The sequence below is a fragment of the Pseudoalteromonas sp. MM1 genome, from assembly GCF_030296835.1.
In the GTDB taxonomy this organism is placed as follows: domain Bacteria; phylum Pseudomonadota; class Gammaproteobacteria; order Enterobacterales; family Alteromonadaceae; genus Pseudoalteromonas.
The window spans coordinates 461,369-519,039 of sequence record NZ_AP027923.1; the positions used below are offsets into that span (position 1 = coordinate 461,369).

Genomic DNA, 57,671 nt, shown 5'->3' on the forward strand with positions numbered 1-57,671 from the left:
AATATCGCTTGTAAATACGCCTGCGGCTAATCCAAGGTGTGTACCATTTGCACGGGCGATAACATCGTCTTCGTCTTCAAAAACAAGCACGCTCATAACTGGGCCAAAAATTTCTTCTTTAACAATAGTCATGTTATCGTTGCAATCGGTAAATACCGTAGGTGCTACAAAGTAGCCATTAGGCGCTGATTCAGGAGAGAGTGTTGTACCGCCAGTAAGTAGCGTTGCACCTTCGGCCAATCCACTTTCTATGTAGCTCATTACCAATTCTTGATGCTTTTTAGAAATTAATGCCCCAAAGTTAGTATTTAAATCTTGAGGATCACCGGCAATAATATTTTGCTCTGTACGGGTTTTAAGCTCTTCAATAAATTGTTGATATACATTTTTATGAACATAAATACGGGTACAGTTAGTACAAATTTCGCCTTGCGTATAAAAGTTACCTAACATGGCAGCACTGACTGCTTGCTCAATATTGGCATCTTCAAACACTAATAAAGGTGATTTACCACCGAGTTCCATTGTGACGTCTTTTAATGTACCCGCAGCGCTTGCCACTACTTTTTTACCTGTGCCTACTTCACCAGTGAACGACACTTTGTCTATTTCACTGTGAGAGGTTAACCACTGACCTACATCACCGGCACCTTGCACAACGTTAAATACGCCGGCAGGTACGCCTGCTTCAACAAAAATTTCAGCGAGTTTAATAGCACCTAAAGGGGTTTCTTCAGAAGGTTTAAAAATAAATGCATTACCTGCAGCAAGGGCAGGGCCCGATTTCCAACATGCAATTTGCAGCGGGTAGTTCCATGCACCAATACCAGCACAAATGCCTAGTGGCTCTTTGCGGGTATAGTAAAAATCTTCGCCAACCATTTGCTGCTGGCCAACTTGCGCTGGTGCTAGGCCTGCAAAGTATTCAATTACATCTGCGCCTGTTTCTATATCAACGCAGTTAGCTTCTTGCATTGGTTTGCCTGTATCAAGTACTTCAACTAAGGCAAGCTCGTCATTTCGCTCACGCAATAAAGCAACCGCTTTTAATAAAATACGGCTTCGTTCTATTGGGCTCATTTTTGACCATTGAGCAAAGCCTTGTTTTGCGCTTTCGATAGCCGCGTTTTGAATAAATTCGTCGGCAATTTCTACCGAGTAAATAACTTCATCTGTAGCTGGATTTTTTACATCAAAAGTTTCACCACTTTGGTTTGCAAGGAAGTGGCCGTTGATAAAGTTTTGATAGACAGGTGTAGTCACGCTAGGCTCCATATTGCTTGATGAGTGAATGTACATAGCTTTTTGCTAATGTTTCACTGTGTTTAAATTGGTTTTCGTCAGATTGACTTAATACTGCTCTTAACCATAGGCCATCAATCATGGCGGCGCTAAGTTCTGCAGCTTGTTTTGCTTGCTTTACGGGCATTAGTTGCTTAAAAGAAAATGCTAAATTACTTTGCAAGCGGTTACTGTTTACATTTTGCAGCCTGTGCAGCTCTTGATCGTGCATTGACTGCGCCCAAAAACTTAACCACGTACGCGTGGTGTCATTGCGTTGTTGAACAAGTGCAAAGTTGGCCTCAACAATAAACATCAAACGATCAATTGCGCTGGTGGTTGGCTCAACTTTTTCAATTAATTCATTTTTTAAATTCGATAACAAATACCTAACGGTTGCCTCTATTAACCCCTGCTTGCCACCAAAGTAATGGCTAATAATGCCAGATGATAAACCTGCATTTTTACTGATGGTGTTAATGGTTGTTCCTTGCAAACCGCGCTCTGCTACTGACTCAATGGTCGCGTCAATTAGCTGCTGACGCCTGACAGGTTCCATTCCGACTTTAGGCATGATTTTTATTAATTGAACGTTCAATAAAGATAAGTTTAATGTAATAGCTCTAACAATTCAAGGTGTAAGTAAACAGCCAGATACCAAGATGTAGATGAATCATTAACAAATGCGGGGTAATTTTTAGTAGTGCCCCTCGCAGGTCTTTATAAATAAAATTGATTATATTCAATTGGTTACTATTTAATTGTTAAATGGTAAGAATAGTAAGGATTTGTTTACGGGGTATGAGTAATAAAAAAGATAAATATTCGTTAGAATGGTAATAGTTAGAGTACGAAGGGTATTTTAATTAAGCAAACCTCACCTTTTTACACGTTTAATTAGTGTACTAATTAAAAAGTAGCAGTGTGCACTGGCTATAATAGGGGACGCTGAAGTTATAAAAAGCGTGTATATTAGGCGCTATTAATAACGCCTTTAAATAAAAGCGGGTAGCGTCTAAGGCGATTACCTATGTAATCATCGGCTAAAATTTGTTGGCATATAAAGTTAACATCATTACTGGCCTCAAACACCCAGTCAAAGCGTTCAATAGCCAGCAAAAAACCGCGTTTAAGGTGGGTCTGTTCGCGGTATTCATTTAGGTTTCGACGGATTATCTGCAGTTTTTCTGGGTGCGCCTGCAGCTCAGTAATTACCTGGTTTATAAACGAGGTGGTTTGCTTGTTTGTGGTGCGTTTACGAATGCGTCTTGGCTGCATTATTCCTCATTAGCAATGTTGTATAGTTTTTTTAAAAAGTCGTCTTTATGTTTGTCATGCTCATAATCTAAGTGGTAGGCATTATGAAACCCAAAGCGCAATAATACGCCGCTACCTTCTAAATAAATAGTGTAGCCATCAATGTCAGAGTAAGCGGTAACACCTTGATAATGTTTACCAATATCGTTTTTTCTACCGCGCTGCTGAATACGTTCGTACACAGAGAGGATCTGCTTGTTATCGAGTTCGTTTTTCATCATTACCCCTTTATTATTTTATCTTGTTACGTTTTATATATGAGGGACGATCACCTTAAAAACAATGCTTAAAAAGTGATAAATATACTTGCTATTAACTGATTTTACCTTATGCTCAAGCCTCATTTTTTGTTGAGCTTACACCATGATAGACAAGGCTTTACTTCTTAAAACTCGCGAACTGTCGGAGCAATTAATTGCTTTACAAACGCCGATTAGAATACTCGATGCCATTAATTGGGATAAACAAATAAAAGAGGATTTTTTTAGGCAAAAGTGCCAAAAAAATCCGTTAGTCGATAGCGCTTATTATCAGCAGCGTGATTTAGGGTTTACCCCTAGCGAATTACGCCAAGCCTTTTCGACTTTGCATCGCAATATCATTAACCAGCTTGGGCAACTTAATCCTATTTCTCAATATATGGGTAAAATGTGTAGCGAGTATAAAACGGTGCTCAGTATGCTTGAGTATAGAGGTACGAGCGAGTTTCATGATTTGTCGGTAGAGCTTTTTGGGCACCCTAAAGATTTATTTCATGCGGGTGAGCCTTCACTCTTCGAACTTGCAAATATGCTAGAAAAACCGCTCCAAAATTTATTAGTAGCCGATATTTTACCTGATGACCCTATAAATATTGATGCAGGCGATGCGGTGCGAATACTATCAGAGCAAGTTAACAGTAGTATGTCAGGTATTAATGTAGAGGTTATGCTCAGCGACGGGATTGTTAGTGATGCGGCAGCAGGCGCAAATAATATTAAGCTAAACCAAGATGTTAAATTCTCACAACGTGAGCTTGATATTCTAGAAGTTCATGAAGGCTGGATACATGTAGGTACCACTCAAAATGGCTTAGCTCAACCTTACTTAACATGCTTGAGTAAAGGTACGCCAAGTTCAACGGTAACCCAAGAAGGGTTAGCTGTTTTAACAGAAATAATTACCCTCAAATCAACGCCTAGGCGTTTATCAAAGTTAGTAAATCGTATTCAAGCGGTTACCAAAGTGATTGATGGTGCAGAGTTTGTAGATATATTCCGTGATTACTTAGCGCAGGGGCTGTCTAAAGATGAAAGCTATACGTTAGCACAACGTGTATTTAGAGGTAGCACGGCAACAGGCTTACCTTTTACTAAGGATATTGCTTATATAAAAGGGTTTGTGCTGGTATATAACTTAATTCGTGTCGCTATTCAGCTTGGGCGCATTGATCAGCTGCCATTACTATTAGTAGGGAAAATATCTATTGATGACTTTAGACTTATATCGCAATTACATAGTTTAGGTGTTATTGAAAGCCCAAAATTTGTACCACCACATTTTAAAGATTTACGTGGTTTGGCGACGTGGTTGAGCTTTGGCAGATTTATAGGTGACTTATCGTTTGAGCAGTTAGAAAACGACTACAAGCCGTTATTTTTGTAAAAGGAGCGTTAGCTCCTTTTTATTGCTTCAAAGGTAGAGCTACATTTATATCGATTGCAGAAAATATAAAAAAAACGCAGTTGGAATGAGCAACTGCGTTGAAGTGTACAGGTACAAGCCAACGTACCTATAGCGAGGAACTTATTTTCTTAACCGGTTAAAACTTGGCTGTGTACTTGCTCGTTCAATACAACAACTTCAGCACGTTTAAAAAAGTTAAAGTCGGTTGCTGTAGCTAGCGTGTAAGCACCCATCATACGACTTATAATTAAATCGCCGTTGTTTAATTTTGGCAGCATAATTGAATCACTTATTACATCTATACTGTCGCAAGTTGGACCTGCAAGTACTGACTCAAAACGTTCGCCATCTTGTTTGGCACTACCGATAGGGTAGGCTGCCTCATCAAACATTAAGCCGCTAAAAGAGCCATAAATGCCATCATCTAAGTAGTACCATGTTTTACCTTCGCGCATTGCTTGTCCCATTACAGAGGCAACGCTCGTAACACTACTTGCTACAATAAAACGCCCAGGTTCAGCAAAAATTTGCATTGTTTCTGGTAGCTGTGCAAGTGCAGTATTAATAGGTGCACAAAACACATCAATTGGTAGCACATCCGCGCTGTACGGCACAGGAAAACCACCGCCAATATCTAGAGTACTTAGTGCTGGTAAACCTAACTCGCTCACTTGTTTAATCACTTTTGCACAGGCATTAATCGCCTCAACGTATTTAGTAGGATTAGGTGATTGCGAACCTACATGAAACGATAACCCTTTAATACGAATACCAAGCTGTTGTGCATAGCTAATAATGTCAATTGCTGCTTCTGGGCTGCAGCCAAACTTTTTAGATAAATCTGCAAATGCATCTTTATTACGAAAGCTAAGGCGCACTAAAATTTCAGCCTGATCTTTATAGGCAATAAACTTTTCAAGCTCGTTAATGTTATCCACCACAAACACTGTACAGCCGTAAGCAAGTGCGTCGCGAATGTCACTGTCGCGTTTTATTGGGTGTGTGTGAATAGTGCGCTCACTTGGCACGCCCTGGCTCGCGACTAAGTCCACTTCGCCACTGGTTGCTAAATCAAAGCTTGCGCCTTCTTCTAATAACGTGCGCACAACTGCAGCATGGGGTAAAGGCTTTAAAGCAAAATGTAATACAACGCCAGGCAGTGCGTGCTTAAGTGCACGGTATTGGTGGCGAATAGCTTCGCAATCAAGCACCATCAGTGGCGCGCCAAATTGTGCTGCAAGTTGTTCTATATGCATGTTGGTCGGTTGTACATAATCAATTGTTTGATTTGCAGCAACCGCTACTGCAGGTACTTTAGTTACGGTGTCTTGTAGTTGAGTTGATAAAGCCATTATAGTTTTCCGAGTCAGTTAAGCAACCGCTCGGGTTATGGTGTATCCACGAGTCGGTTGAGTGAGATCAATAGTGCATATGCACAGTCAAATTCACTCTTGGATAGTTGCTCTATCGCCTTGCTACAAACGGGGTTTGTAATGTACTCGGATTGGCTATCATCAAGAAGCGGCGAGATAATAATGTAGGTTTTTAATCAGTGCAATAAAAATATGAAATAATTTTAAAATAATTTATTTTATATAAGTATCATGAGGTTGCGTTAATTAGATGGGTTTATCTTGACGATTAACTTTACTCATCAGAGGTCAAATATACGTGTTCTTTAGCGTAAGCCAGTAACATTTCGCTAGATGTATCTGCACTATAGGCTTGCTGTAAGCTTTTTTGTAGGCGATCGTAAATTTCGGGGGTTTCCATTAAAATATTAATGGTTTTTATTACTTTTTCACCGAGTGTTGACTTACTACATGCAAAGTAGCCGTTAACAAACTCAGGGAACTCAGCTATTTCACGGCTGTCTATTTGTTTTAATTGCTCACTGGTGAGTGCACCGAGTACGTTAACCTCATAATCGACAATCATGTCTATTCTATTATGAATAAGAAGTTGAGGTAGTTGAGAGCTGGTGTCTTCAGAACTGATCGCGGCAATTTGATCTCTATACTTTGTTAAAACAGGCTCAAGTTTTTGATAACTTGTTCCTGAATCTACGGCAAGGGTAAAATCTTTTTCAAGTAATTGGGCAACAGAGACTCGTTCAGGAAAGTTTTGCAAGATGCGTTTAAAAGAATAAATTTTTCGTTGCTCGTAAATAGTGGTTGGTATATTTGAGAACAAAATATGCTTTTCACGCGCTGGCGTTTTTATTATATCGTAGCTGCATACTGCTTCATTACCCATAAGCCGCTTTATTAACCGTGCTTGATTGGTCCACTGCAATTTAGTGTCAATAGTATGATTGAGCAGGCTTTCGAATGTTTTATCTGAATTTAAAAAGCTATCAGTAGACGCATTCGCTCTGGAGAGTAATGTAAGTGGTTCATTTGCATGGATCAAAGGTGATATAAGCAGCACATGCAAGATAATTAAAAGTTTAGTAAATACAGACATGCAACTTAGTGTAAATGTTCTAAATATTATTGTCATAAAAAAAAGCCCAAACGGGCTTTTTTTAGGTTGAAATAATAGCGCCTGCTTTATTTTTAACGAGCGTTAGTGCTTTCAAATATTTTATCAGCAGAGGCAGCAACAAATCCCGTGTAAAGCTCGCCATCGGCTTTAGGGTATCTAATCGCAAACTCATAAAAACAGCTAGGGATGCGTAGTTCACCGTCGCTAAAGGTAACGGCGTAATCATCTGCAAGGGTAGATGATTGCTCTAATAACACCTCTGGTGAGCCTTTTACTTCGCCGCCAGATGTATTAAGAGCAAAACCTGCGTCTTTAAGCGCTTGGTTAACATCCTGAATATTGTCAAACTTAGCAAGCATGTTAATATTTACAGTAAAGTGATTGGCACGGTAGCCCCATGCCGACATCCATGCTGCGTACTCACTTTCAGCGAGTAATTGCTTGTAAGTGTCGCTACTTACCTGCCAATGGGTGCCTGAGTATAAAAAGTTATCGGCAGTTACTGCGTTTTCATCTATTTGATTTACCATATCGGTAACAATAGCTTGCAGCTCTGGTGAGCACTTTTCTACTAATAACTCTGAAATAAATACTTTAGGTTGCTTAGGGTCGCTGTGCTCGAAGTGCTTAGCGTATAGCTTTTTAGCTTCAAAGTGGTATTCGCCACACTCTGTATAACCCAGCGCTAAAAAGTGTGCGGCTAGTTTTTCAAGGCCTACTTTTTCAATATTAAAGGTACGCAGCGCAATATGGTCGTTAATAATGTCATCTTTTTGCGTTGAACCCAGAAGGTCATGAATTTTATCTGCCGATGGCGTAACTGCTAAATAGTTATCCCATAGGTTTTCAAATAATGTATTTACGTTGGTATGCATGTTAAATCCTTAAAAATGGGTATTATTCTATTACTAAGCCGGGTGCTAAAGTTTGCGGTAAATTTACTTTGTCTGATTCAACCGAAGCAACAGGGTAAGCGCAGTAATCTGCAGCATAATACGCACTTGCTCTGTGGTTACCACTTGCGCCTATGCCACCAAACGGCGCAGCACTAGAGGCACCTGTAATAGGGCGGTTCCAATTTACTATGCCAGCACGAATACGCTTTAAAAAGTGGCTGTAATCATCTTCGTTATCGCCAAGTAAGCCTGCTGATAAACCAAAGCTGGTGTTGTTAGCCTCTGCTATTGCGCTGTCAAAGTCGTTGTAGCGGTAAATTTTTATAAGCGGGCCAAAGTGTTCTTCATCGGCCATGTTGGTGATGTTAGTTACATCAATAATACCTGGGCTTACAAACCCTGTGCCTGCTTTTAACTGCTTAAGCTCAACGAGTATTTCGCCGCCGCTCTCAACTAATTCATTTTGCGCTGCAATCATACCCAGGGCGGCTTTTTCGCTTATCATCGCACCCATAAATGGCTGGTTAGTGGCAAAACTGTCATCAACAACAATATTTTTGGTTGCGCTAATAAGTTTTTCTAAAATGGCATCGCCATTGGTTGAATTCTCAATAAACACGCGGCGTGCACAAGTACAGCGCTGGCCAGAAGTAATAAAGCCAGATTGAATAATATCGTGTACTGCAGCGTTTACATCGGCAACATCTTTAACTATTAATGGGTTATTACCGCCCATTTCAAGCGCTAAAATCTTACCTGGGTGGCCGGCAAACTGCTTATGTAGTAAATGGCCAGTGTTTGAACTGCCGGTAAAAAATAAGCCGTCTATGTCTTTATGTGAAGCAAGTGCTTTACCGGTTTCTACTTCACCTTGTACTAGGTTAATAACACCCGCTGGTAAGCCCGCTTTTAACCAAAGTGCTAAAGTAAATTCAGCAACGTGAGGGGTTAGTTCAGATGGTTTAAATACCACGGTGTTACCCGCTAAAATGGCAGGTACAATATGGCCGTTTGGTAAATGCCCAGGGAAGTTGTAAGGGCCAAATATAGCCACAACGCCGTGTGGTTTATGGCGTATGAAGGCTTTAGCACCTGGCATTGGGTTTTCTGTGGTGCCGGTGCGTTCATTATAGGCTTTGATAGAAATGGCTACTTTACCTGTCATAGCGCCTACTTCTGTGCGTGTTTCCCAAAGTGGCTTGCCGGTTTCGCGCGCTATAATGGCTGCAAATTCTTCGCTGTGCTCTTTTAATTGTGCTACGAAGTTTTCAAGTATAGTAATACGCGACTCAATTGGCGTATCTGCCCATTGTACTTGTGCGGCTCTAGCTGCATTAATTGCAGAATCTACTTGCTCTGCATTTGCGCCATTGCCTTGCCATACAACTTCGCCGTTACTCGGATTAACAGAGCTAAAAGCGGGGCCTTGGCCTGAATGCCATTGGTTATTTATAAGGTGTGTGTTCATATTTGTTTTACAGGCGGAAAAAACGCGCTGCATCTCCTTGGGATAAATTAAGGGCATCAGCCACTTCTTGGCTTATTACTAATGTGTGCTTAGCGTGGTTATAATGGGCGTGCTGGGTAAAGGTTGCTCTAAACCCACTTACACCTTGATTACAAACGGCTAAAGTATCTGAGCTGTGCTGGCTAATATGTTCCAGCTCGCCAATGGTAATAGGGCATACTTGAGACTCACGAATACTGCGAATATTACCAAGCTTTGCTTCTACCGTAGGGCCCGCATCAAACAAATCAACGTAGCCACGATGCTCAAAACCTTCTTTTTCAAGTAATTTGAGCGCCGGTTTTGTTTTGTCATGCACGTGGCCAATAACTGCTTGGGCTTTTTTACTGAGTAAGTTTACATAAATAGGGTATTTAGGCATTAACTCACTAATAAACACTTTATCGCCGAGACCCACTAAATGGTCGGCTTGAGGAAACTCAATGCTAAAAAAGTGCTCCTGCAACCATTGCCAAAACGGTGAATGGCCTTCTTCGTCACTTACACCACGCATTTCAGCTATCACTGTGTCGGTAAAGCGTTCGCTGTGCTGCGCCATAAATAAAAAACGTGAGCGTGATAAAAAGCGCCCGGTTAAGCCTTTACGGCTGTTTTCGCGCAAAAACAAAGTGCATATTTCAGAGCATCCGGTGTAATCGTTACACATACTTAAAATATCAACGGTATTATAAACATTCAGTGTAGGCGAGTGGTGTACTGTTTTACCTAAATGGTAATGGTACAAAGGCACAGATAAACCAACAGCGGCTTCTATGGCGGTAGTACCAATTACTTCACCTGTTTCGCTATCTTCTAAAACAAATAGGTAGCTTTCATCGAGTGGCTGATTGATATTTTTAGCAAAGCTTTTTTCGGCGCGATCTATTTTTTCTTTTAATTGCTCATCATCTACAGGCAGTGAGGTAAAGCCATGGCCTGACTCGATTGCAATTTGCTTAAGTGCAGCAAAATCTGCAGTGGTAATAGGACGTAATACTTGCATTTATTACTTGCTCCAACAGCGCGCCCTAGAGCGCGCTTAATTAAATTAGCCGTTTACTACGTCGCTTGCTGCTTTTTCAAAGCGTGCTAGGCCTTCTTTAATGTCTTCAAATGGAATTACTAAAGAAGGAGTAAAACGAATCACGTTCATGCCCGCCACTAAGTTCATTAAGCCATTGTTAGCACTTGCAACTAAAAAGTCGCGTGCGCGGCCTTCAAATTTTTCGTTTAATACAGCGCCAATAAGTAAACCTTTACCACGTACTTCACTAAATACGTTGTACTTTTCGTTAATAGCGTTTAAGCCATCGCGGAATAACTGCTCGCGCTCTTTTACGCCATTTAATACATCAGGCGTATTTACTGTATCAAAGGCTGCTTCTGCTACGGCACATGCCAGTGGGTTACCACCGTAAGTAGAGCCGTGCGTACCTACTTTTAAATGCTCAGCAATAGCTGTGCGGGTGATCATCGCACCAATAGGAAAACCACCACCAAGTGCTTTAGCGGTCGTTAAAATATCAGGCACTACGCCTAAGCCTTCGTATGCGTATAAATCGCCAGTACGGCCAACACCGGTTTGTACTTCATCAAAAATAAGCAGTGCATTATGCTTAGTACATAACTCGCGTACTTTTTTAGCAAATTCATCTGTTGGTGAAATAATACCGCCTTCACCTTGCAGTGGCTCCATCATTACTGCACACGTTTTATCACTAATAAGTGCTTCAAATGCTGCAATGTCGTTGTAATCACAATGCATAATGTCGCCAGGCTTAGGACCAAACCCATCAGAGTAAGCTGCTTGGCCGCCCACGGTTACTGTAAAAAATGTGCGGCCGTGAAAACCTTTATTAAAGGCAATAATTTGCGATTTTTCTTCGCCGTGTACATCTAAAGCAAAACGACGCGCTAGCTTGAGTGCTGCTTCGTTAGCTTCTGCGCCTGAGTTTGCAAAGTAAACTTTATCAGCAAATGTGGCTTCAACCATTTTTTGTGCTAAACGCAGGGCAGGTTCGTTAGTCATTACATTTGATAAGTGCCAAATTTTCTCGCCTTGCTCTTTTAAAGCAGATACAAGTGCAGGGTGGCAGTGGCCTAAACAATTAACGGCAATACCACCAGCAAAATCAATAAACTCGTTGTTATTTTGATCCCATACACGTGAGCCTTCACCTCGCACTGGAATAACAGCCGACGGGTTGTAGTTTGGCACCATTACATCGTTAAATAAGTCTCTTGTTACTTGCATTATGTACACCTAAAAATTGTGAATATTGAATAAAGATTAGCAAAATAAAAACGTTAGCGTTTTCTCAGCTAGATAATTTTTGTTATTGCTGGTTATTATCGAAGGTTATAGGTTAAATTTGCAGTGCTATTTTGTGAAAAATGATTACAATAAAAGTCAAAATAACGAAATTAATAAGCAATATGATAACTCCACAAGATGAAAAGCTACTTTCAATTTTAAAAACAAATGCACGTGCAAGTATTTCTGACCTAGCGCGCATGCTTAATTTATCGCGCTCTACCGTGCAAAGCCGTATGTTAAAGCTTGAAGAAACCGGTGTTATAAAAGGGTATAGCGTAGATTACGGTGAAGACTATTTAAGCAGTATGGTGTCGGCTCATGTGTCTATAAAAGTGATGCAAAAACTCACCACCAAAACCAATTTAGAGCTAAAACAAATTGATGCTATTTCCCAGCTTTATGCAATAAGCGGTGAGTTTGATTTAATTGCTGTAGTGCAAGCGCAAAATTTAGAAAAACTAAGCCATTTACTTGATGATATAGGTAATTTAGATGGCGTAGAGCGCACAACGTCGTCGGTTATTTTAGAAACAAAATTTAAGCGTTAGCTTAAATAATTAAAATACAATATGGTTACTTATTGATTTAGTTTAATATTTAATTATTTTGAAGTTAGGCAATTTATTTAACGCTGACTATACTTATTTTAATTAATAATTATTTAGCAATGGATTATGCCCACAACGCTATTTTTTGTGCTGTTAACTTTAACTGAGCCTTTAAAATTTGGTACCAATGTATCGCTTACAACGCCAGATAATGCGGTTAACCAAGTGCAATGTATATTACACAATATGAACATGCCATTTGAGTTGAAATCGCTGTCTTGGCTTAGGGCTCGTCGCGAAGTAAAGTTAGATAGATTAGATGGGTATTTTACAACGCATTTAACCTATGAGATGAGCCAGCATGGTAAGTTGTCGTCACCTATTTATCTAGAAAATTGGTACTGGTTTACTCACCCCAATAGTATTAATGTAGATCCCAAAAAATTGCGTTATGGTGTAGTCCGTGGCAGTTATCAAGCTAATTGGTTTAAAACACAAAATATTACCTCGCTTGTTGAGGTAAACTCGCTGGAAGAAATAGTGAACGTGCTTCACCATCATAGGGTAGATAAAGTATTACTCGATTTAGATGATTTTAATAATACTGCTGACAACTTAGGTATTGACGCTTCGCCATACCAACGCTCGTTTTATCGCTATGTGCCTTTAGGTGTTTTTGCTGCCAATAAGCTTATTAATTCGCATCCATCTTTTTTAGACAAATTTGACGAAACGATCCCACAATGTGCTCCTGCACCGTTTTACTTATCCCAAGGTGAACAAGTACAAATACTTGATAAGTTGTTAACGCCACTGGAGGGGTTAATTTCACAGCCAATAATCACAGATACAGTAACACAGAGTAACCATATTCAGCTGAGCAAAAAAGAGCTTAAACTAGCAGATGAGCTTTGGGTTAAAGAAGTAAAAGCACATCAACATGGTTTAGCTAAAAAGATGTTACTTATTGATGCCTCATTATATTTAAAACAATGGCAAACTCAGTTCAACGGCATAGTTACAGAAACTATACTGATAGATAAGCAAGGCAAAAATGCGGCTATAAGTAAAATAACCAGTGATTATTGGCAAGGTGATGAGAGTAAATTTAGTCTTGTATACAAACAATCTATAGCACATCGCTTTAGCAGCGTTGAATATGATGCGTCAACACATCATTTTCAGGTACATCTAAGTTTACCTATAAAAGATCCCCAAGGCGAACATATTGGCGTTATTACTTTAGGGGTTGATGTAGAAAAAGCGCTGCATTCATTTAACAATATCGTATTAAATTAAAGCGAGCTCAATACCTTATTAAAACCCCGTATGTATAGCTTTTATATATTGCTATTTACTTACAGCAGTTGTTGGTTTTAGAGCGTGTTTGATAATGGTTTTTTTTGCTTCATTTAATTTAATAATGTACGCATTTCCTCCTACCAGCCCTTTAAATTCTTCATCGGTAAAAATAAGTGTATTATCGTCATAAAAGGTGATTGCTTCTTTTTGCGTAACAATACCTAAATCGATTCGAGAAACATCACCAGAAAAAAACTTATCCCCTTTAAAATTTTCGAACAGCCAAATACTGGTAGAATCCAGAAGCACAAGTTTAGTTCTGTCTGGGCTAAGCGCAGCGGATGTGATCCAACATAGTTTTTCAAGGGTTGTGCATGTTTTAAATGAATCAATTAGCTGTGCATCAAAATTAGCTGCATGATCGCCCACTTTATAAACATTGGTTATGCCATCGAAAGGTTCGGTTCTATTTTTGGTAAATAAATATAAATGGCGTTTGTACTCAACAAAAGCCTCTAAATCAAAGTTGCGTTTGTTAGGCTTTATGGGGGTGCCGTCCATTTCAGGATAAGTAAATTTAATAATTTCGGCTTCGGTGGTCTCTGTTTTTATATCAATAGGGTTTTCTATTTTATAAATAGTTAACCACTTTCTATCGTTTTTATTATTGCCAAAATCACCTAAGAAAAAATGACCAAATTTATTTTGTGTCATATCTTCCCAGTCTATATTTTTAGCATTAGTAACTAGGATTTCTTTTTCAATCGCGCCATCTTGACCTAAGCGATATAGCTTTGGATCGTCACCGCCATCATTAATCGCCCACAAACGTTTGTTTTTATCAAACTCAATACCTGAAATTTCTTTTAACTTCGGATCTACTGATAATTGCTTTTTACTATAAAGGGTATATATAGAAAGGCTTACAAAGGAGGCAAGTGCAATAAATAAAATCACCGTAGTGAATAAAATGCTTTTTTTCAACATGAAATTTTTGGTATTTCAGAGACGTAAGATGCTGTGTATTATTACTTAAGCACACTGATAACGAAAGAATTTTATAGGTTGGTGTGAACTTATATACGATTTTTTGCTCAATATATTAATAATGAAAAATGATTAAGTTGGTTTAATACTTGCTGTTCATTAGTTTGTCATTAATAAGCGATAATTTTTATCGAAATCGCACCTTATATGTGCAGCTTAAAACTTTTTTGCACTGTAATAATGCGTAAATAAAAATTTGTTTAAATTACCCGCGTTTAATGATGTTTAAATGCACCCCACATCGCCCTTTGAAGTGTTGTATCGGCCCTGTGGCAAAGATTAAGTACCCATTTTGGTTTAGTTGGAGCCTACTATGTTGAATAAACGTTTTTTTAAAACAAAAAATGAAGCTGAAGTTACCTTTGAGTTTACTCACCCTGATGCAGAGCAAGTAAGTTTAGTTGGCGAATTTACCGATTGGCAACCGGTACCCATGAAGCTTAATAAAAAAGAAGGGGTATTTAAATGCAAGCAGAGATTGCCTGTTGATCAGCAGTATCATTTTCGTTATTTGATTAATGGTGATATTTGGGATAACGACCACCAAGCGGATGATTACCTACCTAATACATTTGGCACAGAAAATAGCATAGTGAATACTCAACGCATAAATTAAGGCGAGTAAATGGACGCACTTTCGCAGTTGTTTTATTTGCACGGTATTGGTTATGAGTTTACTAAATACACGGGCGAGCAGGTTATATTTAGCGAAGACACGCGCAAACGTGCCTTACAATGTTGTGGCGTAAATACTGATGATGGGCACCAAATCGCACAGCTTAATTATCAATTAGATGTTGCGCCTTGGTTAGAATTATCGCCCGATACCAGCTTAGTGAATTTAACTGATAACCTTTTTTATATTCGTATAGATGAGCGTCAGCTTGATTTACCTGTTGCAATAAGGTTGCCAAAGTTAAATGTCACTTTTGAACGTGCTAACTTACATAATTTGGCCATCACTGGCGATTACTATGTACATGGCGTGCGTTATATTGAAGTGGCAGTGCCTTTAGGAGTTATTCCGGTAGGTTATCATCAGGCGCGGGTTAGTGTAGGGGAGCAAAGCAAAGAGATTCAATTGTGGGCCATCCCAGAAAAAGTTTTTCAAGTAGATGATACTAAGCGCACTGGGCTTTCGCTGCAGTTGTACACGGTTAAAAATAAAGCAGGCCTAGGTATAGGGGATTTTAATGATTTACTAGAGCTATGTGATTTATGTGCACAGCAGCACTTGGACTACATATTACTTAATCCATTACATTTGTTGTTTGCACAGCAAAGTGATCGAGCTAGCCCCTATAGCCCTAATAGCCGTGCGTTATTAAATCCTTTGTACATTTCTGTTGAGCTTTCAGCTGATGGTAAAAATAACCCGCAGTTAAATGCTTTGTTACACAGTGATGAGGTAAAAGCGCTTTTAAACTGCAATGAACAGTTTATAAATTATGAAAAAGTAAGTGCAGTTAAATATGCATTATTTAAAGCGCTATTTAGTCATTTTGAAGCACATGCCAGCGCTTCACGGCGCGATGAGTTTGCACAGTTTTGCAAACAAAACGCCCAGACCCTAACTACGCTAAATTCAGCCAATCCTACTTTTGATTACTATTTACAATGGCAAGCTAAATTACAATTAAGCCACTGCCAGCAGCATTGTTTAGATAAAGGCATGGCAATAGGTTTAATTAATGACCTTGCTGTTGGTTGTGCAGGAGATGGCGTTGAGTATCAATCTCAGCAATCACTTTTTAGTAATAATGCCAATGTTGGCGCGCCGCCAGACCCATGGGCGCAAGCAGGGCAAAATTGGGGATTGCCTGCGCTTAACCCGCAACAATTAAAAAATGATCATTTTGCCTTTTATCGCTCACTTATTCGCGCAAACATGCAAGGCGTTGGGGGGTTGCGCATTGATCACGTTATGGCACTAAGGCGCTTATGGTGGTGCTTTGAAAATAATCATACACAAGATGGCTGTTATGTTTATTACCCTTTCGAGCACTTATTGGCTATTTTAAAAATAGAGTCTCACCTTAATCAGTGCATAGTAATAGGAGAAGACTTAGGCATAGTCCCGCCCGAGGTTAAACACGCACTTGCTGTAAGTGGCATTTATTCAAATAGTTTATTTTATTTTGAAAAACAACATGATGGCGAGTTTCTTCCGTTACAACAATTACCTAAGCATTGTTTAATTATGATAGCCAATCATGACGTACCGCCATTTTGCGGCTGGTGGCAAACAGATGATTTAGATATTAAACGCCAGTATCAGCTTATTGATGATCAGCAGTACCAACAGCAACTGCTCGAACGACAACAAGAAAAACAACGATTACTGCGTTTTATACGATTACATAGCGCAGAGCAACTTAGCGAAACGAGTGATGCTATGTGTGTTTACGGTGAACTTGCCAAAGCACTTGCACAGAGTGATAGCCGTTTATTTGCACTTCAGCTTGATGATTTAGATAAACAAACGTATCCGGTGAATATACCCGGTACTAATACCGAATACCCAAATTGGCGCCGTGTTTTAACGCACTCATGTAACGATATTTTTAAAAATAATGCCAGTACCTTGGCTGCAGTTAATTCAATAAGGAAAGGATATGAGTAGTACCGCACCAAAGGTTTCATTACAGACCCATTACGACGCACAGGTAACTGCACTGCAAGGCGGCAGATTTAAAGACCCTTTTAGTTTTTTAGGGGCGCATGCCTATAAAAATGGCTACGAAATACGCGTGTATTTACCCGCAGCAAAAAATGTAAATATTATTATCAATGATAAAAAAGTAATTGCTAAGCGTTATAACAACAGCGATTTATTCATTGCAGCAAGCAACGAAATGCCCGCGCAACCTTATAAATGTGAGGTTGACTATGCAGAGTCAGCATTATGCTTTTACGATGAATATAGCTTTTCAAGTAGCCTAGATACGGATGCAATGTATTTATTTAACGAAGGCAGTTTAGAGCATGCATATAAACATTTAGGCGCACACTTTATTAACCAACAAGGGATTAATGGCGTGCGTTTTTGTGTGTGGGCGCCTAATGCAGCCAGTGTGTCTGTTATAGGCGAATTTAACCTTTGGCAAGCTAACCGCCATTACATGCGCTTTCATCCTGCGTGTGGTGTGTGGGAGCTTTTTATCGCTGGGCTTCAGCCCGATACCTGTTATAAATTTTCTATTGTGACACAGCAAGGCGATGTACTTGAAAAAGCAGATCCATTCGCCTTTAAAATGCAGCAAGCCCCAGGTACAGCTAGTGTGTTACAACAACAAGCAGCGGCTATTACCCTAAGTGATAGCGAGCTTAAAAATCGTCAAAAGCGTAACCATATAGACGCGCCAATCAGTATTTACGAAGTGCACTTAGGCTCGTGGCAACGGGCTGAAGAAAACCGCTATTTAAGCTATAGCGAGCTTGCCGACAAACTGGTTAATTACACCCTTGAAATGGGCTTTACCCATATTCAATTAATGCCAATAAGTGAATACCCGTTTGATGGCTCGTGGGGTTATCAGCCGGTGGGGTTATTTGCACCAACTAGTCGCTTTGGTGATTACTCCAGTTTTAAGTACTTTGTTCAGCGGTGCCACAAAGCAAACTTAGGTGTGCTACTTGATTGGGTGCCTGGGCATTTTCCTAGTGATCCGCATGGTTTACACCACTTTGACGGCACGCATTTATTTGAACATGCCGATATTCGACAAGGCTTTCACCCTGATTGGAACACCTATATTTATAATTACGACCGCCCGGAGGTTAAAAGCTTTTTAATTTCTAATGCGATGTATTGGCTAGAGCAATTTGGTCTTGATGGTCTGCGCGTAGATGCGGTGGCTTCCATGCTTTATTTAGATTACAGCCGTAAAGCAGGGCAGTGGGTTGCTAATTGTTATGGCGGGCGAGAAAACCTAGGCGCTATTGAGTGCTTAAAGCAGGTAAATTTGCGTAGTTATAAAAATAATACAGGCATTATGATGGTAGCTGAAGAGTCGACCGCGTGGCCAGGAGTTACTCAAAGTGTTGAACATAATGGCTTAGGTTTTGGTTACAAATGGAATATGGGGTGGATGAACGACAGCCTTCATTATATGCAGCACGATCCGCTTTATAGGCAGCACCACCATCACGAAATGACGTTCTCTATGGTGTACGCATTTAGCGAAAATTACATTTTACCGCTAAGTCATGACGAAGTTGTACATGGTAAAGGTTCGCTAATTGAAAAAATGCCCGGTGATGATTGGCAAAAATTTGCCAATTTACGGGCGTATTACGCATTTATGTGGGCGCACCCAGGTAAAAAGCTGCTGTTTATGGGCGGCGAAATAGCACAGCGAAAAGAGTGGGATCACAACCATTCTATTGATTGGCATTTGCTAGAGCATAAAAGCCACCGCGGTATACAAAACACTGTACAAGCGCTCAATACTGTTTATAAGCAGTCACCTGCATTGTATGAACTCGACTCAAGCCCTGCGGGTTTTGAATGGATAGATAACAACAATAACGAGCAAAGTATATTTAGTTTTGTACGTTATGCTAAAAATGCCCACGACTTTATTGTCGTAGTGGCAAACTTTACGCCTGTTTCTTATCAAGAGTATGAAATTGGAGTACCCGTAGCGGGTAAATACAAGGTTATTTTAAACACCGATGATGACGCTTTTTTTGGCTCAGGCATTAAAGTAACAGCAAACAAAAACGCCACGGTTAGTAGTGTAGAGGCAAGCGCTCATGGCTTTTCGCATAGCATTAAAATTGCTATTGGCGGCCTAACGACTATTTATTTACAAAAGGTTGAAGATGAGTAATCGATTTGAGGTTTCACATGGGCAACCACAGCCACTTGGCGCAACTATTTGCAGTGGCGGCGTTAACTTTAGTTTGTACGCACCTAAAGCAACACAAGCTTATGTGTGCTTATTTGATAAAAGCGGGCACTCTGAAATATTAAAAGTAACCATGCATATCAACGAAGGCGGTATATGGACAGCTTATGTTGCGCCATTAGATGAAGGCGCATTGTATGGTTATCGCATAGAGGGAGAGTACAATCCCGAAAAAGGCCTGCTATTTAACGAACACAAATTACTCCTTGACCCATATGCAAAAGATTTATTTGGCGAATTTACATGGAGTGAGCGTCATTATGGGCAAATGCCAATTGGTACTAAAAGCACGGTTAACAATGCCATTGATATACCTAAATCGCGTGTCATTAACAGCCAGCCTTATAAACATAAAAAGCCAAACCATAGCTGGTGTAATACCGTTATTTATGAGTGCCATGTAAAAGGAACCACGTGTCGACATCCTAATATACCTAAAAATTTGCAAGGCAAGTTTTTAGGTTTAAGCCATCCTAATTTTATTGAGCATTTGCATAATTTAGGGGTTACCACACTAGAGTTACTCCCTGTACATGCTTTTATAAGTGAGCAATTTTTAACAGCAAAAGGGCTACAAAATTATTGGGGCTACAACACGCTCAATTTTTTTACTCCGCATAAAGATTATTTGGTTAATGACGACATTAACGAATTTAAACAAATGGTTAGCGAGCTTCATAAAGCGGATATAGAGGTTATTTTAGATGTGGTTTATAACCACACCGCAGAAGCAGGGACTGATGGGCCTATATTATCGCTCAGAGGGCTAGATAACCTCGCTTACTACCGTACGGTTGCTGACAAGCCTCAGGTGTACATAAACGATACAGGCTGTGGTAACACCATTAATATTGACCATCCTAAAACTTTAAAGCTGGTACTAGACAGCTTACGTTACTGGGTACAAGTAATGGGAGTTGACGGCTTTAGATTTGATTTAGCTACTATTTTAGGTAGAAATACTCATGGTTTTAATACCGCTCATGCGTTTTTTCAAGCCATTGAACAAGATCCTGTTTTAAGCTGTGTAAAGCTTATCAGTGAGCCTTGGGATATAGGGCCAGGAGGCTACCAACTGGGCGCATTTCCAGCTCCCTGGCGAGAGTGGAATGACCAATACCGCGATGTAATACGCCGTTTTTGGCAAAGCGAGGAAGGTGTTATTGCAAATGTGGCAAAACGGATTCATGGCTCATTTGATATTTTTGAGCACAGCCAGCGCGGGCCACTCAATAGCATTAACTTTATTACCAGCCACGATGGTTTTACGCTTGCTGATTTAGTCAGTTACGAGCACAAACATAATGAAGCGAATGGCGAGCAAAATCGTGATGGTCATAGTGCTAATCATTCAACCAATTGTGGTGTTGAAGGGTTTACAAATGATGCCAAAGTTATTGCTCTAAGACTGCAACAACAAAAGAACTTTTTACTTACGCTGATACTCTCAAAAGGGGTCCCTATGATTGCCTCAGGCAGTGAAATGGGGCACTCGCAAGGGGGGAATAATAATGCATATTGTCAAAATAACCGCACCAGTTGGTTAGCATGGAAAGACTCGCAGCTAAATCATTCACTAATCCGATTTATTGATGATGCATTAAAAATAAGACGCGGCCACAGTGCCTTTAAACACAGTGTGTTTTCAGAAGATATTGACGAGCGCTTTACGGTTAAATGGTTTACCGAGCAAGGCGTAAAAATGACAAACGAGCATTGGCACGAGCCGCAAAGGCAGTTTTTGATGTACAGCTTGTTAGATAAGCAAAATAAATATGCCTTATTGATCATTTTAAATGCGAGTAAAAAAACAGTTTTTTGTAAGTTACCCCCATCGCCTATAGCGGCGCAATGGGACATGGTTTTATCTAGTGTACATAACGCATCGCTCAGCAATAAAGAGGATGCAATAGTCGAAATTTCAGCACAGAGTAGCTGGGTTTTTAGTGCAAATTTAGAGGACGAAGGTCATGTCTAAGCAAGACGAAAATGTGTGTGTGGTAAAAGGGTGGCAAGAGGCCCCTGTAATTGATGAAAGCACTTTAAAAGATGATTTAACTCGGCATTTTTACTACAGTTTAGGGCGTGACAAAGTGGGTGAGTCGCAACTGTACTTATACCACGCGTTAGCACTGACAATCAGAGATCGGCTTGTTGCACGCTGCAGAGAAACCAAACAACAGATCAAGCAAGAAAAACGCCGTAAAACAGCCTACCTATCGCTAGAATTTTTAATGGGTAGAGCACTTGGTAATGCAATTTTAAACCTCGATTTAGACGAGCAAGTCTCCAGTGCCCTACAAGAATATTGCACCACAATTGAAACCGTAGCCCAAGCAGAGCACGATGCGGGCCTAGGCAATGGTGGTCTTGGGCGTTTAGCTGCTTGCTTTTTAGATAGCTGTGCAAGCCTTGCGCTCCCCGTGGTTGGTTACGGTATTCGCTACGAATACGGCATGTTTAACCAATCATTAAAAAATGGTCACCAAGTTGAGCAACCTGATAACTGGCTTCGTGAGGGGCACCCTTGGGAACTTGCCGCACCTGAGCAATCGCAACGTGTGAAGTTTTTTGGTCATGTACAAAGTTATACCGACAAACATGGGCGAGAGCACCGTCAATGGGTTGGTTGTCACGACGTATTGGCCGTGCCATATGATGTGCCTATTCCTGGTTATAAAAACGATATTGTTAATACGCTAAGGCTATGGAAATCAGAAGCGACCGACGAATTTAATTTAACCGAGTTTAATGCGGGGAGTTATTCAGAAGCCGTAGCACAAAAAAACTTAGCAGAACAAATCACAATGGTGCTTTACCCAAATGACAGCAGTGAAAATGGTAAAGAGCTTAGATTACGCCAACAGTACTTTTTATCATCTGCGAGCATTCAAGATATCGTATCGCAATGGGTTGAACAGTACGGCGAAGACTTTAGTGACTTTGCTGCACATCATGTATTTCAATTAAATGATACGCACCCTAGTATTGCCGTGGCAGAGTTGATGCGCATTTTGGTTGATGACTACGAGCTTGATTGGGATAAAGCGTGGGAAATTACAACCAGCACAATGGCTTACACTAACCACACATTATTGCCAGAGGCATTAGAAAAATGGTCGGTGCCACTTTTTGCAAAACTACTGCCACGAATTTTAGAAATTATTTATGAAATAAATGCCCGCTTTTTAGCGCAAGTGGCCCAGCATTGGCCTGGTGATGTAAGCAAACAGCGTGCGCTGTCGTTAATTGAAGAAGGCGACGTGCCGCAAATACGCATGGCTTATTTAGCGATTGTGGGTAGCTATTCGGTAAATGGTGTGGCCGCACTACATACTCAACTTTTAAAAGAAGGGCTATTTAAAACCTTTTATGAGCTTTGGCCTAATAAATTTAATAATAAAACCAATGGGGTTACGCCAAGGCGTTGGTTAGCACACTGCAACCCAGCCTTGAGCAAGTTAATTACAGAAAAAATTGGCTCAAAATGGGTTAGCGACTTTGCAGATATTAGCCAATTACGCCGCTACTTTGACGACAGGACGTTTCATCAGCAATGGCAAAATGTTAAACGCGAAAACAAACAACGTCTTGTCGATTTAGTGAAGGAGCGCTGTGGTGTTGATTTTGACGTGGATATGATGTTTGACGTACAAGTTAAACGTATTCACGAATACAAGCGCCAGCTATTAAATGTGCTTCATGTTATTCATTTATATGACCGTATACGCCGAGGCGATACCACAAACTTAGTACCTCGTTGTGTGCTGCTAGGAGGTAAAGCTGCCCCTGGTTACTACATGGCTAAAAAAATAATTAAGCTCATTAATAATGTCGCTGAAGTTATTAATAAAGACCCACTTGCAGCACCTTATTTACGAGTTGCGTTTTTGCCAAATTATAATGTGACCGCAATGGAAACTATTTGCCCTGCAACCGATTTATCAGAGCAAGTTTCGACCGCAGGTAAAGAAGCTTCAGGCACTGGCAACATGAAGTTTATGATGAATGGCGCGCTTACTATTGGTACGTTAGATGGGGCTAATATTGAAATTAGAGACGCTGTTGGCGCTGATAACTTCTTTTTGTTTGGTGCGCAGGCTCATCAAATTGATGATATTAAATCGCGTTATAACCCTTCTCATTTAATAGAGCAAAACAGCGACCTAAGCCATGTAATGCAGTTACTCGAAAGCGGGCAGTTTAACCTGTTTGAGCCTAATTTATTTGACGACATTATTAACGCTATTAAAAGCCCTCACGATCCTTGGTTGGTTGCACATGACTTTGAAAGCTATGTAGTAGCGCAAAAGCAGGTAGAGGCCGCGTATCAAGACCAAACGCATTGGACGCAAATGAGTATTTTAAATACGGCCGCAAGTGGCATATTTTCAAGTGATAGAACCATAAGCCAATATAGTGAAGATATTTGGCACTTAACCCCCCTAACTATTAGTGAAACAGACTTACACGCAACTACGAGCCATGCCACTAAGAGCACAGACTAAACGGAGAGAGTATTATGCCTAGTTATGCAAATCGTTACATAAGTAGCTTAACCCGAGATACGTACGCGTTAATACTGGCTGGAGGACGCGGCTCACGCTTACACGAATTGACAGATTGGCGCGCTAAGCCCGCTGTTTATTTTGGCGGTAAGCACCGTATTATCGATTTTCCATTATCAAATTGTATTAATTCCGGTGTGAGGCGTGTAGGCATAGCCACACAATATAAATCGCACTCTTTGATTCGCCATGTTAATCGCGCATGGGGCCATTTTAAAAAGGAATTAGGGGAGTCGGTTGAAATTTTACCCGCTTCTCAGCGTAATGGTGATGAGTGGTATTGTGGGACTGCCGATGCGGTTTTTCAAAACATGGATATTATTCGCCACGAACTGCCAAAATATGTGATGATTTTGTCAGGCGATCACGTTTATAGAATGGATTACGGCGCTCTATTAGCCGAGCATGTGCAAAAAGGCGCCGACATGACCGTATGTTGCCTCGAAGTACCTGTTGAAGAGGCCGCAGATACATTTGGGGTAATGACTGTTGATGAAAAAAATCGGGTGTGTCGCTTTGATGAAAAACCCGCCATCCCCAGCTCTGTCCCTGGTAAGCCTGGAACCTGCTTAGCTTCTATGGGTAACTATGTGTTTAATACCGAGTTTTTATTTGAGCAGCTAAAAAAAGATGCAGACAATGAAGGTTCTGGCCGCGATTTTGGGCACGATATTATTCCGGCAATTATAGAAGAGCACAGTGTGTATGCGTTTCCGTTTAGAGATCCCATGCAAGAAGGGCAACCTTATTGGCGCGATGTAGGAACGTTAGACTCATTTTGGGAAGCCAATATGGAATTGGTAATGCCCGAGCCACAGCTAGATTTATACGATCCAACATGGCCTATTTGGACCTACCAAGAACAGCTGCCACCGGCTAAGTTTATTTTTGATGATGAAGATAGACGCGGTATGGCGGTAGACTCTACGGTATCGGGAGGGTGCATTGTATCAGGCTCGGTGGTTAGAAAATCATTGCTGTTTTCTAACGTGCATGTGCGCTCATTTTGTGAAATTGAGCAATCGGTTATTTTACCTGGGGCTGTTATTAATCGTCATTGTAAAATTAGGCGAGCCATAATTGATAGAAGCTGTGAAATACCCGCCGGACTTGAAATTGGCTACGATAGAAAAGCCGATGAAGAAAATGGCTTTAGGGTGTCTAAAAAAGGCATAGTGCTTGTGACCCGTGATATGCTCACTGAACTTGCTAAAAAGCTTGAGCGTCAAGCACACGAAAATAAAAAGTTCGCTTAAAATCGGATGCGAATAACAAAGGTTAAGGAAGTAGTAAATAAATGCATGTATTAATGGTTGCCGCAGAAAACGATGCTTTACCAAACGCTAAAGTGGGCGGGGTAGCAGATGTAGTCAGAGATGCCCCAAAAGCACTAGCCGCACAAGGCGTGAGCGTAGATGTTGTTATTCCTGATTATGGGTTTGAGCAACTGCAACGTGAATATATAGGTGATGTCACTGTTATATTTAGAGCGCAGCCGCAGGTATTATCTTTATTTAAAATAAGTGATGACAACACACACATTAATCAATTTGTTATTTCGCACCCACTGTTTAGCCAATCGGGTTCGGTGTATTGTAATGACGAACCCGGGCGACCTTTTGCAACAGATGCAACCAAATATGCATTATTTAGTGCCGCAATATGTGAAGTGTTACTACAGGGATTATTAAAGCGCCCTCAAGCACTGCATCTTCACGATTGGCACAGCGCGTGTGTTGCCGTGTTATTAAAATTTGATAAACGCTACGATACGCTTGCTAATTTACATATTGCCTACACCGTTCATAATTTAGCACTGCAAGGGATCAGGCCTTTTAAACACGACGACTCGAGTTTAGAAGCCTGGTTTCCTTCGTTAGGTTATAACGGGCAACATTTGTGTGACCCTCGTTACCCACACTGCTTTAACCCTATGCGCAGTGCTATAAATTTGGCAGATAAAGTGCATTTAGTCTCACCTACTTACAGTACTGAGGTACTTAAGCCGAGTAATTATCAGCAAGGTTTTTTTGGTGGTGAAGGTTTAGAGCTTGATTTACAAAATCAATCGGCTCAAGGCAAGGTGGTGGGAATATTAAATGGCTGTGAATACCCTGAGCAAATCCCTGAGCAGGTTACTTTATCGCTTTTGTATGAGCGTATTGAACATACCTTATTTAATTGGATGACAAAACATGAGCAGCTTGAAACGAGCTACTATGTTGCGCATCAGCGCATGCTGCAGTTTAAAAACACGCCAATAGATGGGCCCCTAGTAACAAGTGTTGGCAGGTTGACTGAACAAAAGGTGTTATTACTTTGCCAGCAGTATGGGGGCGAATTAGCGCTTGATACAGTATGTGAAATAATTAACCGTTTTAATGGTCGTATAATTATTTTAGGCTCAGGTGACAAAGCCCTTGAGAGTATTTTCACCAAGGCCATGGCACGTAATGCAAACTTGTTGTTTTTAAAAGGGTATGGGCAAGGTATTGGCGATAGCTTATATGAGCTTGGGGATTTATTTTTAATGCCAAGCTCGTTTGAGCCTTGCGGAATTAGTCAAATGCTTGCTATGCGCGCAGGGCAACCTTGTTTAGTACACAGTGTTGGTGGTTTAAAAGACACAGTAAGCCACAACGACAATGGCTTTGTATTTTCTGGCTGCTCGTTAAATGAACAAGTTGATGGATTAATGACATGCTTAACTGAAACCCTTAGCTTAAAACAGCAAAATCCTAAGCAATGGAGTAAAATTAAAGCTAATGCTAAAGGTGCACGTTTTTCGTGGGAAACGGTCGCTGCTGATTATATTTCAAGCATGTATTGCTAAATCATTAAAATTAAACGCAGTCGAAGTGACATTTATACCTATTTAGGCTATTAATTACTTAGTTTGAGTATAAAAATAAGAAGTAGGTAATGTGTCTGTATTTGTTGCAAGGCAAGCAATATTCAATCGTAAGCAAAATGTAGTTGCTTACGAGCTTTTATTTCGTAATAGTGCTGAAAACTTTTTTCCCGAAATAGAAGAAGGTCAAGCTACTGCTCGCCTAATAATGGAAAACCAGCTTAATTTAGGCACCCGCCATATAACCTCAGGTAAAACGGCATTAATAAATATAGGGCCTGACTCTTTAAAACACAATTTATGTGACTTTTTACCCTGTAAAGATGTGGTCATTGAGCTGTTAGAAACCATTGAACCCACTGACGATAATTACCAGCTTTGCAGAGAGCTTTTTCATAAAAATTATAAACTCGCATTAGATGACTTTGTTTATAACGAACAATGGGAGCGTTTTTTAAAGTTTATTAAGCTAGTAAAGTTTGATATTGCGCAAACGCCTTTAACTGATATTGCCGAGATTGTAGAAAAGTTAAAACAGCATAAAAAAATAAAAATATTAGCAGAAAAAATAGAAACCCAAGCCGATTATTACCAAGCGCATAAAATGGGGTTTGATTACTTTCAAGGCTATTTTTTTGCCAAGCCCACAATGCACGAACAGCAAGACATTGATTATAACTATGCCTTAGTTGTGGCTATTTACGCGCAAGTAATGAAACCCAGCCCAGATATAAATCAAATTACTGCGCTCTTTGAAGCTGATGCCGCCTTGGCTTATAAGCTTATGCGGCTAATTAACAGTGGTGTTTTTCCAATTCAGAGTAAAATATCATCTATTAAGCAAGCATTAGTGTATTTAGGGTATGAGCGTTTAAAAAAGTTTGTCAGTTTAATTGTTACCGCACATACCGCGGGTAAAAAGCCAGCAGAATTAATGCAAGTGTGCGTAGTAAGAGCGCGGTTTTGTGAGCTACTAGCAAAGCAGGTATCTAAACCGCTTGCGGGAGAGGCATTTTTAACTGGCTTGTTCTCACTTTTAGATGCAATACTTGATCAACCAATGAGTTTATTAGTTGAAAAGTTACCTTTTCCTGATGATATTAAAGCGGCGTTATTAAACGAAAAAAACACACTGTATTATATTTTAAATGTAGTAAAAGCCTATGAAACAGGTAGCTGGTGGACATTAGAAAAAGCCGTTATATTACTTAATGTTAAAAGTGATGTGCTGCCAGGGTTATATAATCAAGCCGTAGATTGGGCAGATAATTATAAAAATAATAGTTAAAGGACAGCAACCGCTCATTATGCGAAATTATAATATGGACTTTATTCGCGGCATTGCCGTGCTTTGCTTAGTGTATATGAATGGCTATGCGTTTGGCTTAATGGATTATAGCTATATTCCTTTATCTACCCCGCCTTTTAGCGACTCCATTATCCATGCTGTGAGTGTTTTTTTTGTTGATGGCCGATTTAGAACGCTGTTTAGCTTACTGTTTGGGGCAGGGCTTTATATTCAATGGCAAAAAGTTAAATCAACAGCACCTTTAAAAGCACGATTGCGTTGGCTTATCATTTTTGGTTTAGCCCATGGTTTTTTACTGTGGGCTGGCGACATTTTATTTTTGTACGGTGTATCTGGCTGGTTTGTTCTAAAATATTTGCAAAGTAATAATCAACTGCTTGTAAAAAGGGCGGGGGAGTTTCTATTAATTGGTTGTGTAGCAACGGCGTTGGTGCTTTTTAGTGCGCCAGATGAGGTAATTTATCGTGATTCAGCACAGTATATCGATTTATATAGCCCGCATTACAGCGATTACTTTTTGAGTAATCTAGGTATGAATATATTAATGCTGGTTGCTATTCCTATCATGATCATGTGGCTGTGCGTAGGGCTAATGCTGATAGGCATCTATTTATATAAAAATGAGGTTTTTAGTAAAGGCTTAACCAAGCCTCAACTTATTGTTTGTATAGCTGGCGCCTTTATTTTTTCAGGCATGAGGCTTTATGCGTCAAAGTTTACAGGGGGAGCAGGTTACGCCATACAAGAGTTTATAAATACCTTTGCCGCACTATTCATGGCTGTATTTTATATTCATCTCATCGTTAAGTTTTGTAATAATCGTACCCATGTGGGCCGGCTTATCCAGCAAGCTGGGCGCTTAGCTTTTACCTTATATATTTGCCAAACACTTATGCAGCTGCTGCTTTATAAAGTATTGTATCCGCAGTGGGTATTAAGTTTTAACCGAATAGACTATTGGTTAGTCGCGACCGGCCTGGTTAGCATGCAGCTATTACTTACAACTTTATATTGTCGCTATTATGAGCAAGGGCCGCTGGAATATGTTTGGCGAAAGTTAACTCAAGCAAAAATCGCAAAAATTAATGCGTAAAGGTTTAAATTAGGGGCGAAAAATAATGGCGTGTGGTTTACACTAGTCGCCTTTAAAATTAGGACCATTAAGTGCCATGACCGAATTAAAACGTTTAAATAAATTTATTAGTGAAACAGGTTTTTGTTCACGCCGTGAAGCCGATAAATATATTGAGCAAGGTCGTGTAACGGTTAATGGTAATACGCCTGAAATGGGCGTAAAAGTGGCAGATACCGATACTGTTTTAGTGGATGGAAAACCGCTGCGCGAAAAACCTAAGCGTGTCTATATTGCGTATAATAAGCCAGTGGGTATTACCTGTACCACCGAGAGTAAAATTCAAAGTAATATTGTAAAAGCTGTTAACTACCCCACCCGTATATTTCCTATCGGTCGTTTAGATAGACCTTCTGAAGGACTCATCTTTTTAACCAATGAAGGCGATATCGTAAATAAAATTTTGCGAGCGGGTAATAATCACGAAAAAGAATACGTGGTGACAGTTGATAAACCACTAAACCGCCAGTTTGTGAGCAAAATGGCTAACGGTATTCCTATTTTAGATACCATTACAAAAAAATGTAAAGTGACGCAAACAGCGCCGCAAGAGTTTAAAATTGTGCTTACGCAGGGGTTAAACCGCCAAATTCGTCGTATGTGTGAATACCTAGGTTATGAAGTGGTGACCCTTAAACGTACCCGCATTATGAATGTAACGTTAAAGGGCTTGAAAGTAGGCCAGTGGCGACATTTAACCGACGTAGAAATGGCGCAAATTAATGACTCCATTGCTGATTCGGGTAAAACACAAGAGCATTCGGTTGATACCAATAAGCAAAATGCCAATAATAAAGGCGAGCCTAAAAAACGTGATTTTCAGGGTGAAAACCCACGTGCCTTTAATAATGAGCGAGGTACTCGCACTCAAAGGAGTAACACCCCCTTTCAAAAGCGTTCAACTACCTATGTAGGTAAAGGGGGCGTAATTAAAAATACTCAAAGCGATAGCAAAAACGCAAATAACAAAAAGTCATCAAACGGTAAAGCGCGTTCATCTGGCACATTAAGTTTAAAAAAATAGCGTGGGCACTTACCACTGTATTTGATGCACAACATGACCAAGTGGGCTTTTAACGCCCACTATGTTTATTTTCTCATTTTTTAGCCGCTTTAATTTATGTTTATCTAAATACCACCTAAATGAGCGCTTTCTGTAAGTTTGTAAATCAAGCACAAGCAGTTTTGCGCAGCTGTATTCGTAATCACTCGGGCACGCCTCTACAGCAAGTAGCTGGTACTCTTGCTGCCAGCTATTATCACTATAATAATAAGTCCAAAGCTTTACAGAAATACAAAAACTAGCCCACAGCCATAAATAAACCAAAACCGGTATAAACAAAATACCCAGCCAGCCCCTAAGCTTTCCATCGTGCTATAGGGCCTGTTGACCTTTCAGGATTAAAATTTGTTCAAACTAGGGGCGATTTAATCGCGGCGCGAGGTTTGTAACCTAGTGGGCTAAGTAAAAACCGAGCAACAAAGAGTAAATTGCCCCTAGACAGAACCCTTCGGGCAGCGCATGTTTGGCACTTATGCTGCGTTATCGCCTATTTATGGGGAATAACCACACTACATAGGCTCTGCCTTGCCTAAATGCCAAACACACTGCTGCAAATTTAACCTCGAAAGATAAACAGGCCCTAAATAATCTTTAAAATTTGATTTAAAGGTTATGCATGCGTTGTACTTTTTATATCCGTACATACCTGCTGCAATACTAATTACTACTGACAAAGCAGGAAGCAGCTTATGTGTTAAAAAATCATAAGCAGTATTGGCAATAAAGGGGGGATCGAGATTTTCATCCCAAGCAATAAAAAATAGGGGAGGGAGTAGTAAGCTCGCGGTAATGATTATTCTAAAAAGTTGTTTTGCTGTCATTTGAAGGGTTATTTATAAAACACAACGCCAATATAAAGTAAAAAAAGCCCTAAATAAACGGCTAATGCAGATACGCTGTTTTTAGAGCGCAGCCGTTTAATTAAATCGTAAGTACCGCCAAACATGCCTGTTATTACCAGCGCAATACCGCCCGTGAAACGGTAGTTGTTTAAATCTACATTGCCATTTTCGTCGCTTATAAAACGAAAATAGCCAAAGAGAATACATATACAGCCTAATATTAGTATGAGCGTGCTTATTATGTCCATCTTTAACCTCGGTTTAAATAATAAAAAACGCAGCTACGGTGAGGTAAGCTGCGTTTTAGACGTCCTGTATGGCTTTTAAATTACTTTCTAGGCTCGTAGTCTATTCTAAATACAACAGTATAAAGCACAGGCACAACAATAAGCGTAAGTATGGTGGCAAAGCCTAAACCAAACATAATAGTTACCGCCATTGACTGGAAGAACACGTCAAATAACAGCGGGATCATACCTAAAATGGTGGTAATAGCCGCCATGGCTACAGGGCGTACACGGCTAACGCCCGATTCAAACACAGCTTGATAAGGCGATTTACCATCGCGAAGTTCAAGGTTTATTTGATCAACCAACACAATGCCGTTTTTAATCAGCATTCCGCTTAAACTCAGTAATCCAAGTAGCGCCATAAAGCTAAATGGTGCATTCATTATTAACATCCCCGCACTCACACCAATAATGGCCAGTGGCACGGTAGCCCAAATAACTAAAGGCTGTTTAAGTGAATTGAACAGCAGTACGGTTACCGCAAACATCGCTAAATAACCCAGCGGTAATGAGCCAAATATAGCGGCTTGCGCATCCGATGACGACTCATACTCGCCGCCCCATTCTAATGTGTAGCCACGTGGTAATTCTATTGCCTCTACAGGCCCACGCACGCGAGCAAAAAGCTTGGCGGCAGTTTCATCGCCTAATACGTTTTGATCAGCCATTACCGTTATTGTGCGCTTTCTGTCGCGGCGCATAATTAGGCTGTCTTCCCATTCAACTACAAATTCGTCAACCACTTGTGTTACCGGCACAAATACACCCAGTACTGGGCTGTATATTTGTAAATCGTGAACGCTTTCTACATTTAGGCGCTCATTTGCCGGTGAGCGAGCAATAATTGGCAGTAGTTGTGTACCATCGCGGTATACACCCACTTGCTTGCCCGACAAGCTAGTAAGCAGTACATCATCAAGGTCTGACTTACTAATACCTAAGCGGCGCGCTTTTTGTTCGTTAAATTGTGGGCGAATCATTTTAGTGCGTGCACGCCAATCATCACGAATATTATAAGCGCCGTCATCCTGTGCGATAACTTCTTCAGCTTGGGCGGCTAATTGTCTCAGTATTACCGGATCAGGGCCTGTAAAACGCGCTTCAATTTTAGCATCGGTTGAGGGGCCAATTTCCATGGGCTTAATTTTAAGCTCAGCTGAAAGGGGCGTACTTTGAGAGTATTCACGCACTTTTTGCATTACTACAGCCACCGCCTCGCGGTTTTTTACTCTTATAATGAGCTGCCCGTACGATGAGTACGACTTTTGTGGTGCATAAGTAAGCATAAAGCGCGGAGCACCTTGGCCGGTTGTACTGGTTATTTCTTCAACTAGCTCTTCTTTTTGAAGGTAGTTTTCAAGCTTTTTAATTTCCTCGAGCGTTGCTCTTATGTCGGAGCCTTGTTGCTGCCAGTAATCTACATAAAACATAGGCGTGTTAGAGGCAGGGAAAAACGATTGTTTAACCGCACCAAAACCAACCACTGCCGAGCAAAGGAGTACAACCATTAGCACAAGCGTGGTTTTACGATAATGCATAGACACATCTAAAAGTGCTTTATAGCCGGTAAAAATAAAGCCTTGGTATGGGTCGTCATCTTCCTCTTCGCCCTCAGCATTTTTACCTTTTTTAAACTCATCTTGTTTAAACATTAAATTTGCAAAAAATGGCGTAAGCGTAATAGCGGTGACCCAGCTTAATAAAAGCGATATAAACAACACCCAAAATAAGCTACCCGCAAATTCACCGGTCGCATCAGAGCTTAAGCCAATAGGGGCAAACGCTGTAATACCAATAACCGTAGCGCCTAGTAGCGGCCATTTAGTTTGTTCTACAATATTAACCGCCGCTTTTAACTTAGTTTGGCCACGCTTTAAATTTATTAATATGCCTTCGGTTACTACTATGGCGTTATCTACCAGCATACCTAGGGCAATAATAAGTGCGCCCAGAGAAATACGTTGTAGGTCTATGGCAAACAACTTCATAAATATAAAGGTGCCTAGAACGGTTAGTAATAAAATCCCGCCAATTAAAATACCGCTTTTTAACCCCATAAATATAAGCAGTACCACAATTACAATGGCAATCGCCTCTACTAGGCTGACAATAAAGCCATCTACCGATTTTTCTACTTCTTTAGGTTGGTTATAGACCGACTTTACATGTATGCCATGTGGTCGCTGATATTCAAGCTCTGCTAAGTGCTCGTCAATACGTTTACCTACCTCAACTACGTTCACGTTATTCATAAACGAAACGCCAATTAAAAGCGCTTGTTCTGAGTTGTAGCGAATAACATTACTGGGTACTTCTGCGTATTCCCTAAATACTTTGGCTACATCACCTAAGTAAATAAGCTCGCTAGCACCGGGTTTTGATATAAGTAGGGTTTCGAGTTCTTTAACATCTTTAAATTCGCCGGTTGGGTGAAAGCGTATAGACTCATCGCCCACTCTAATTTTACCTGCGTTAGAGACTGTATTTTGAGATTGCAGTAAACCAAAAATATGGCTTGGGGCAATACCAAGCTGCGCTAATTTGCGGGTAGACACTTCAACCATAACTTGCGGTTGTTGTTCACCTGCAATGGTTACTTTACTCACGCCTTTAACGAGTACAAGTTCACGCTTTAAGTAATCGGTGTAATCTTTAAGTTCATCATAAGAGTAGCCATCGCCGGTAACCGCATACATAACGCCGTATACATCGCCAAAGTCATCTAAAATGGTGCTTGGGTAAACGCCACTTGGGAGTGAAGGTGCTAAGTCGTTAATTTTACGGCGCATTTCATCCCAAATTTGGCGCAGCTGATCTTTACGGTAGGTGCTTTTCATTTCTACCGATATTTGCGACTTACCATTTGATGAAATAGAGGTTACATAATCAACGTAGGGAAGTTGCTGAATCGCATTTTCGATAGGAAAGGTGACCTCTTCCTCTACTTGTTGTGGTGATGCACCCGGATACATAGTAATAACCATGGCGGTTTTAAGCGTAAACTCTGGGTCTTCTAGTTGGCCTAAATCAAAGTACGACACACTCCCGCCAATTAACAGCAGTAGTGCAAACATCCAGCTAATTACTTTTTTCTCTATGGAGAGTTGTGCAAAGCTCATAATTATAAGCCTCGCTCTTTATTCCATGGGCGTACTTTCATGCCTTCATCTAATGAGTGCACGCCAGCAGAAACGACAATTTGCCCTTCTTTAACACCGCTCAATACTTCAATGCCATCGCGGTGTACTTGACCGACTTTAACGGCTTGCTTGTTAACAACGCCGGTCTCTGGGTTATATATCCACACATAGGCGTTATCCGACACGCTTTCTTTCGCTTCAGAAAAAACCGACTCGACCGGTAAAATAGTGTAAGCCACTTGTGAGCTGGTTACTTTTGATAAATCGATAAATACACGGCCCGTCATACCTGCAAGTAAGTTAAAGTCTTTAGGTACTGGCAACGAAAAAACAACTTTGTAGGTAAGTGTTGTCGGATCGGCCTGCGTATCCCACTCTTTTAAATCAAGGGTGTACTCTTTATTGTCATAACCGTCAAATACAACGGTAGGGTGGTAGTCGCTGCCTTTTTTAATGCGCGCTATTATTTTTTCAGGCACTTGGATTTCTACATCCATTAAATCGCGGGTTTCTAGGCGTAAAATGTTTTGTTTAGCTTGAATATTTTCAAAGTTTTTAACAAATACTTTGGCTACAGTCCCTGCAAATGGGGCGCGTAGTTCGCTGTATTCTAGGTTGGTTTCGGCAATTTTAAAGGCAGACTCTGCCACTTGCATATTAGCCAATGCTTCATCGTATTCTGATTGACTGGCGATTCTTTTCTCAAGGAGTTGTTCAATACGACCAAGTTGTGATTTAGCAAGCTCATAGCGAGCTTTTCTATCATCGTACTGTAATTGGAAGTCTTCTGGGTCGAGCTTTGCTAAAAGCTGCCCTTTTTTAACTTCTTCCCCAGCTAAAACCGGAAACTCTACCAATTCACCATTAACTCTAAAAGCTAAGTACGAGCCTTGGTTTGCAACTACCTCAGCAGGAAAACTGCGTACATTTGTTTGCGAATCATGTCCTATATTAAATAACTTAACAGGCCTAATGGGCTCTTCTTTTACTTGCTTTTCAGGCTCTGAACAGGCCATTAATGTAAGTAAAGTCGTAGTAAGTATACATAGACGAAAGAGTTTCATGTCTTCTCCGTGGCAATGATGGGCAAAATAATTAAGTGCAGGATACGCTGCAACCATATAAAATAAAATTCATTAAATTTTAGAAACAGTATAAGTTTTATTTATGATTATATTGAGCGCAGTATGAAGCTGAATCAATTACAAATTTTAGATGCCATTGTACAAAGTGCAAGTTTAAGTGGCGCGGCGCTTAAATTACATAAAACTCAGCCTGCACTTACACTTGCTATAAAAAATCTTGAAGCAAAAATTGGCTTTGAATTACTCGATAGAAGTAAGTACCGATTACAGTTAACTGAAAAAGGGCGTGTTTTTCACCGCGAAGCACAACAGTTATTACATGCAAATGATGAGCTAGCGCAGCTTGCTAAAGAGCTTGCACTGGGTAATGAGCCTCAATATAGAATTTGCTACGAGCAAATTTGTCAAAAAGACAGTTATAACGAGATCATAAGTAATACTTTTAGACTATTTAAGCGTACAGAGTTTAATTTAACCAGCGGCAAACGCTTTGTTTCTTTAGAGCAAGTAAATGGCGGCCAAGTAGAGCTAGGCATAGGACCTTGGTTTGATTTATTTCATGCAACAGGGCACTTAGAGAGCTTACCTATTGGTAAATTAAACATTGGTATTATTGCATCAACCAATACATATCCTAAGCACATGACCTTTAATGAGCTACAAAATTACCCGTGTTTAGCCATGTTTGAAAGTGACTTAAGCATAGACAGTGACAAACTTTCGTATTCTAAAGGTTCTGCCTTAATGAAGATTGACGATGTAAGCAATTTAAAGTCGTTTTTGCTACAAGGTGCTGGCTGGGCAATGATGAATATAGACTATTGCGCCCCTGAAATAGAAGCCGGGCTGTTGCAGCAAATAAAGATAAACGACAGAGAGGATGAGTTTGGTATAGAAGTGCGTGCATTTAGGCGTGATGCAATCCATCATGGCCCTGTTGCGCGCTCTATTTGGGAGCAATTTAAAGTACTCAGTGAGGCGTACGTGAATGAGCGCTGATATCGATAAAGAAACCCTCATCTACACTATCATTGCAAATATACCAGCAGGTTTTGTAGCAAGTTATGGGCAAGTAGCAACGCTTGCCGGTTATCCGCAAAATTCACGCCTAGTAGGGCGCCTGCTAAAGCAAATGCCTGATGATTCTGTTATACCCTGGCACCGTGTGGTAAATAGCCAAGGAAAAATATCGTTTCCCGAAGGCAGTGATAAATACCAAGAACAACGCCAAAAACTGCTATTAGAAGGTGTTAGTTTTAAGAATAAAAAAGTGAATATGCGCGAGTGTAGGTGGGAGTGATATGACCATTACGGGCAGATTAATGCCAGAGTAGTTCGGATAAGCGAAGTGCCATCCGACATAGTAAATTAACTGTTAGCAGTGTTTAGCAAAGTCGATTCACCTTAACCGAGTGAAAAAATAAGCCACAATAGGCTATTCAAGTCTGCTTTACTATTCATACTATATAGGCATGTATCTGTCTCACGTAAATAGTCGAAGTTCGAAATAGAAACTTTTTTATATTTTTCATTACACCCTATTAAAAAACAGTAGTTAGCCAAACATTTATATATGTAATATGCGTCCTGAGGACGCACCTTAAAGTGCCTTTGTTACATACTTATCATAATATTCAGCATACGAATCATAGGTAAATTTAACGGCATCTTGTGAAATTTTAGCCTTTGGAACATACGCATCAAAGCCATGGTAACAGCCTTCATATAATCTAAATGTTACATCAATACCTTCTCTTTCGAGCGCTTCTACGTAAGCAATGGTTTCATCTTTAAAAGGTTCTAAATCGCCGACAAAGGTGATGGTTGGAGGAAAATCCTTATAGTCCTTATTTCTAAATGCAGCAGCGTATTTTGGAGTGTCTAAACCTTGCTGCTTAATATCCGCAAGGTAAGCATCCCATCCTTTTTTGTTAGATTCTGCATTCCAAACAGGTACAGATACCATTTCTTGTGCTGAAGAGGTGCTTTGTGAGTCGTCTATCATTGGATAAAAAGGCATTTGAAAAGCAATATCTATGTCCTTTGTATCTCTTGCCTTTAATGTTACTGCTGCCGTTAGGCCACCACCGCCGCTATGTCCTGCAACCATAAACTTATCCTGATAAATCCCCAACTCATCAGCATGTTCCTTTGCCCATAACAAGGTTTCATAACAGTCATTAAATGCAGCAGGATATGGTGCATCTAAAGATTTTCTGTATGCCGGAGCTATCACTACACAAGGTCTTTTTTCTATAAATTGCTTAATAATATTAAGGTTAGGACCCATTTCAGGGCTGCCTAATATATAGCCGCCACCATGAATATATTCCAAACAAGGCAATTTTCCTTCCACATTAAGTGGCTTGAAAATTCTCACTCTAATGTCTGGCCCACCACTTTTACTTGGAATATACCTTTGCTCATTGTACATACCGTCTATAAGCTTACCATTAGAGAATTTAGCCATAAAATTCATCAGCTTGATGCCCCAGTTTTTACTTGCGATATAAGGTAGTATTTTAAAGGGCGTGTAAAGTGATTTTAACTCTTCATTCGCTAAATGTTTCATGTTTTTCATAATAGTTTCCCAATAGCGCACTAAAACTTGTGCGCTAAAACAGTGATAAAAATTAACCGAGTTTTAGTACTAATGACGGTATGAAAACCTACTTATTGATACGACGATACCAGTCATGTATTGCACGCCCGATGGCATAAGGCTGGTCTTCTTGCACATAGTGAATACCATTACCAATGTATGTAATTTGGATGTTTTTAGCGCGTTTCTCCCAATAGTCAGCCGCTTCTGGCGGATTCTGAGAGCCCGGTGTGGCGTAAAGATACAACCAAGGGATTTCAGTTTCTTCCAGCCATTTGTTATAAGCGCTGATCACTTTTTCCGTAGCTGCTGGCTCACCATTAATTGGTAACTCTTTGGGCCATTGATAAACCTGAATGCGTGATTTTTCAGTGGGAAAAGGTTTCAAGTATTCTTCATGTGCTGCTTTATCTAGCGGACGAACAATGGCTGCAGGTACCGCAACTTTTAAGAACCAATTGTCTTCAATAACCATCTTGCGACCCACATCTTCGCTACGAATCATTTTCGAAAATTTTGCTTTGTGTTTTGGGTAATCTTCCCACGTTTTTGCTGGTAGCAACGGCGCCATTAACGCTTCCATTGTAACAATGCCTTTAATATTGTCGGGATGCTGCCGCGCGTAATGTAAGCCAAGACCAGAGCCCCAATCGTGAACGACAAGCGTTATATTTTTTAGATCAAGCTTTTTAACGAATGCTTCGAAATAAGGGTATTGATCGCCAAACGTGTAATCCATCTCAGGTTGATCTGATTTTCCGAAGCCAATATTATCCGGCGCAATTAATCGGCCTTGCCCTTCTAAGTGAGGCATGACATTACGCCACAAATACGATGACGTTGGCTGTCCATGTAAAAATAAAATCGGATCGCCTTCACCAATGTCAATGTAAGCCATTTTTGAACCAAGAATATCGACGTATTCATGGGTATATTTTGTTGTCGAGGGGATGTCCATTGGCGCAACCTTGTATCCTTTGTAATAATTCTGTTCTTGAGACTTTATTTCTTGAGCATTCGCAAATGCTCCTATTGTGGCTATAAAGGCAGTAGCGGCCAATATGCTGGATAATAGACTTTTCATATTCATTTTCTCTTTTGTATTGTTAAACAGGAGTTATCTGCTTCTGAGATTGTTTAGTACAACGACTTCTGATTTGATTTACTTAATTGTAACCAGAAGCACTTCGACCAAATCTTTTTTACCAAAGTAGATATTTCCGTCGTTGATCATGACAAAACGGCTGTCTTGATTTAGGGGGTAGGGTGCAATGGCAGTTGCACCACCAGCGCCATCTGCAACTATGGTGGTTATTTCGCCACTAATTGACAGCGATTTGACGGTTTCACCATGTGTTGTAAAGAGTATCGATCCATCTTCTCTCACCCAGAAATCGTCAATCATTCCAACTTTCGCCAACAGCTCTGGTTTGCCTTGTGGCTTGCCATCTTTCCCTATTCTAATAAGGGACAGCGTGCCTTTGGACGTATTAGATACAATGAGTCCATCAGATCTAAGTTTTACGCCGTTAGCACCTGGAATAAACATCTTCTGATCAGCAAGTGGAGAAAGCGATTCGTCTTGTATCCATGAACTAATTTCTTGCGTTTTTGGGTTAACTTGCCAAATATTGCCCGATAGTGAATCAACCGCGAGGATTACGTTATTACCAAGCCTGACCATACCGTTCAAATACATGACTTGAGGCGCATCAAATTGCCCAATTTGCTTGCCATTTTTATCAAGCAGGATAAATTGTTGGGAGCCTACTACGTTCTCTCCAAGTAAGAGAGATTTACCAGAGGCCGCAACTAGGTAGCCTCCATCAATTGAAATAAGGCTCAATGGGTAAGCAGACAGTGTCGAAAATGTTTTCGTCTGCCCACCTTGTTCCATCACTTCAATTGACTTTGTAGGGTAGTTGGTAAAAAGTAACCTACCATCTTGTTGAACTTCTAAGTTTTCAAGAAAATTACCATGCGGATATGCTGTTAGCACTTCAATGGTTGCTGATTCATCGGTTTTTTGAGGCTTTGCCTTAGCGAGTGCAAAGTTTGACACCGAAATGCCTGCTGCTACGGTCATCACCGTAGCAGCAATCGAGAGTGTCTTCGATATAGTCATGTTTAATCTCTCTTTAATAATCAGCTCGGTGTTACGCTTTTTTGTCCCAAGAAAATTTTTGGAAAGGTTTGTCTACGGGCGTTTTCGCGATGTGATTCACATAATTACTGATCACTTTTTGAGACACGCCAAGAATAATCTCTAATAATTGACGCTGAGCATAACCCGCAGCAAAGAAAGCGCTAACGTCATCATCTGAAACATTGCCTCGATTGCGAACAACGCTCAGTGTCATATCCTGTAGTGCTTGAAGTTTAGGGGTTGGCATTTTATCTTGATTTCTTAATGCTTCGGTCAATGCAGGGTCAACTTTCATCATGTTTGCAATTCCCGTATGGGCAGGAACACAATACGTACAATTGTGTTCAACATTAATGGTTTGCCAAACAACGGTGAGTTCTTCTTTGTTGAATGAGGTATTCGTAAAAAGTTTTCCCAGCTCTTGATAGGCTATAAGCAGTTCTGGCGCTTCTGCCATTATTCCATGTAAATTAGCGATCATACCGTTGGTTTTTAGCGAAGCTTCTAGTATTGCTTTACTTTTTGTCGGTGCTGATTCTACGTTATGTATTGTAAATTCGGTCATGTTGATACCTCTTAAAATTTGGTTAATGGTTAATGGTTAATGGTTAATGGTTAATGGTTAATGGTTAATGGTTAATGGTTAATGGTTAATGGTTAATGGTTTATGCGGTTAGTGAGTACGATGAAACGAGTTCAGTTAAAATTTGCTTATACGCTTCAATCGTTCTAGAACCGTTAACGACAAGTTCGTTGTTAAAAATCATTGTAGGAACGACGGTAATTCCGAGGCTATGCCAGTGTGATACTTTATTAGCAATACGATTTTGAGTGTCTTGGTCATCCAGTATTTTAGAGATATTAGGCACTTTCACACCCGTATCTCTAAGCAAGTGCTCAAGCACTTTTCTGTCAGAGATATCCTTTTGCTCAGTAAAGAAGGCGTTAAACAACTTTTCCTTAAGTTCAGTTTGCTCTTTAGTGCCTTTTAAAAAGTCCAGTAGCGTATGTGCATCTCGCGTGTTCACGACACGTGAATTGTCAGTAAAGTTGAAGGTAAACCCTGCCTCATTTCCTAGTTGGGTAATATTGGCTCTATTAAAGTCGCCTTCTTGCTTGGTTCTTCCGTATTTGCGCGTTCCATAATCGTAAATATTTTCACCTTCCAAAGGCATTTCTGGATTCAAGAAAAATGGCTGCCATTCAATATGGACTTCTTCTTGTAAATTTAACTCTGCGATGGCTTGTTTTAGTCGCGTGTAGCCGATTGCACACCAAGGGCAAACAGCGTCAGATACGAAATCAATTTTAATTTGCTTATTCATACACCCATTACTCCGTTGTGTATCATTGTTGATGGGTAGAATTATGCGTGATATCTGTTAAAAGATAATCATGTGTTTCACCCCATGATTGTGGATATATTTTCCATAATCATTGCAGCGATAAACCTTCAATGATAACGTCAAGTGCTCATATGGCTTATAATATTGGCTTGTATCATTCTTCAGATAATTCAAGAAAATATTGTGTTGTCAGGAATAACTACAATAATGGTTGAGTAAGGGGGGGTTATGGATATTGCTACTAGGCTAGATCTATTTTTGGATGTTGTCCGTCAAGGGTCATATACCAAGGCCGCTGAATTAAGGCTCATGGATAGATCTTCATTATCAAAGCAAATTAAAATGCTAGAGAGCGAGCTAGGTACTCGTTTGCTTAACCGCTCCACTCGTTCGCTGTCGCTCACTGAGGCAGGAAAAGAAGTATTGAAGCAAGCGGAGTCCGTTAGGCAAACGATTTCTGATACGCACCGTATTGTTGAGTCGTTTCATGAAAAACCGAAAGGGTTACTGCGAATAACCTGTCCGACATTATTTGGTAAGTTGTATGTACAAAAAGCAATAAAAATATTTATGCAAAGATACCCAGATACTGATGTTCAACTCGATCTCAGTAACAAAGTATTGAATGTCATTGAAGACAGGTATGACATAGCTTTTCGAATTGGAGATATGCAAGATTCAAATTTAGTTGCCAGAAAGTTAGCCGACAATAATGTTGCCATTTTAGCTTCTAAATCGTTTATAGAGCAATATGGTATGCCGAAAACACCCGAAGACTTGGTTAAACTACCCGCGGTTTTTTTCTCTAGTGGAGGACTTGTCGTCAATAAAATTCCTATCGGAAAAGACCCTAAAAGTGGTGAATTCAAACTGTGGGAATTTAAAGGAAGATATAGAGTCAATGAACAAGAACTTGTTCTTGACTCGGTAAAGTCTGGGCAAGGTTTTGGCGTACTCGCACTCTATATGTTGGGTGACAATATTAAGAAATTTGATTTGGTGCCTTTACTAACAAATTATGCATTGCCAGAATCATTTGGTGCGCTTTATGCGGTTTACCCACACAGAAGTCCGACACCACTGGTCAATAAATTTCTAGAAACATTTAGAGAAACAATAGGAGAACATCCTGTCTGGGATAGTTATATTGATAATTATGAGAATTACTATCAATAAGTTATCAGATTTTGGTTCATGTATAGTAATACCAATTCGCAATAATACTGAATCATTTTGCGGGGCTCAATGTGTCGCTACCTGAGTTAATAAATCCTCATTTAAGACTGCATGGATGCAGAAGGTAGAGTAATGCAGGAGCAATTGCTGAGCACTACTAAATAGCGAATTTATTGCCTAGTTATCTACACGTTTTTCCAGCTTCAAAATTGATCACTTGTTTAAGCGGCTTAGTATAAAATCGATGACTAATTTTTTATGCGTGTATCTATATCACCCGTTTCAAGGCACTTACGTACATACTATTTAATACACCTTCCTCAACAATCGGACTATTATACAATTAAAACGGGGGCTATGAGTTCAAACAGACCCTAGGAATGAGCAATAAATAACAGTTGATACTTTGCTGTAAATAATTGTGGGTACACAAATGCTTTTTCAGCTTTCTACGGTTTTATTATTTACTTTGATTTCAACCCCGTTAAGCTGACATCAATAAACATATTTAGTAATTGAAATGTAATGGCACACACACCCAGCAATAACAAATAAGTGCCAAATAGCATGACTAAATTGCGTGCTTTTAGCGCTATAAAATATAGTACCTAAGCTATAAAAAATACCACCGGCAAGTAACCAGTAAAGTGCGTTTACATCAATATTTAAATAAAGCGGGTAAACAATTGCAAGGGCAAACCAGCCCATGAGTAAGTAGGTAGCCAGCGATATTTTTTTATTACCATTTTTAACCAGTACTTTATAAGCAACGCCACCAAGCGCGACTGCCCAAATAAAACTCAGTGTCCCCCAAGACCAAGCGCCATTAAGGGATAGCAACAAAAATGGGGTGTAGGTACCGGCTATTAATACGTAAATAGCGCAGTGATCACACTTTTTATAAAAAGCGCGTATTTTTGGCTGTACACTGGCGTGATAAAGTGTGGATGATAAAAACAATACAAATAAACTAGCCCCATATACAGCGGTGCTTATATAGGCTTTTACGCTGGTGGCTTGTTTAAATAAGTCCCACATTACAAACACGGCAAAAAATATACCCAGTGCATGGCTTAATACATTGAGCTTTTCTTCTTTGCGAGAATAGGGTGCATCTATAGTCATACTTGTCCTACCACTTATTAATTAAACTTGAGTGTACAGGTGTACGCTCAATGTTTCAATGTCATCATTGTTACTGTAAATTAGCCTCGTTACTTTTATTGATTTTAAAAGGAATTAATTGGTTAAAGTGTGGTCGTATAGTCTCAATTAATGAAGGCACGTTTATTATGAAAAAAGAGCTCAAAGCCGTTTTACTTACGGCCATCGTGTATCCTGGGGCAGGACATTTATCGCTTAAAAAGCATTTAATAGGTTGTATTTTTGCAGGTGTATTTACGCTACTTTTGTTTATGACATTAGGTGATATTTTGGCTATAGCGCAATGTAGCGCAAATGAAATTTTAGCAGGTAAAATCCCGATGACGTTTTCGGGTATTTTACAAGCCGCCCAAAGTCCTTCTAATGAATGTGCACAGCTTGGGGAATATAAATACCTTCCTTTAATGGTAGTTATTTGGTTACTCAGTATGGTTGATGCCTACAGGTTAGGTAAAAAAGTAAAACCCGATGCGCAAAATAAACAGTAAAGGTAGTAATTGTTTTAAACTGCAAATTGTGAGTTGAAAATATTTACTAATAGTTAGTCAAAAAATTAAAAAGGTTAGTTAAATTAACCAAGCCTGAATGCTGCGTTGCTATATGATTTTTAAGATAGTCTTCAAATATCAATGGTTTAATTTTTATTTTTCTGTTGGCACAACCCTTGATTATGTTATTGCGTCTAAACAATATACACAACAAGGAATACCATTATGAAACATTCAATTAAAATCGCTATGGCAAGTTTATTAGTATTAAGTTCTTCGCAAGTACATGCAAGTGAAGTGGACTTAGATGTAACTGATATCATAACGCAAAACGTAACAAGCTATATTAATCAAGCAACGGCTGAGCTTGAGCAATCAATTTCGCAAAGCCTTAGTTTTGATGCACAGGCAGTACTTGAGCAATTACTAGACCAAGCGCAAGAGCAATCAAACGTTACTGTGCAGTCAACAGCACCGGTAAATACGCAAGTTAAAGCTAAATAAGTGCAAAAGGATAAGACGATGAGTAATGAATTAGGATTATTTGCACTTATGTTGGCGCCTGTTGTAAGCATGATTAGTGTTTATTATATGGTTCAAGTAATAAAAAGTATGGGAAGTTGGATCAACTTTTAATTAATAGGTAAATAATTCGATTTCAGTAAGCTGATCGACTTAGTAAAAGCGCACGTAAATAAAGGCAGTGTAATTTAAAGAAGTAGACTTTATGAAACGTGCGATTTTCCCATTACCAATATTTGTATTACCTGAAGGCTATACGCGTTTGCGTATATTTGAACCTAGGTATTTAAACATGGTAAAAACCGCACTACAAAATAACGTCGGTTTTGTACTGTGCACCTACCAGCACGATACGCCATTTAATATTAGCGCTCAGGGTTGTTTGGTCGATATTATCGACTTTGATCAAGACCCTAGCAATATGCTACTTATTGATGTGTACGCTGCTAAAAGCGTGCAAATAAATGACGTATACCAAGACGAAAGCCAATTGCGCCATGGCTTATTAAGCGATTGCAATACGCCGTATTGGTACAATGACTCCCACAGTGAAATTTCGGCTGATAATCAACGTTTGTCTGATTCTTTGCAGGATATATTTTTAAACAATAAAGAGCTTTCTAGTTTATATAGGCAAACCAAGTTTGATAATTTAGCTTGGGTAGTTGCGCGCTGGCTTGAGCTTTTACCTATATCTATTGATAAAAAACAGCAACTTGCGTTCGAAAGTAACTTTGCTAACTTACTAAACTTCCTCCATACTGTGATTAACAATGAATTTGCCTAAAATAATGTGATCTGCGTTTAATTGCTTGGCGTATAGATTTGTACAAAAGCACACACGGGATTAATTATTATGGTAAGTCAACAACCCTCACCACGTTGTGAACCTAATACAGGTAAATATACTGCCATGCCAGAAACGCCAAGTGCAGAGCTTATGCAAGCTCTGCTTGATGTAGCCACTTCGCGAGACAAAAGAGCGTTTGCTTACTTATTTGAGTATTTTTCGCCAAAAATTAAACGATTTGGAATTAAGCAGTTTGGCTCTGAGGCACAAGCTATGGAGCTTGTACAAGAAACACTAACCTCAGTTTGGCGTAAAGCGCATTTGTATCACAGCGATAAAGGGGCTGCGACAACTTGGGTATATACCGTAATGCGTAATGCCTCATTTGATATGCTTCGTAAAATGAAAAGTAATAAAGAAGAAAATATAAGCGAAGATATTTGGCCACTTATTAATGAATCCCAAGATACAACACTTGAATTTAGCGACCACTTGGAAGACCAACAAATTAAACGCTACCTAGATAAATTGCCAGCTGCACAGCGAGAGGTAGTTAGAGGTGTTTATTTTCAAGATATGTCGCAAGAGCAACTAGCTCAACAACTTAATATTCCTGTAGGCACGGTAAAATCACGATTGCGTTTAGCCTTGCAAAAATTACGTAATGAAATGGGAGATCAGCATGATTAAACATCACCCTAGTGAAACTTTACTAGCACAATATTGTTCAGCGCAGTTACCTGCATCGTTAAGTGTTGCGGTATCTATTCATGTTGATATGTGCCCAGTGTGTCAAGCAAAAGTGGCACAACTCGAAGCAGAAAACGCAAAAGAGGTGTTTAGCGAGTCGCAATTGAGCTCCAGCACGGTTAAAAACAGCCACGATACCGAAGAAGTAGACTTCGGTACTGACCTGCTTAACTTGATAACAGCTGATCCTAGTATTGATGAAGTGTATGAAGTTGAGCCGGTAACGATACAAGTTAATGAGCATAACTACGAACTACCACGTGCCTTAACACGTATTTCGCATGGGCGCTTTACGCAAGTGGGTAAGCTTGCTCGCTCTCGCGTTGCTATTGATGATGGCCCATTGCGCTCGAGCCTTTTACACATAGGTGCAGGTGGCGAAATCCCAGAGCATACTCATACTGGTTTTGAAGTAACATTGCTATTAGATGGTGAGTTTAGTGATGAAGAGGGCAGTTACGTGCCAGGTGACTTTATTTGGCAAGATGGCTCTCATCAGCATACGCCACTTACAAAAAACGGCTGCTTGTGCTTTACAGTAGTCAGTAGTGCGCTACATTTTAATAAAGGACTCAGTAAGTTACTTAATCCTATAGGTAACTTGATTTATTAAGAGAATTTATGCAAACAGACACAATAAAAATAGGTATTAGCGCTTGCTTAGCAGGCGAAAAAGTACGTTTTGATACAGGCCATAAAAAGTCTAATTTTTGTATGGATGAACTCGGTAAATACGTAGAGTACACCCGATTTTGCCCAGAGGTAGCCGTAGGTTTACCTATTCCTAGACCAACCATACGCCAAGTGCGTGTGGGCGATACAATAAAAGTGTGTCGCCCAGATGGTACTGGTGATGTTGGGCCTAAACTAACTGAATACGGTAAAAAAGTTGCTACAGAGCAAGCACAAAATTTAAGTGGGTTTGTTTTTTGTGCAAAAAGCCCGAGCTGTGGTATGGAAAGAATAAAAATATATAACGAGGCGGGCACCGGCAATACATCTGAAGGCGTTGGTTTTTTTGCTGAGCAAATAATGAAGCACAATCCATTATTGCCATGCGAAGAAAACGGCCGCTTAAACGATATGCATTTACGCGAAAACTTTGTAATGCGTGTATATGCTTATAAACAATGGCAATTGCTAGCCTCTGAGCCGCTTACAGTGCATAAGCTTACGCAGTTTCATTCTCAATATAAATATTTACTCATGGCTCATAATTACCAAGCATACCGAGATTTAGGTAATTTACTTGGTACTTATAAAGGCGATGATATTAACGCTTTAGCAGGTGAGTACATTCTTGGTTTAATGAATGGTCTTAAAAAGCCTGCATCGCGCAGAAATAACTGCAATACGTTAATGCATTTACAGGGCTACTTTAAAAAAGACTTATCTAAGATAGAGAAGCAAGAGCTTAGAGATGCCATAGATGAGTATCGTCAAGGCATTGTCCCCTTATATGTACCGCTTACTTTGCTAAAACACCACCTTAAAGTACACCCTAATGAATATTTAGAAAAGCAGGTGTTTTTTAATCCTTACCCTAATGAACTAAAATTACGTTACGGCATATAATGAATACACTTTTTTGGTTTAGGCGCGATTTGCGCCTTTTTTCTAACGAAGCGCTTATTGAAGCGTTAAACAATGGCGCTAAACAGGCCATTTTTTTTATCTGCGAAAAGCAATGGCAACAACATAATACTGCACCTATTCAAATAGATTTACTAAAAAGGCGGATCAATTATTTACGTCAGGAGCTAGCGCAGTACGCAATAAAGCTGCACATTATTGATGCCCCTTATTTTGATGATTGTGAAAATGCGCTTTTATCATTTTGCGATAAACACCATATTAACCATATAGTTGCTAACAAAGAGTATGAGTTAAATGAAGTAAATCGCGATACGCAAATACTTGCAAAATGTGATGATAAAAATATTACTTTTGCCCTGTATGAGGGAGATGTAATAGCGCCTGTTGGAAGTGTTAAAAACCAAAACAACGAAATGTATAAAGTGTTTACGCCATTTAAAAAACAGTGGCTTAAACAGCATCAAGATACGCATTTTAGCCTATTAGCGTGGCCATTAGACAAACAGCCAATAGATATTGATGCTAACAAGGCATTAAAGACAGATGGCAGCTCAGAAAAATGGCCGGTTGATGATGAAAGCTTAGCAACAATTGTTGATAATTTTATTTGCGACAAATTAAGTAGCTATGACGATCAGCGTGATATACCCAGCATTAAAGGCACATCGGGTTTAAGCCCTTATTTAGCGCTGGGTATTATAAGCCCTAAGCAGTTAGTGGTTAACATTCAAAACCGCTACCCAGATATTTTAACAACCTCAAAAAGTAAAACTTTTACTTGGATAAACGAGCTTATATGGCGAGAGTTTTACCGACATTTGTTAAGTGAATACCCAAAGCTTTCTCGCGGTGAGAACTTTAACGAAAAATATAACGCTGTCAAATGGCGAAAAAACGACGCTGAATTTAAAGCTTGGTGTGAAGGTAAAACAGGTTACCCACTCGTTGATGCAGCAATGCGCCAGTTAGTGCAAACTGGCTGGATGCATAATCGCTTAAGAATGGTGGTTGCCAGCTTTTTGACCAAACATTTATTGATTGACTGGCGTGAAGGCGAGCAGTTTTTTATGCAGCACCTTATTGATGGTGATTTAGCCTCTAATAATGGCGGTTGGCAGTGGGCTGCAAGTACTGGCTGTGACGCGCAGCCTTATTTTCGCGTGTTTAATCCTATCACTCAAAGTGAGCGCTTTGATCCAAATGGTAAATTTATACGTAAATATTTGCCAGAGCTTGAAAAAGTGCCAGATAAACATATTCATTTTCCGCATGCTTATTTAGCGTCAATAGGCGCTGATAAGCAATGTTACTGGCCGGCAATCGTAGATCATAAAGCAGCTCGCGAACGTGCAATAGCTGCATTTAAGGTGTGATATGGAAACAGCATTACCGGTAGCAAAATTTGTAGAAATATATCAACAACTCGATAAATCAAACTTGCATTTGCTTAATGATATTTACAGCGAGCAAATTAAATTTAAAGACCCAATGCACGAAATACACGGACTAAGTGAGCTTACCCGATATTTTTCTAATCTTTATAGTAACGTGAAGCATTGTCAGTTTGATATTAGCGACACCTATGAGCGTGATGACAAAGCATTTTTATATTGGACTATGCATTACGCTCACCCAAAACTGGCTTCTGGCAAAACTATATCGGTAGAAGGGCACAGTAAGCTGGTATTTAAAGAGGGTAAGATTATTAACCACCGCGACTATTTAAATGTAGGTGAAATGCTATACAAGCATATTCCTATTTTGGGTGGGATTATAAATTACATAGATAAACGAGCAGGGTAGCGATGAATATTTTAATTACAGGTGCAACCTCAGGTATTGGTGAGCAGCTTGCAATAAAGTACGCCCAGCAAGGCAACACAGTGATTGCATGCGGTAGAAACCTAGAAAAGTTAGCTGAGCTTGAAAAACACACCAATATTAAAGCGTGTCAGTTTGATGCCACGGATCTTAAAGATATAAAGCAAGCAACTCTTGGGTTTAGTGCTTTTGATAAGGTTATTCTTAATGCTGGTAACTGTGAGTATGTTGATGATGCCCGTAACTTTGACAGCGCTTTGTTTGAGCGAGTTATTTCGGTTAATCTGCTGGCAATGGGCTATTGCCTAGAGGCACTATTACCAAAAATTAATGCGGGCGGACAACTTGTGCTTGTTAGCTCAAGCGTTACATATTTACCTCTGCCACGTTCAGAAGCTTATGGCGCATCTAAGGCTGGGGTAAGCTATTTAGCGAAAAGTTTAGCAATCGACTTAAATGATGTTGATGTTACGTTAGTACACCCTGGTTTTGTAAAAACCCCCCTTACTGATAAAAACGATTTCCCAATGCCTATGGCCGTTACAGCAACAGAGGCCGCTGATTACATGATCAGGGGGATCAATAAACGCCGTAAAGAAGTTCATTTTCCTTATCGGTTTACGCTTATTTTAAAAGCATTACGTATTTTACCGTTACCACTTTGGTTAAGTTTAGCAAAAGGACTAGCCCGTTGAAAAAAATAGCAATAATAGGTTCTGGCGTATCGGGTTTAACCTGTGCTCATTTACTGCATAAACATTACGATATTACCGTATTTGAAAAAAACGATTATATTGGTGGTCATACCGCGACAGTAGAGATATCTGATGCTGGAGTTAAACGCGCAATAGACACGGGCTTTATAGTATTTAATGATCGCACTTACCCGTATTTTGAAAAACTACTCGCGCGCATTGGCGTAGATAGACAAGAAACACAAATGAGCTTTAGCGTTCATAATCAAGCAAGCGGTTTTGAGTACAACGGACATACCTTCACCAGTTTATTCGCCCAAAAAAGAAATATATTTAGGCCTAAGTTTTGGCGCTTGTTAAGCGATATTGTTAAGTTTAATAAATTATGTAAAGCAATGCACAGCGAGCAAAACTACCCGAAAGATCAAACGCTGGGTCAGTTATTAGATACGCACGGCTTTAATGATTTTTTTAAATACCATTATATTTTACCTATGGGGGCGGCTATCTGGTCAACTAGCATCAAAGAGATGCAAAATGTAGGGGTTGAGTTTTTTGTAAACTTTTTTTACAACCATGGCTTACTTGATATTACAAATAGGCCGCAGTGGTATGTAATTCCTGGTGGGTCTAAGCAATACATTAAGCCGCTTATTAAAGGTTTTGCGGATCGGATAAAACTAAACACCGATATAGAGACGGTTACTCGTGTAGATAATAAAGTAATTATTACCCTTGAAAATGGCGAGCACGCAGAATTTGATAAAGTGGTATTTGCGTGCCACTCAGATCAAGCCCTTGCGTTACTGGGCGATGCTACTGAGCAAGAGCAGGCTGTATTAGGTGCAATTCCCTATACCGAAAATTCGGTGGTACTGCATACTGATACCCGTTTACTGCCAGATAGAAAAGCCGCTTGGGCAAGTTGGAACTACCTTCTAAACGAAAATACCGATAAAGCAGCGGTTGTTACATACCAAATGAATATACTGCAAGGTATTGACTCAGATACTCAATTTTGTGTAACCCTTAATCACTTAGAAGGGATTAACAAAGCAAATATATTACGCGAGTTTACTTATCATCACCCTGTTTTTAACGAATCATCCATTGCCGCACAAAAACTAAAGCACACTGTTGATGGCCAAAATAATAGCTATTTTTGTGGTGCTTATTGGTATAACGGTTTTCATGAAGATGGTGTTCGCAGTGGAGTAGATGTGGCTAAACAGTTAGGTGTTGAATTTGAATAGCGCTGTATACTTAGGCGATGTAAGGCATCGGCGCTTTGCTGTAAAAAACCATCAGTTTAAATACCCACTGTATATGATGTGGGTAGATTTAAAAAATCCGTTATTGCTTAATAATATCCACCCTATGTTAGGTACTTTTGGTTTTAAAGCACTGCGTTTTAATCAAGCTGATTATTTAAATACACTGTCAAATTCAGAGCCATTAAGCATTTTTGAACGTGCACAGTGCCAAATAGAAAAACTAGGTGTTAAAGAGACGTTTACGCATATTTATATGCTTGGTCAACTTAGGTGCATGGGAATTTATTTTAGCCCTGTAAATTTTTACTTTTACGGTAATAGCACCGATAACTTTAACTATATGGTGGCCGAGGTAAGCAATACGCCTTGGAATGAGCGCCATTATTATTTGGTGCCCTTACAAAAAAAAGTGAACTTTAAAAAGGCTTTCTCCGTATCACCTTTTATGAATTTAGATATGGACTACCATTGGCAGGTACAACACACTGTCGATAACACATTAATTCATATAGAAAATAAACGTGGGGATGAGTTGTTATTTGACGCTTCTTTACGGTTAAAGCGAAGTCAGTTAACTAGGCAAGAAGTTAATAAATTATTAAAAAAATTTCCTGCGATGACTTTGTCCATTTTCAAAGGTATTTATGTGCAAGCATTTAAGCTGTTTATTAAAAGGGTTCCTTTTTTAGGTCATTCAGGAAAACCTTAGTATAGTTAAACAAGCCTTGTTGCAGGTAGCGATACAATTATAAAGGGTTTAAGATGGAAAAAGTCTCAAGTATAAATTGCCAAGAGCAAACAGGTTGGTTTACAAACTTATATAAAAAGCTAGTCACCAAAGCCTTTGCAAGTATTGAAACAGGCCAAATAGTGTTAGTTGAGAACAGTTGCTCAGCAGTATTTGGTCAACAACATTCAGACTTAAAAACCACTATTACCGTTAACGACACCGCCATGTATAAAGCATTTGCGCTATCTGGCAGTGTGGGGGCGGGTGAGTCTTACATTCTTGGGCAATGGTCGTGTGATAACTTGACCAAACTAATCGAAATTTTTGCTATAAACCAAAAACAACTAGATGCGTTTGAAAAAAAATTCTCGTTTTTTAGTGGCTTAGCTCACCGGTTCAACCATCTCAAAAACAGCAACTCAGAATCTGGTTCGAAAAAGAATATTGTTGCACACTACGATTTAGGTAACGATTTATACGAGTCATTTTTAAGTGATGAAATGCTTTATTCTTGCGCTGTTTATCCTGAAAAAGACGCCTCACTTGAGGACGCTCAGCAAAATAAGCTAAAACAAATTTGTGAGCAGGTAGAGATAAACGAAGGGGATTCAGTTATTGAAATTGGCACAGGCTGGGGGGCGTTTGCTATTTACGCAGCCACACATTACAACTGCCATGTAACCACAACAACGATTTCTGATGAACAATATGCCTATGTTGCAAACAAGGTTAAACAGCTAGGGCTTGAAAATAATATAACTTTGCTCAAGCTCGATTATCGTTTATTAGAAGGTCAATACGACAAGCTCGTATCAATAGAGATGATAGAAGCAGTAGGGCATGAATATCTACCAAGCTTCTTTAAGCAATGTAATAGCTTGCTTAAAGAAGACGGTGCAATGCTTATTCAAGCAATTACTATTGGCGATCAACGTTATCAACATTATTTAAAAAACTCTGACTTTATTCAGCAGTATATTTTCCCCGGTGGTTGTTTGCCTTCAATTAATGAGATGAGCGAGCAAATTAAAAACAATACCGATATGGTTATTCATACTGTAAACGACATAGGTGCGCATTATGCTAGAACACTAGCCGATTGGCGCACACGCTTTATCGATAACTGGCACACCTTAGACAGTGACAAGTTTGATGAGCGTTTTTACAGGTTATGGTTATTTTACTTTGCTTACTGTGAAGGTGCTTTTAGAACGCGAGCAACTAGTACTGTTCATTTAACGGCTCGTAAACCACGTTTTACTAGTCAAAATGACGAAATTGCCCTTAATTATTAATTTTGTGCTTTTTCAAACAGTGTGGTTTCTATCACTGTTTTTAGAAGCTCAATCTGTTTTATACACATCAATTATTGTTGTGCTTATGTTTGTTTTATCAAAGCAGCATAAGCTCGATGGGCTGCTATTAGCCAAAGCTTTACCTATTGCGCTGTTATGTGAATACCTTGCTGTGCAGCTAAACCTTCTGGAGTTTAAAGTATCACCTTTCCCGCTTTGGTTAGCCTTGCTATGGGCTGCATTATTGCTTTGCTTAAACACATCAATGGCGTTTATTACTAACCTCAAACTTTGGCAAGCCTATTTAGTGTGCTTAGCCTTTGCGCCAATTAGTTATTATTCAGGTGCTCAATTTGGCGTGCTTAGTATTTATTCACCTGTCTGGGCATTTTGGCTTCTGTACGGCTCACTTTGGGCTGCAGCCTTTACATTAATTCTTATTATTAACCAAAAAATTAAAGCGCTTTTAAATTTTAGCAAGCAATAACAGGAGCTTGTATGAATATTACCGCAAAAATATGTGCAGTAACGGCCACAATGATTATGGCTACTTTTTTTACCCCGTTGAGTTTTAGTGAAGAGCAGACTGACTTTAAAAAAGTGGGCGAGGCGCGCATGGAATATTTATTTTGGGATGTTTACGATGCAACCTTATACACCCGCTCAGGAAGTTATAAACAACAGGATCACCCAGTAAAATTTAAGCTCACCTATTTACGAGATTTTGCAGCAAAAGACATTGTTAAAGCCACTGAAGAGCAATGGCAACATTTAGGTAAAAGTGATTTATCAGCTAAGTATGCTGATAAATTGCTCGCTCTTTGGCCAGACATTAAAAAAGGCGAGTCGTTAAGCTTACAAACGTCACCAAGCGGTCAGACTACTTTTTATCATAATGAAAAAAAGTTAGGTGAAATTACAGACTCACAATTTGCCAACCAGTTTTTAGCTATTTGGCTAAGCCCAAACACCTCAGAGCCAGCACTTAGAAAACAGTTATTAGGGAATTAACATGCGAAATATAAATAAATTTAAACAGCTATGTATTTTAATGGTCGCATTATTTTTAGTGAGCTGCTCCGCGCCAAAAGTAGATCACTACAATAGCAGCAACCCAGAATTTGATTTTAAAGCGTTTTTTAGCGGCGATTTGAAAGCATACGGCGTTGTGCAAGATTATAAAGGCGAACTGACACGTAAACTTGTTGTCACTATGAATGCGCGCTGGGAAGGTCACGAGGGCGTTATAGAGGAAGACTTTGTGTATGATGATGGTGAAACACAAAAGCGTATTTGGTATGTCACGCTTAATGACGATAATAGCTTAGTGGGACGTGCTGATGATGTGCTTGGCATAGCAACCGGTAAAAGCGCAGGCAGTGTGTTTCATTGGAACTACAATGTGGCCTTACCCTATGACGGCAGTACGCTTGAGGTTAATTTTGATGATTGGATGTACCTGGTTACACAATCGCGCTTGATAAACCGAACGTCTATTGTTAAGTTTGGTGTCGAGGTTGGGGAAGTGACCTTAGTTATCGAAAAAATATAGAGCAGTGTGTTATTTAAAGTGTGCCTTTTGTGTACTTAAATTAAGTTTTAGTTAACCCAACACGCTGTATTTTACCGAGAATTATTAAAATTTTACGCATTTTCGAAGTATTTAAGCAAAAAATGCAATTTGCTGTTGCTAACTCTTTAAAAATGCATAAAGATAGGTTTTGCGAAGGCAAAATAATAACGAATAGGAATCTAACAATGAATAAAGCTCAATTAGTTGAAAAAATCGCTACTGATGCAGAAATCTCTAAAGCCGCTGCTACACGTGCACTTGACGCGTTTACTGGCGCTGTAACTTCTTCTTTAAAAGAAGGTAATTCAGTTGCATTAGTAGGTTTTGGTACTTTCTCAGTTAAAGAACGTGCAGCACGTACTGGCCGTAACCCACAAACGGGTGCTGAGATCCAAATCGCAGCGGCAACTATCCCAAGCTTTAAAGCAGGTAAAGGTCTTAAAGACCAAGTAAACCCTTAATTGGCGCTTTACAGAATTTTTTAAAAAAGAGCTATTTAGCTCTTTTTTTTTGCCTACATTAAAGTAGTGAGCTTAACTTGGTTAAGTTTATTTCCACATGCCTAATTAGGTCTTTATGCAAAGGAATATAAAGCAGGGCTTAACACAAAAAATCCCTGCTAATTGCTTAGCAGGGATTTAATATAAAACGCTTAAGCTTTAATTAATTACGCTTTTAATGCTTTGTCACCACGGCCAATACCCACAGCACCAGAGCGCACCACTTCAATAATGTCGGTTTCATGGCGTAGGGTGTCTAAAAACGATTCTATTTTGTCTGTGCTGCTTACCAGTTGTAAACTGTAGCTTTGGCGACCCATATCTAAAATAGCACCTTGGAACACATCTACAACGCGTGTAACCGCTGCACGTGTGGTTTCGTCTTGGGCAAATACTTTAACAAGTAATAATTCACGTTCGATGTGACTCATTTCGGTCAAATCAATAATTTTAAGTACATCAACTAATTTATTAACTTGTTTAGTAATTTGCTCAACGATTCTATCATCACCCATAGTGGTAATGGTGATACGTGACAGTGACTCATCATCAGTAGTGCCCACTGTTAAGCTATCTATATTGTAGGCGCGCTGTGAAAAAAGCCCGACAATGCGAGATAAGGCTCCCGGTTCGTTTTCTAATAAAATAGATAATATACGACGCATTATGCTTTTACTCCTTTACGTAACCACATCTCATCAATGCCACCTAGTTTAATTTGCATTGGGTATACATGTTCTTTTTCATCAACGTTAATATCTAAAAATACTAAACGGTCGTTAATGCTCATGGCTTTATCTATAGCAGGTTGTAGCTCATCTAACGTATCTACCTTTATGCCAACATGGCCATAGCTTTCAACTAGTTTTACAAAGTCAGGTAATGAGTCCATATAAGATGATGAATGGCGACCGCCGTAAATCATATCTTGCCATTGGCGTACCATGCCTAATGAGCGGTTATTTAGCGAAACCACTTTTACAGCCAAGTTGTACTGTAAGCATGTAGATAGCTCTTGAATATTCATTTGAATAGAGCCATCGCCGGTTACACACACTGACTCTTTATCAGGAAAGGCAAGCTTAACACCCATAGCAGCTGGTAAGCCAAAGCCCATGGTGCCTAAACCGCCAGAATTAATCCACTGACGAGGGTTTTTAAATGGATAATACTGCGCTGCAAACATTTGGTGTTGCCCTACATCTGAGCTTACATACGCGTCGCCATTGGTCGCTTTATACACTGCTTCTATAACCGCTTGAGGCTTAATTTTATCGCCATCGGTGTTGTAGCTTAGGCACTTTTGTTCGCGCCAGCTAATAATTTGTCGCCACCAATCTTCTTGTGCACTGCGATCAATTTGAATACTGCTTTTATCTATGCCGGCTTGCAGTTGCTCCATCACAGTGGCTAAACAGCCCACAACTGGAATGTGTGCTTTAATTGTTTTAGAAATAGAGGTTGGATCTACATCTACGTGAACGATGGTTGCATTAGGACAAAACTTTTTAACATTATTGGTTACACGATCATCAAAACGCGCTCCGAGTGCTAAAATTACATCGGCATTTGCCATAGCTTTATTAGCTTCTAGCGTACCGTGCATGCCCAGCATACCCACGTAATTTGGGTGAATACCTGAA

General features: G+C 39.8%; 56 protein-coding genes (2 of these 56 running past the window's edge). 32 read left to right on the forward strand and 24 right to left on the reverse strand.

What is annotated here, in order from left to right; genetic code table 11:
- The 4 genes from betB to QUE46_RS18720 form a co-directional block, all read right to left on the reverse strand.
- On the reverse strand, positions 1-1,263 hold the 5' portion of the coding sequence (gene betB / locus QUE46_RS18705) for a betaine-aldehyde dehydrogenase (protein WP_286247958.1). It extends 201 nt beyond the left edge of the window; the window shows 1,263 of its 1,464 coding nt (coding positions 1-1,263); it begins with the start codon at positions 1,261-1,263; its stop codon lies beyond the left edge, outside the window.
- A gap of 1 nt (position 1,264) precedes the next feature.
- A complete protein-coding gene (betI, locus tag QUE46_RS18710) occupies positions 1,265-1,840 on the reverse strand; it encodes a transcriptional regulator BetI (protein WP_286249263.1) in 576 nt (191 codons plus the stop codon).
- A gap of 413 nt (positions 1,841-2,253) precedes the next feature.
- Positions 2,254-2,559, reverse strand: a complete 306-nt coding sequence (locus tag QUE46_RS18715; protein ID WP_286247959.1) for a hypothetical protein — start codon at positions 2,557-2,559, stop codon at positions 2,254-2,256.
- Entirely contained in the window at positions 2,559-2,816 is a 258-nt protein-coding gene (locus QUE46_RS18720) for a DUF3081 domain-containing protein (RefSeq protein WP_286249264.1), read from the reverse strand. The genes QUE46_RS18715 and QUE46_RS18720 overlap by 1 nt, the downstream gene beginning before the upstream one ends.
- 145 nt (positions 2,817-2,961) lie before the next feature.
- Here QUE46_RS18720 and QUE46_RS18725 point away from each other — a divergent pair, with 145 nt between their 5' ends.
- Positions 2,962-4,242 carry a flavohemoglobin expression-modulating QEGLA motif protein gene (locus QUE46_RS18725; protein WP_286247961.1) on the forward strand — a complete coding sequence of 427 codons (1,281 nt, stop codon included), beginning with the start codon at positions 2,962-2,964 and terminating at the stop codon, positions 4,240-4,242.
- A gap of 149 nt (positions 4,243-4,391) precedes the next feature.
- Here QUE46_RS18725 and QUE46_RS18730 read toward each other — a convergent pair whose 3' ends face one another.
- The 6 genes from QUE46_RS18730 to QUE46_RS18755 all read right to left on the reverse strand — a co-directional run bounded on the left by QUE46_RS18730 (position 4,392) and on the right by QUE46_RS18755 (position 11,407).
- Entirely contained in the window at positions 4,392-5,615 is a 1,224-nt protein-coding gene (locus QUE46_RS18730; protein WP_286247963.1) for a type III PLP-dependent enzyme, read from the reverse strand.
- A 295-nt stretch (positions 5,616-5,910) separates the two neighbouring features.
- Positions 5,911-6,765, reverse strand: a complete 855-nt coding sequence (locus tag QUE46_RS18735) for a transporter substrate-binding domain-containing protein (RefSeq protein ID WP_286247965.1) — start codon at positions 6,763-6,765, stop codon at positions 5,911-5,913.
- Positions 6,766-6,821: 56 nt separating this feature from the next.
- Positions 6,822-7,625 (reverse strand): DUF1338 domain-containing protein, encoded by an 804-nt coding sequence (locus tag QUE46_RS18740; protein WP_286247967.1) that lies wholly within the window; start codon positions 7,623-7,625, stop codon positions 6,822-6,824.
- 22 nt (positions 7,626-7,647) lie between these two features.
- Positions 7,648-9,114 carry a succinylglutamate-semialdehyde dehydrogenase gene (gene astD / locus QUE46_RS18745; protein WP_286247969.1) on the reverse strand — a complete coding sequence of 489 codons (1,467 nt, stop codon included), beginning with the start codon at positions 9,112-9,114 and terminating at the stop codon, positions 7,648-7,650.
- Positions 9,115-9,121: 7 nt separating this feature from the next.
- Positions 9,122-10,156, reverse strand: a complete 1,035-nt coding sequence (astA, locus tag QUE46_RS18750; protein WP_286247971.1) for an arginine N-succinyltransferase — start codon at positions 10,154-10,156, stop codon at positions 9,122-9,124.
- Between the two features lie 45 nt (positions 10,157-10,201).
- Positions 10,202-11,407, reverse strand: a complete 1,206-nt coding sequence (locus QUE46_RS18755; protein WP_286247973.1) for an aspartate aminotransferase family protein — start codon at positions 11,405-11,407, stop codon at positions 10,202-10,204.
- A gap of 182 nt (positions 11,408-11,589) precedes the next feature.
- Here QUE46_RS18755 and QUE46_RS18760 point away from each other — a divergent pair, with 182 nt between their 5' ends.
- Both QUE46_RS18760 and QUE46_RS18765 read left to right on the forward strand, forming a co-directional pair.
- The gene (locus tag QUE46_RS18760; protein WP_058550238.1) at positions 11,590-12,018 is read left to right on the forward strand and encodes an Lrp/AsnC family transcriptional regulator; all 429 of its coding nucleotides are present in this window, start codon (positions 11,590-11,592) and stop codon (positions 12,016-12,018) included.
- Positions 12,019-12,144: 126 nt separating this feature from the next.
- Complete coding sequence (locus tag QUE46_RS18765) at positions 12,145-13,317, forward strand: cellulose-binding family II protein (protein WP_286247981.1); 1,173 nt, start codon at positions 12,145-12,147, stop codon at positions 13,315-13,317.
- 51 nt (positions 13,318-13,368) lie between these two features.
- Here QUE46_RS18765 and QUE46_RS18770 read toward each other — a convergent pair whose 3' ends face one another.
- A complete protein-coding gene (locus tag QUE46_RS18770; RefSeq protein WP_286247983.1) occupies positions 13,369-14,307 on the reverse strand; it encodes a hypothetical protein in 939 nt (312 codons plus the stop codon).
- Between the two features lie 373 nt (positions 14,308-14,680).
- Here QUE46_RS18770 and QUE46_RS18775 point away from each other — a divergent pair, with 373 nt between their 5' ends.
- From QUE46_RS18775 to rluF, 10 genes are all read left to right on the forward strand, one after another.
- Positions 14,681-14,983: an isoamylase early set domain-containing protein gene (locus QUE46_RS18775; RefSeq protein ID WP_286247984.1), complete on the forward strand. Its 303-nt coding sequence runs from the start codon at positions 14,681-14,683 to the stop codon at positions 14,981-14,983.
- Positions 14,984-14,992: 9 nt separating this feature from the next.
- Positions 14,993-16,990 carry a 4-alpha-glucanotransferase gene (gene malQ / locus QUE46_RS18780; protein WP_286247986.1) on the forward strand — a complete coding sequence of 666 codons (1,998 nt, stop codon included), beginning with the start codon at positions 14,993-14,995 and terminating at the stop codon, positions 16,988-16,990.
- Positions 16,983-19,202: a 1,4-alpha-glucan branching protein GlgB gene (gene glgB, locus QUE46_RS18785; RefSeq protein WP_286247988.1), complete on the forward strand. Its 2,220-nt coding sequence runs from the start codon at positions 16,983-16,985 to the stop codon at positions 19,200-19,202. The genes malQ and glgB overlap by 8 nt, the downstream gene beginning before the upstream one ends.
- Positions 19,195-21,258 carry a glycogen debranching protein GlgX gene (gene glgX, locus QUE46_RS18790; RefSeq protein ID WP_286247990.1) on the forward strand — a complete coding sequence of 688 codons (2,064 nt, stop codon included), beginning with the start codon at positions 19,195-19,197 and terminating at the stop codon, positions 21,256-21,258. Before glgB ends, glgX begins: the two co-directional genes overlap by 8 nt.
- Entirely contained in the window at positions 21,251-23,788 is a 2,538-nt protein-coding gene (locus tag QUE46_RS18795) for a glycogen/starch/alpha-glucan phosphorylase (RefSeq protein ID WP_286247992.1), read from the forward strand. The genes glgX and QUE46_RS18795 overlap by 8 nt, the downstream gene beginning before the upstream one ends.
- 14 nt (positions 23,789-23,802) lie before the next feature.
- Positions 23,803-25,104, forward strand: coding sequence for a glucose-1-phosphate adenylyltransferase (glgC, locus tag QUE46_RS18800; RefSeq protein WP_286247994.1), 1,302 nt, complete (start codon positions 23,803-23,805; stop codon positions 25,102-25,104).
- 41 nt (positions 25,105-25,145) lie between these two features.
- On the forward strand, positions 25,146-26,681 hold the full coding sequence (locus QUE46_RS18805; RefSeq protein WP_286247996.1) for a glycogen synthase: 1,536 nt from the start codon (positions 25,146-25,148) through the stop codon (positions 26,679-26,681).
- 91 nt (positions 26,682-26,772) lie between these two features.
- Positions 26,773-27,987, forward strand: coding sequence for an EAL and HDOD domain-containing protein (locus QUE46_RS18810; protein WP_286247999.1), 1,215 nt, complete (start codon positions 26,773-26,775; stop codon positions 27,985-27,987).
- A 34-nt stretch (positions 27,988-28,021) separates the two neighbouring features.
- Positions 28,022-29,101, forward strand: a complete 1,080-nt coding sequence (locus QUE46_RS18815) for a DUF418 domain-containing protein (protein WP_286249265.1) — start codon at positions 28,022-28,024, stop codon at positions 29,099-29,101.
- A gap of 76 nt (positions 29,102-29,177) precedes the next feature.
- Positions 29,178-30,164: a 23S rRNA pseudouridine(2604) synthase RluF gene (gene rluF / locus QUE46_RS18820; RefSeq protein WP_286248001.1), complete on the forward strand. Its 987-nt coding sequence runs from the start codon at positions 29,178-29,180 to the stop codon at positions 30,162-30,164.
- 9 nt (positions 30,165-30,173) lie between these two features.
- Here rluF and QUE46_RS18825 read toward each other — a convergent pair whose 3' ends face one another.
- The 5 genes from QUE46_RS18825 to QUE46_RS18845 all read right to left on the reverse strand — a co-directional run bounded on the left by QUE46_RS18825 (position 30,174) and on the right by QUE46_RS18845 (position 35,539).
- Positions 30,174-30,482 carry a hypothetical protein gene (locus QUE46_RS18825; protein ID WP_286248003.1) on the reverse strand — a complete coding sequence of 103 codons (309 nt, stop codon included), beginning with the start codon at positions 30,480-30,482 and terminating at the stop codon, positions 30,174-30,176.
- 230 nt (positions 30,483-30,712) lie between these two features.
- Positions 30,713-31,024 carry a hypothetical protein gene (locus QUE46_RS18830; RefSeq protein ID WP_286248005.1) on the reverse strand — a complete coding sequence of 104 codons (312 nt, stop codon included), beginning with the start codon at positions 31,022-31,024 and terminating at the stop codon, positions 30,713-30,715.
- A gap of 8 nt (positions 31,025-31,032) precedes the next feature.
- The gene (locus tag QUE46_RS18835; RefSeq protein ID WP_286248007.1) at positions 31,033-31,293 is read right to left on the reverse strand and encodes a MetJ regulator of methionine regulon; all 261 of its coding nucleotides are present in this window, start codon (positions 31,291-31,293) and stop codon (positions 31,033-31,035) included.
- 80 nt (positions 31,294-31,373) lie between these two features.
- Positions 31,374-34,454, reverse strand: a complete 3,081-nt coding sequence (locus QUE46_RS18840; protein WP_286248012.1) for an efflux RND transporter permease subunit — start codon at positions 34,452-34,454, stop codon at positions 31,374-31,376.
- 2 nt (positions 34,455-34,456) lie between these two features.
- Entirely contained in the window at positions 34,457-35,539 is a 1,083-nt protein-coding gene (locus QUE46_RS18845) for an efflux RND transporter periplasmic adaptor subunit (protein ID WP_286248014.1), read from the reverse strand.
- A 123-nt stretch (positions 35,540-35,662) separates the two neighbouring features.
- Between QUE46_RS18845 and QUE46_RS18850 the strand changes: the two genes are divergently transcribed.
- Positions 35,663-36,559 carry a LysR family transcriptional regulator gene (locus QUE46_RS18850; RefSeq protein WP_286248016.1) on the forward strand — a complete coding sequence of 299 codons (897 nt, stop codon included), beginning with the start codon at positions 35,663-35,665 and terminating at the stop codon, positions 36,557-36,559.
- The gene (locus QUE46_RS18855) at positions 36,549-36,860 is read left to right on the forward strand and encodes an MGMT family protein (protein ID WP_286248019.1); all 312 of its coding nucleotides are present in this window, start codon (positions 36,549-36,551) and stop codon (positions 36,858-36,860) included. Before QUE46_RS18850 ends, QUE46_RS18855 begins: the two co-directional genes overlap by 11 nt.
- 300 nt (positions 36,861-37,160) lie before the next feature.
- On the opposite strand, the gene QUE46_RS18860 is transcribed toward QUE46_RS18855, so the two are convergent.
- The 5 genes from QUE46_RS18860 to QUE46_RS18880 form a co-directional block, all read right to left on the reverse strand.
- A complete protein-coding gene (locus tag QUE46_RS18860) occupies positions 37,161-38,141 on the reverse strand; it encodes an alpha/beta hydrolase (RefSeq protein WP_286248021.1) in 981 nt (326 codons plus the stop codon).
- Between the two features lie 88 nt (positions 38,142-38,229).
- Positions 38,230-39,246 carry a haloalkane dehalogenase gene (locus tag QUE46_RS18865; protein ID WP_286248023.1) on the reverse strand — a complete coding sequence of 339 codons (1,017 nt, stop codon included), beginning with the start codon at positions 39,244-39,246 and terminating at the stop codon, positions 38,230-38,232.
- A gap of 78 nt (positions 39,247-39,324) precedes the next feature.
- A complete protein-coding gene (locus QUE46_RS18870) occupies positions 39,325-40,287 on the reverse strand; it encodes a hypothetical protein (protein ID WP_286248026.1) in 963 nt (320 codons plus the stop codon).
- A gap of 31 nt (positions 40,288-40,318) precedes the next feature.
- Positions 40,319-40,873: a carboxymuconolactone decarboxylase family protein gene (locus QUE46_RS18875; RefSeq protein WP_286248028.1), complete on the reverse strand. Its 555-nt coding sequence runs from the start codon at positions 40,871-40,873 to the stop codon at positions 40,319-40,321.
- 100 nt (positions 40,874-40,973) lie between these two features.
- Positions 40,974-41,633, reverse strand: coding sequence for a DsbA family oxidoreductase (locus QUE46_RS18880; RefSeq protein ID WP_286248030.1), 660 nt, complete (start codon positions 41,631-41,633; stop codon positions 40,974-40,976).
- A gap of 249 nt (positions 41,634-41,882) precedes the next feature.
- On the opposite strand from QUE46_RS18880, the gene QUE46_RS18885 reads away from it, so the two are divergent.
- A complete protein-coding gene (locus QUE46_RS18885) occupies positions 41,883-42,830 on the forward strand; it encodes a LysR family transcriptional regulator (protein ID WP_286248032.1) in 948 nt (315 codons plus the stop codon).
- 495 nt (positions 42,831-43,325) lie between these two features.
- Here the strand turns inward: QUE46_RS18885 and QUE46_RS18890 are convergent, their stop codons facing one another.
- Complete coding sequence (locus QUE46_RS18890) at positions 43,326-43,955, reverse strand: hemolysin III family protein (RefSeq protein WP_286248035.1); 630 nt, start codon at positions 43,953-43,955, stop codon at positions 43,326-43,328.
- Positions 43,956-44,122: 167 nt separating this feature from the next.
- Between QUE46_RS18890 and QUE46_RS18895 the strand changes: the two genes are divergently transcribed.
- The 16 genes from QUE46_RS18895 (at position 44,123) to QUE46_RS18970 (ending at position 55,989) form a co-directional block, all read left to right on the forward strand.
- A complete protein-coding gene (locus tag QUE46_RS18895; RefSeq protein WP_286248037.1) occupies positions 44,123-44,482 on the forward strand; it encodes a hypothetical protein in 360 nt (119 codons plus the stop codon).
- A 225-nt stretch (positions 44,483-44,707) separates the two neighbouring features.
- On the forward strand, positions 44,708-44,986 hold the full coding sequence (locus tag QUE46_RS18900; RefSeq protein ID WP_286248038.1) for a hypothetical protein: 279 nt from the start codon (positions 44,708-44,710) through the stop codon (positions 44,984-44,986).
- Positions 44,987-45,209: 223 nt separating this feature from the next.
- Positions 45,210-45,791, forward strand: a complete 582-nt coding sequence (locus QUE46_RS18905; RefSeq protein WP_286248040.1) for an LON peptidase substrate-binding domain-containing protein — start codon at positions 45,210-45,212, stop codon at positions 45,789-45,791.
- Positions 45,792-45,860: 69 nt separating this feature from the next.
- Entirely contained in the window at positions 45,861-46,484 is a 624-nt protein-coding gene (locus QUE46_RS18910) for a sigma-70 family RNA polymerase sigma factor (RefSeq protein WP_286248042.1), read from the forward strand.
- Entirely contained in the window at positions 46,477-47,157 is a 681-nt protein-coding gene (locus tag QUE46_RS18915) for a ChrR family anti-sigma-E factor (RefSeq protein ID WP_286248044.1), read from the forward strand. Before QUE46_RS18910 ends, QUE46_RS18915 begins: the two co-directional genes overlap by 8 nt.
- Positions 47,158-47,165: 8 nt before the next feature.
- The gene (locus tag QUE46_RS18920; protein ID WP_286248046.1) at positions 47,166-48,119 is read left to right on the forward strand and encodes a DUF523 and DUF1722 domain-containing protein; all 954 of its coding nucleotides are present in this window, start codon (positions 47,166-47,168) and stop codon (positions 48,117-48,119) included.
- Positions 48,119-49,513, forward strand: a complete 1,395-nt coding sequence (gene phrB / locus QUE46_RS18925) for a deoxyribodipyrimidine photo-lyase (RefSeq protein WP_286248048.1) — start codon at positions 48,119-48,121, stop codon at positions 49,511-49,513. The genes QUE46_RS18920 and phrB overlap by 1 nt, the downstream gene beginning before the upstream one ends.
- A gap of 1 nt (position 49,514) precedes the next feature.
- Complete coding sequence (locus QUE46_RS18930) at positions 49,515-49,943, forward strand: nuclear transport factor 2 family protein (RefSeq protein ID WP_286248050.1); 429 nt, start codon at positions 49,515-49,517, stop codon at positions 49,941-49,943.
- A gap of 2 nt (positions 49,944-49,945) precedes the next feature.
- On the forward strand, positions 49,946-50,656 hold the full coding sequence (locus QUE46_RS18935) for an SDR family NAD(P)-dependent oxidoreductase (protein ID WP_286248052.1): 711 nt from the start codon (positions 49,946-49,948) through the stop codon (positions 50,654-50,656).
- Positions 50,653-51,909 carry an NAD(P)/FAD-dependent oxidoreductase gene (locus QUE46_RS18940; protein WP_286248054.1) on the forward strand — a complete coding sequence of 419 codons (1,257 nt, stop codon included), beginning with the start codon at positions 50,653-50,655 and terminating at the stop codon, positions 51,907-51,909. Before QUE46_RS18935 ends, QUE46_RS18940 begins: the two co-directional genes overlap by 4 nt.
- On the forward strand, positions 51,902-52,639 hold the full coding sequence (locus tag QUE46_RS18945; RefSeq protein ID WP_286248056.1) for a DUF1365 domain-containing protein: 738 nt from the start codon (positions 51,902-51,904) through the stop codon (positions 52,637-52,639). The genes QUE46_RS18940 and QUE46_RS18945 overlap by 8 nt, the downstream gene beginning before the upstream one ends.
- Before the next feature lie 53 nt (positions 52,640-52,692).
- Complete coding sequence (locus QUE46_RS18950) at positions 52,693-53,955, forward strand: cyclopropane-fatty-acyl-phospholipid synthase family protein (RefSeq protein WP_286248058.1); 1,263 nt, start codon at positions 52,693-52,695, stop codon at positions 53,953-53,955.
- Entirely contained in the window at positions 53,930-54,442 is a 513-nt protein-coding gene (locus tag QUE46_RS18955; protein ID WP_286248060.1) for a DUF2878 domain-containing protein, read from the forward strand. The genes QUE46_RS18950 and QUE46_RS18955 overlap by 26 nt, the downstream gene beginning before the upstream one ends.
- 50 nt (positions 54,443-54,492) lie before the next feature.
- The gene (locus QUE46_RS18960; protein WP_286249266.1) at positions 54,493-54,966 is read left to right on the forward strand and encodes a chalcone isomerase family protein; all 474 of its coding nucleotides are present in this window, start codon (positions 54,493-54,495) and stop codon (positions 54,964-54,966) included.
- 1 nt (position 54,967) lies between these two features.
- Entirely contained in the window at positions 54,968-55,507 is a 540-nt protein-coding gene (locus QUE46_RS18965; protein WP_286248062.1) for a DUF3833 domain-containing protein, read from the forward strand.
- A 206-nt stretch (positions 55,508-55,713) separates the two neighbouring features.
- Positions 55,714-55,989, forward strand: coding sequence for an HU family DNA-binding protein (locus QUE46_RS18970; RefSeq protein ID WP_004586404.1), 276 nt, complete (start codon positions 55,714-55,716; stop codon positions 55,987-55,989).
- Positions 55,990-56,195: 206 nt separating this feature from the next.
- Here QUE46_RS18970 and ilvN read toward each other — a convergent pair whose 3' ends face one another.
- Both ilvN and QUE46_RS18980 read right to left on the reverse strand, forming a co-directional pair.
- On the reverse strand, positions 56,196-56,693 hold the full coding sequence (gene ilvN / locus QUE46_RS18975) for an acetolactate synthase small subunit (RefSeq protein ID WP_004586403.1): 498 nt from the start codon (positions 56,691-56,693) through the stop codon (positions 56,196-56,198).
- On the reverse strand, positions 56,693-57,671 hold the 3' portion of the coding sequence (locus tag QUE46_RS18980) for an acetolactate synthase 3 large subunit (RefSeq protein WP_286248073.1). 746 nt of this gene lie beyond the right edge of the window; only the last 979 of its 1,725 coding nucleotides appear in the window; the start codon falls outside the window, past its right edge; its stop codon occupies positions 56,693-56,695. The genes ilvN and QUE46_RS18980 overlap by 1 nt, the downstream gene beginning before the upstream one ends.

Coding starts and splice junctions, on each gene's coding strand:
- ilvN (WP_004586403.1), bottom strand. CDS start 56,693: ATGCGTCGTATATTATCTATTTTATTAGAAAACGAACCGGGAGCCTTA.
- phrB (WP_286248048.1), top strand. CDS start 48,119: ATGAATACACTTTTTTGGTTTAGGCGCGATTTGCGCCTTTTTTCTAAC.
- QUE46_RS18905 (WP_286248040.1), top strand. CDS start 45,210: ATGAAACGTGCGATTTTCCCATTACCAATATTTGTATTACCTGAAGGC.
- QUE46_RS18855 (WP_286248019.1), top strand. CDS start 36,549: ATGAGCGCTGATATCGATAAAGAAACCCTCATCTACACTATCATTGCA.
- QUE46_RS18880 (WP_286248030.1), bottom strand. CDS start 41,633: ATGAATAAGCAAATTAAAATTGATTTCGTATCTGACGCTGTTTGCCCT.
- QUE46_RS18805 (WP_286247996.1), top strand. CDS start 25,146: ATGCATGTATTAATGGTTGCCGCAGAAAACGATGCTTTACCAAACGCT.
- QUE46_RS18895 (WP_286248037.1), top strand. CDS start 44,123: ATGAAAAAAGAGCTCAAAGCCGTTTTACTTACGGCCATCGTGTATCCT.
- QUE46_RS18965 (WP_286248062.1), top strand. CDS start 54,968: ATGCGAAATATAAATAAATTTAAACAGCTATGTATTTTAATGGTCGCA.
- QUE46_RS18840 (WP_286248012.1), bottom strand. CDS start 34,454: ATGAGCTTTGCACAACTCTCCATAGAGAAAAAAGTAATTAGCTGGATG.
- betI (WP_286249263.1), bottom strand. CDS start 1,840: ATGGAACCTGTCAGGCGTCAGCAGCTAATTGACGCGACCATTGAGTCA.
- QUE46_RS18720 (WP_286249264.1), bottom strand. CDS start 2,816: ATGAAAAACGAACTCGATAACAAGCAGATCCTCTCTGTGTACGAACGT.
- astD (WP_286247969.1), bottom strand. CDS start 9,114: ATGAACACACACCTTATAAATAACCAATGGCATTCAGGCCAAGGCCCC.
- astA (WP_286247971.1), bottom strand. CDS start 10,156: ATGCAAGTATTACGTCCTATTACCACTGCAGATTTTGCTGCACTTAAG.
- QUE46_RS18815 (WP_286249265.1), top strand. CDS start 28,022: ATGGACTTTATTCGCGGCATTGCCGTGCTTTGCTTAGTGTATATGAAT.
- QUE46_RS18735 (WP_286247965.1), bottom strand. CDS start 6,765: ATGACAATAATATTTAGAACATTTACACTAAGTTGCATGTCTGTATTT.
- QUE46_RS18830 (WP_286248005.1), bottom strand. CDS start 31,024: ATGACAGCAAAACAACTTTTTAGAATAATCATTACCGCGAGCTTACTA.
- QUE46_RS18760 (WP_058550238.1), top strand. CDS start 11,590: ATGATAACTCCACAAGATGAAAAGCTACTTTCAATTTTAAAAACAAAT.
- QUE46_RS18915 (WP_286248044.1), top strand. CDS start 46,477: ATGATTAAACATCACCCTAGTGAAACTTTACTAGCACAATATTGTTCA.
- QUE46_RS18730 (WP_286247963.1), bottom strand. CDS start 5,615: ATGGCTTTATCAACTCAACTACAAGACACCGTAACTAAAGTACCTGCA.
- QUE46_RS18775 (WP_286247984.1), top strand. CDS start 14,681: ATGTTGAATAAACGTTTTTTTAAAACAAAAAATGAAGCTGAAGTTACC.
- QUE46_RS18770 (WP_286247983.1), bottom strand. CDS start 14,307: ATGTTGAAAAAAAGCATTTTATTCACTACGGTGATTTTATTTATTGCA.
- QUE46_RS18950 (WP_286248058.1), top strand. CDS start 52,693: ATGGAAAAAGTCTCAAGTATAAATTGCCAAGAGCAAACAGGTTGGTTT.
- QUE46_RS18955 (WP_286248060.1), top strand. CDS start 53,930: ATGACGAAATTGCCCTTAATTATTAATTTTGTGCTTTTTCAAACAGTG.
- QUE46_RS18795 (WP_286247992.1), top strand. CDS start 21,251: ATGTCTAAGCAAGACGAAAATGTGTGTGTGGTAAAAGGGTGGCAAGAG.
- glgX (WP_286247990.1), top strand. CDS start 19,195: ATGAGTAATCGATTTGAGGTTTCACATGGGCAACCACAGCCACTTGGC.
- QUE46_RS18865 (WP_286248023.1), bottom strand. CDS start 39,246: ATGAAAAGTCTATTATCCAGCATATTGGCCGCTACTGCCTTTATAGCC.
- QUE46_RS18835 (WP_286248007.1), bottom strand. CDS start 31,293: ATGGACATAATAAGCACGCTCATACTAATATTAGGCTGTATATGTATT.
- QUE46_RS18725 (WP_286247961.1), top strand. CDS start 2,962: ATGATAGACAAGGCTTTACTTCTTAAAACTCGCGAACTGTCGGAGCAA.
- QUE46_RS18885 (WP_286248032.1), top strand. CDS start 41,883: ATGGATATTGCTACTAGGCTAGATCTATTTTTGGATGTTGTCCGTCAA.
- glgC (WP_286247994.1), top strand. CDS start 23,803: ATGCCTAGTTATGCAAATCGTTACATAAGTAGCTTAACCCGAGATACG.
- malQ (WP_286247986.1), top strand. CDS start 14,993: ATGGACGCACTTTCGCAGTTGTTTTATTTGCACGGTATTGGTTATGAG.
- QUE46_RS18920 (WP_286248046.1), top strand. CDS start 47,166: ATGCAAACAGACACAATAAAAATAGGTATTAGCGCTTGCTTAGCAGGC.
- QUE46_RS18930 (WP_286248050.1), top strand. CDS start 49,515: ATGGAAACAGCATTACCGGTAGCAAAATTTGTAGAAATATATCAACAA.
- QUE46_RS18900 (WP_286248038.1), top strand. CDS start 44,708: ATGAAACATTCAATTAAAATCGCTATGGCAAGTTTATTAGTATTAAGT.
- glgB (WP_286247988.1), top strand. CDS start 16,983: ATGAGTAGTACCGCACCAAAGGTTTCATTACAGACCCATTACGACGCA.
- QUE46_RS18850 (WP_286248016.1), top strand. CDS start 35,663: ATGAAGCTGAATCAATTACAAATTTTAGATGCCATTGTACAAAGTGCA.
- QUE46_RS18740 (WP_286247967.1), bottom strand. CDS start 7,625: ATGCATACCAACGTAAATACATTATTTGAAAACCTATGGGATAACTAT.
- QUE46_RS18755 (WP_286247973.1), bottom strand. CDS start 11,407: ATGCAAGTAACAAGAGACTTATTTAACGATGTAATGGTGCCAAACTAC.
- QUE46_RS18890 (WP_286248035.1), bottom strand. CDS start 43,955: ATGACTATAGATGCACCCTATTCTCGCAAAGAAGAAAAGCTCAATGTA.
- QUE46_RS18765 (WP_286247981.1), top strand. CDS start 12,145: ATGCCCACAACGCTATTTTTTGTGCTGTTAACTTTAACTGAGCCTTTA.
- QUE46_RS18715 (WP_286247959.1), bottom strand. CDS start 2,559: ATGCAGCCAAGACGCATTCGTAAACGCACCACAAACAAGCAAACCACC.
- QUE46_RS18910 (WP_286248042.1), top strand. CDS start 45,861: ATGGTAAGTCAACAACCCTCACCACGTTGTGAACCTAATACAGGTAAA.
- QUE46_RS18970 (WP_004586404.1), top strand. CDS start 55,714: ATGAATAAAGCTCAATTAGTTGAAAAAATCGCTACTGATGCAGAAATC.
- QUE46_RS18960 (WP_286249266.1), top strand. CDS start 54,493: ATGATTATGGCTACTTTTTTTACCCCGTTGAGTTTTAGTGAAGAGCAG.
- QUE46_RS18875 (WP_286248028.1), bottom strand. CDS start 40,873: ATGACCGAATTTACAATACATAACGTAGAATCAGCACCGACAAAAAGT.
- QUE46_RS18935 (WP_286248052.1), top strand. CDS start 49,946: ATGAATATTTTAATTACAGGTGCAACCTCAGGTATTGGTGAGCAGCTT.
- QUE46_RS18870 (WP_286248026.1), bottom strand. CDS start 40,287: ATGACTATATCGAAGACACTCTCGATTGCTGCTACGGTGATGACCGTA.
- QUE46_RS18845 (WP_286248014.1), bottom strand. CDS start 35,539: ATGAAACTCTTTCGTCTATGTATACTTACTACGACTTTACTTACATTA.
- rluF (WP_286248001.1), top strand. CDS start 29,178: ATGACCGAATTAAAACGTTTAAATAAATTTATTAGTGAAACAGGTTTT.
- QUE46_RS18860 (WP_286248021.1), bottom strand. CDS start 38,141: ATGAAAAACATGAAACATTTAGCGAATGAAGAGTTAAAATCACTTTAC.